Below are 46,641 nucleotides of genomic sequence, written 5' to 3' on the forward strand. Positions count from 1 at the left end.
ACAAGAAAAGTGTCTTTTTTTCATTTATTTTACTGTATAAAACTGGTTAATCAACACGCCTGACCGAAAACAAAACTACAAAGTGAAAGTATAATTTTTTAATAATGCCAACCAAATCAATCAACTCCTTTTTCTGTATTAATTCAACTTCAAACCTAAACTATCCTACAATTTAACAAAGTAAAGAAAGAGAAAAATGGACTGCTACTACAGCCTATTAATGTTCAATTCTTGCGCCCGATTGTTAAAGTTTTAAAGTCAGCTTATACACTTGAGAATATCGAACAAAATGAACTGGACAGTTTAAACCATATAAAAAAGATAAAGACGATACCTTTATTACAATATCGTCCTACCTTTATCCAATTAATTTATTATCTTGTCGTCTTTATCATATTATAATGGACCCATAAAACTAGACACGAAATGAGGAGATGTTAAAGTAGGTTTATGACAAAAAGAAATCGATATACTCCAGAGTTTAAATCTCAAATCGTGCTAGAAATATTGAAGGAAGAGAAGTCCTTAAGCGAACTCGCTTCCCAACATGGGATCCATGCAAACCAATTGAGGCAATGGAAAAATGCAGCTTTAGAACAAATGCCGCAACTGTTTACGAAAGAGAACAAAAAACAGGATCAACTCATCTCTGATTATGAAGACCAGATTCAAAACCTATACGCCGAAGTCGGCAAGCTAACCACGCAGCTGTCGTGGCTTAAAAAAAATCTGGCATTAAAGACTAGAAAAGAAAGGCTGGATTTATTAGATTGGGAGGATTCACAACTGCCTATTAAGGCCCAGGCTGATCTATTAAGTCTTAATAGATCCAGTCTATATTATAAGCCTGTGGAGCCATCCCAAGAGGAGATTATCATCAAAAATCGCATCGATGAGCTTTACACGAAACACCCATTTTTTGGTTCACGTCGTATAAAAGAACATTTAGAAGCAGACGGGCTGCTCATCAATCGAAAAGCTGTTCAGCGCCATATGAGAGAAATGGGTATTGAAGGCATTCATCCAGGTCCAAACCTCAGTAAACGTAACATGCAGCACCGGATCTATCCATATCTGCTTCGAGGGCTTCAGATTGGTCAACCTAATCATGTTTGGGGCATTGATATCACGTACATTCGCCTAGAACGCGGCTGGATGTATTTAGTAGCCTTGATTGATTGGTACTCTCGTTATATAGTAAGCTGGGAATTAGACCAAACCCTTGAGATCGATTTCGTACTTGAGGCTGTAAATCATGGATTTTCCCAGGCTCGCCCCCAGATATTGAATAGCGATCAAGGAAGTCATTTTACTAGTCCACAATATACGAATCTAGTCAAATCCGCGGAAGTGAAAATTAGCATGGATGGTAAGGGCCGGGCTCTTGATAACATTATTACCGAGCGTTTTTGGCGCTCTATCAAATACGAAGAAGTTTATTTGAATGAATATACAAGCCCACGTGAAGCAAGAAAGGGCATTACAAAATACATTGACTTTTATAACCATACCAGACTTCATCAGTCATTAGACTATCAGACACCGTCCTCTGTCTACTATAGCTCTTGACATCCCCTCCACATTGTTCTATAAGTGGGAGAATGTTTGCCCTTTCAGCATGTTCTCCTCTGTAGAACCGCCGTATGAGATTCCACGTTTCATGAGCACCCCCACGCTCATAATGACACAAGGTAAGAGAATGCACCTTAACTTTTAAGAATCCGTGTCTTGACAATGGGGTCCATCATACATTGTCACCACTATCTTGATGGGTGTTTCTATGTCATTTAGCATTTGGTTAATATTACGTTTTATTTCAGGGGTTACAAGCGCAATTGTTTTTGTATTTATATCCGGATGGATATCTCAAGTAATTCATAATTACGAAGGCAAAAATCGAAATGGAATTATATTTGGAGGTGTGGGATTCGGAATTTTTCTTTCTGGTTTTTTAGTTCCATTATTAATGCCTATCTCTAACTGGAGAGTTATTTGGATCACGCTTGGACTAATTAGTATTGTTTTCACATTGATTTTCTATAGGTTCTTACCTGAATCTATCCAAAAATTACATTCTCCACACAAAAAAGACTCAACTGATTCTAAGCGTTCTGTTCTCGGTTTATATTTTTGTTATTTTTGTGAGGGATTTGGATATATTATTTTTGGTACTTTTATAGTTGCACTGTTAAGTAGTAATGAAACCTTACCTATTTCGCCTTCTGTTATATGGGCTATAACTGGATTAGCGGCTATCCCTTCTTGTTTGTTTTGGATGTGGCTGCGAAATCGTCTATCTTTAATTCGAACTCTTTCTATAGCCTATATTGTACAATTAACTGCAATTGTTTTTGTTATAATCTCTTCCTCCCTTATTTTCACAATTCTTAGTGGGATAGGGTTTGGTGGAACATTTATAGGGATTACAGTCTTATCATTTGAGAAGGCTCGTGAATTGCGGCCAGATGCCCCCCAACAACTTATTGCTGGTATAACCGCAGTATATGGGATAGGACAATTGTTGGGTCCAGTTGCGACGTCGTTTTTACATCAGGATGTCTCCTATGTTCCATCTTTTATATTATCTGCAGTTGTTATATTAGTTGGTCTCGTGACTTTTCTTATTTCTGATAAAATTTCAAGTTTTAAAGTTAAACAAAAGTCTTTAATTTAACTTTTAGATACAACTAAAGAACTTACTCCTTATGAATCTATAGTTGAAAAACTAGGAATTACCTTTATAGTTAAACCTATTTCACAAGGATGCAGCAAAGGTGTTTTTCTTGTGAAAGAAGAAAAACACTATCCGGAGGCTGTAGAAAAAGCATCTAAATTTGAAAATAATATTCTTCTTGAAGAATTTGTTCTTGGAAAAGAAATTACTGTAGGAATATTAAACCGAAAAATTTTGCCTATTGTAGATGTCGTTTATTCAAATCAAATTTTTGATTACAACACTAAATTTACTCCAGGACTTACCTCATATCAAAAATCTACTTTGCCTATTGAATTACGGTGTTTGTCATTATAGTTGTCGCATAATTCATCAATCCCCGAGTTCAGTCAAGGCTACCGCGCTGCGCTTGCTGACCTAGTGATTTGACGAAAGGAAAAGCGTGATTTCGATTCAAATCACTAAGGAAATGAGGAATATTATGGTTTCCTCAATGCTTCGGTCTAAATGCCATAACTATGTTTATACGGTTCACCACTATTAATCTACACTTATTTACCTTAATTAAATGGTTAAATTGGCAGCTCTTCCTCAATAATCTGGCCCGTTTGCTGAATAGTATAGGTTTCTACAAAGAGCATATATGCAGAAAAAAAGCCCGAGTTAATTTAACTCGAGCCGGCATATGATGATAGATCCAAGGTAAATGCGCTGCATCAAATTCATTTCTTAGTCAGCCAGGTACAGCACTCCACATGAATAGTCTGCGGAAACATATCGACAGGCTGCACTTCAATCGTCTTATATCCCCCATCCTCAAGGATCCGCAAATCCCTGGCCACAAGTGTAGCGGAGTAGCAGGAAACGTAAACTACCTTCTTCGTCTTCATTTCAATAATCGTCTGAAGCAAGGCTCCATTGCAACCTTTACGCGTAGGATCGACAACTAATACGTCAGCCTCGTTTCCTTCTTTATTTTGAAGCGAAAGCAGAGCTTTCTTATTATCAAGAATACTTGTAATCTTGAAGTCTCAGATTCAACCAAAAAGAAAAGTGCAAGTGCTTTGGTTGTATAATACACATCTATAATTGGGCAAATTTACTTATAGGAATTGGCAGCTGTAAAACCTAACGCACACCTTCCCACAGCTCCCGCTCTACGGCTCGAGGATCGTCCACAACCACCGAGGTCGTATCGAAGCGCATGGTTGCTCTGCGGTTGAGATCATACTTCGGCCAACCGCAGTCTCCATTGGTGGCAAACGCAACCCAGGCAGCATGCATGGTGTCAGCAAGCTGCTGCGGAGGGTTGTCTCCCAGAAGCGGCCCTACCATCGGCTTAAATCCCTTGTCGAGCGTGTCAAAAACGAAGGCAATCTCGAGCGCATGGCAAGCACCGAGAAGTCCGTTGAGCTGTGGCGAACGCCAGGCAAACTCGTACATATAGGTGGCCGAGGTGCGCCTCGCATGTGCATCGGCCAGGCGGATAGCGGGAATACGGCACCACCAGTCGGTCTGGATAGCCGCGAGCAGATCGCCGGGACTGGCGCCTGGGTGTGCTGCGCTATAGGCCGCCAATGTCGCTTCTACCGGGAGTCCGTATGCCGCCACAGCCCCGGCCAAAGCTTCATGGGTAACATGGTTGATTGCGCCACTGGCTACCAGGAACAATCTCCACTCGTCGGTGTTCGTGCCGACCAGGATATCGACACCCGCACCGGATCCGGCAACAATGCGATCAATAGGACGTGCAGGGATGATCTCCCCGTCGACTACAGGCTGCCACGGTAGCGTACTGGCCACCAACTCAAAACCCCAGCGCTCAGGGTCGGGATGCGCAAGAAGATCAGCTTCAACTCCGCCTGCGCCGCAAGCAGGCGATCGAGTGGGACCGCTGCGATCGCCTCTAGGCTTGCTTCGACGCCAAGCTTCCGGGCAAGATACTGGCCAATCTGCTGTGCAGTGGCAGCCGAGATCACCTGATGAGCCGCTCCACTCTGGGCGATGGCTCGCCTGAAAAGGCCATCGGCGCGGGGCATGGAAAGCAGCGTGCCGACGCTCATCGCACCAGCCGACTCACCGAAGATGGTGACGTTGCCGGGATCCCCTCCGAAGGCGGCAATATTATCCCTTACCCACTCCAGAGCGGCGACCTGGTCAAGCAAACCGAGGTTGGCGTTTCCGTCGCCAAGATAGAGAAAGCCATCGACACCGACACGGTAATTGATGGTCACGCATACGATGCCGTCGCGGGCGAAGCGGCTGCCGTTATACGTCGCCCCCGATCCAAGCTCAAACATACCTCCGGGAATCCACACCATGACCGGCAGCCCGGCCAACCCCAGGTCCGGAGACCAGATGTTGAGGTTCAGGCAGTCTTCACCAGGGACGGCAGGATCCGGGGCAAGCTCCGCAGCCTGCGGGTCAGGGCGCAGCTGAGGTGCCTCCGGGCCATAGGTGAGGGCGTCTCGTACACCGTGCCAGGGCTCAACCGGCTGTGGTGGCAGGAACCGATTGGGACCAAACGGTGGCGCTGCATAGGGAATACCTTTAAAAGTGAACACTCCATCGGCAACAATGCCACGCACCTCACCATGCCGTGTTTTGACAACTGTATTCATGTGTATACCTCCTTCAAATATTTTGGATCGAAAAGAGACTATCCAGATTTCCTCTCTTACTTTTTTTGTGCTTTGTCCAGGGCGTTTTCCACCGACTTTAGATAGGCCTTGGAAGTAATGGTTGCACCGCTTATGGTGCCCACCTGCAGCGACTGTGATTTGATTACTCTATTGTATAACTTATCTGTGAATTCCGGCGATTGGTTCTCTTTATGCTTTAGTAGTTTAATATCAGTGACCTTGCCTGAAGACACTGTAACCTGAACTTCATTGGCCCTCCATTTGTACATCCCACCTTCATATTTCCCAATATAAGTGCCGTCATTAAGCTGTTTAAAATCCACATCAGTGATAGGGAGGCTTCTACCTTCTCGGCGTTCCCCCGAAGTAAAAATAAGCGCTCCTCCCAAACCCGTCACAACAAAAATTACCAGTATAATTATTAGCATTCCAATCTTCCCCTTCCTTTTCATTCTAATCTTCCCCTTCCATTTAAGTTAAGATATTCACGCTTATACCTTCACCGGCCTGAAAGCATTCCTTCAAGCCAGCCGTAACGTGAACCTGTAAGTCTATGTCCACGAGAATGGCTTCAGCTCCGGAGAATCGTCTTAGAAGTTCAAGCCCCTTTTCCATCCCGGCTACGAACAATATGGTGGACAACGCATCAGCAGCCATGGAGCTATCGGCAACTATGGTCACGCTTACCAAACCTGATTCCGCCGGATATCCGGTAGATGGATCCAGGATATGATGATGCCTTTTACCGTTACTGCCAATGTAGTATCGCTGATAGTCCCCGGATGTAACCACTGCCTTGTCAGCCACAGAAACAAGACCCATTAAGCTGTTTTCCTGCCTGGGATGCTGGATACCCACACGCCACGGGGAACCATCAGGCTTTGTCCCTAAAGCCACCACATTCCCTCCGATATTTGTAAAAGCTGATGAGACGCCGTATTTCTTAAATACCTCCAAAAACTTATCGCCGGCAAACCCTTTTCCTATACCCCCCAGGTCAATGGACTGGCCCAGCCTTTGAAGTCCGGCAGCCTTTTCGCAGGGATCCAATAACAAGTCAGAATAGTCCACCAAAGGAAGAATATTCCTTATCCTTGATTCCTCTGGAGGCTTGAACGTATCCTTGCCGTTGTTCCATAAGGTTACTAAAGGCCCAATAGTGACATCGAAGAGGCCCTGGCAGTATCTTGAGAATTCAATAGCACGTGATAGTACCTCATACGTTTCACCGCTCAGCCTTTCGTATTTCATACCTGCAGACCTGTTGATCCTGCTTATCTCGCTTCCGGGTATAAAACGGCTCAGCAGTTCTTCCAGCCGTACAGCTTCATCGCGGACTGCTCTAAGAGATTCCTCAGCATGCTTGCCGAAAGCTCTGTGAGTCATCACTGTGCTCATCCCAACGTTCATTGAATGGGCAACTACCGCCTTGTCCACTTGCACCACTCCTTTCTCTAACTTCTCCTGTAATATTTTTGTCCTGGAAGTACCACTTGCGAATCATTTCACAATATAAGTTAAATCTAAAACTACCTGAGCAGTACTCGGTAACTGGATAATTCACACTGAAATAATACTCTCCTGTACGTGAATGAATATTTGATAAATTCATTCATGTACGGGCAAAAAAATGACTGCCTGTATCTATCTATTTTCGGCAATCAGTTAAGCCTTTCATTATGAACTCCGTTAAGTAATACAAAATCTGTGGAAAGTGCTGAATCCCGATTTCTCTTTTATGAATATCGATATAAAGTATAGAGTTAAAAAGGGCGAATATAAGCTCATCGTCCAGATCATCCCTTATTTTCCTTTCAGCCTTCCATTTTTTAATTAACTCTGCTTTACCGCTATGCATGAGTTCATCAATGCTCTCTATTCCGCCCTGGTCATAAAAATACTGCTCCAGTTTACTAAAGAGATCCCTGTTATACCATTCCTTTAGTATCAGATTTGAGTTCATGGCACTGATGTTCTGTTTCACTAGCTTTGTAACCAGCGTTACGGGATCATCATTCAGGTCAATAGATTCCACAATACTCTTTTTAAGTTTCTCGTTTTCTTTTAGATAAATCTCTAAGAAAAGCTTCTCTTTCGAGGAGTAGTAGTTATAAAAAGTACCTATCCCAATTCCGGCCATCTTTGCTATGTCTGAAACATTAGTGTCTTTGAATCCTTTTGAGTAAAATAACTCCCTTCCTGAATTAAAGATAGCTGCTTTTTTATCTATCAAGTAACCAACCTCCATCATTCCGAATGAACATTTTTAATATTCATTCATACTATAGCATTACTATATTTTTCCGTCAATCTTAATTACCAAAATTATTGAATGACAATAAAGTCTTTCAACATTTGACTACGTAAAGCCGCATTCTTCCGTTGAAAAATGCGGCTGCTTCAAAAAATATTATTTTCTTTTAATTCTAACCTAAAGACCGCACACAAGATTGATGACAATAAAGTTGTTTCTAAACATCTTTTTATTCCACAATCGCGCCCTATAATGGAATAACTTATCATCTTCTATTAACCAGTATTGCTGAAAAAGGGTCAATTTTTCGATTGGTTTTATTTTACTGACTTTCTTATTGTGCCGTATATCCACCGTCAACTGTTAATGTATTGCCTGTCATAAAGGATGAATCATCCGAAGCCATGAATAATACAGCTTTTGCCATTTCCTCTGCTTTGCCAAGACGTTGCATTGGTGTAATAGAAGCAAGCTCCTTTTTACTTTCTTCAGGAATAATTGGTGTATCAATAAAGCCTGGTGCTAAAGAGTTCACACGAATATTTTTAGTTGCATATTCTAACGCAAGTGAGCGTGTTAAGTTGAGAACCCCACCTTTTGCTGCATTGTATGCTGCCGACCCAGGTGAACCTACCCAACCATACATAGAAGCTGTATTGACGATAGTGCCACCACCTGATTTCAGCATTTCACGAATGGCCTCACGTGCTACTAAAAATACACCATCTAAGTCCACATTGACTGTGTTGCGCCATTCATCATAGGAAAGCTCCTCTGTTGGTGTAACACGCCCAATCCCTGCATTATTAAATACGATATCTACTTTTCCAAAAGCATCCACTGCCTCTTTGAAAATATTTTGTACCTCCTCTTCAATTGTAATGTTTGCTTTTACAAAAAGCGCTTCTGCATTTTGTACCTTTAACTCTGCTTCAAATGCTTTCCCTTTTTCTTCGTTTAGGTCCACAAGTACTACTTTTGCGCCCTCTTCAACAAATAACTTTGCAGTTGCAGCACCAATGCCTGATGCCCCCCCTGTAATGACTGCTACTTTATTTTGCAATTTACTCATGTCAATACATCCTCTCTCATTTAATGTTTTATAAAAGATCATCATTTGTTATATTGATATTTTATGTTAGATGAAAACTTATAACGCTCCCATACCACCGTCAACTCTATACTGAACTCTCGTGATAAATGCACTTTCATCAGAAGCGAGGAATAAAACTAAATTAGCAATATCAGTTGATTCACCATAACGTCCTAATGGAATACTTTGTGCTAATGCTGTTCTTGTTCTACATTCAATCCTTCTTCTAAAGAACGCATCATTCTTGTATTAACAGGTGATGGATGGATTGAATTCACACGTACATTACAAAAAAGACACCCAAAATATTAAGCCACCCTTATAGTGTTCGAATTAATATTTATAAGATTGTCCGCCATCAATTGGAATAACGGTTGCATTGATAAAGTTTGCTTGATCAGAAAGTAAGAAAGCAACTAAATAAGCAACTTCTTCTGGTTTGCCGAAACGCTTCATTGGGTTTGGCTCAACAAATTGTTTTCCAACTTCTTCCCAATTGACTGGATCAATTTGTTTTAATGAACCTTCGACCATTGGTGTCATGATGGCGCCAGGTGCAATGGCTTTGACACTGATACCGTATTGACCGTATTCAATACCAGAGTTTTTTGTTAATCCAACCACACCATGTTTACTAGCTGAATAACCAGATTGGTTTCCTACTCCACGAATACCACCAACTGAAGCAGTATTGACAATGGAGCCAAAACCTTGTTCTCTCATGACTTTCAACACGAATTTCATACCATAAAACACACCATTTAAGTTAATACTTACGACTTTTTGGAATTCATCAATACCAAAATCCTCTGTTAGGTTTTGTTTCCCTTCGATTCCTGCATTGTTGAAGAAACCATCAATTCTTCCATATTTTTCGACTGTTTCGTTTACATAGTTTTCAACTGCTTTTTCATCTGCCACATTAGCAGTGATTAACAACACTTCTGCATTTGGTGTGACTTCTAATACTTTACGTTTAGTTTCTTCTAAAGACGCAGCATTTAAATCAACAAGCGAAAGCTTTGCACCCTCTTTTGCTACTTGTAATGCAGATGCTTGACCTAAACCAGAGCCTGCACCTGTAATTAATACTACTTTATCATCAAAACGATTGCTCATTATGATTATCCTCCCTTGTTGTTCTTTCTAAATTTGAATAAAAACCATACTATCGTAAGATATCTGGAATGTTGAATAACTTATGATAATGTACCTCATAATTGTATATCATGTCCCGCAATAGGTTCGGTAAGGACGGGTTGATGGCTCAGGCAGTGTGGCGTATTCAGCCTGTTCTGGAGAGTGCGCGTAAGGAGTTGAAAGAACATCAAGAAGCCTTTCCATCACGCTGTAGTCTCCTTGTTTCACTGCGGCTTCCAGTGCTGCTTCTACCCGGTGGTTCCGAGGGATTACCGCAGGATTGCTGTTCCGCATCAACTGACTCGAGGAGGCTTTCGGTTGCTCCTGCCTGCCCAGCCTCTCCTGCCACAGCTCATGCCACTGAGCAAATTCCGGGGTCCCAAACAGGACCGTATCCTCATGTCTATCAAAAGTTAATGCGCGGAAGGTATTGGTATAGTCCGCACGATGCTTCTGCATCATACTGAGGAGGTCTTCAATAAGGGATTCATCCTGTCTCTCTTCGTTAAATATCCCCAGTTTTGCTCTCATTCCTGCGAGCCAATTATGGTGATACAACTCCGGAAATTCTGAAATTGCATCCTGGGCCAGTTGGACAGCCTCCTCCTGGTCTGCATGCAACAGCGGCAATAGGGATTCAGTAAATCTCGCGAGATTCCACCCTCCAATATTCGGCTGATTGCCATAGGCATAGCGGCCATGAATGTCAATGGAACTGAATACCGTAGCCGGGTCATATTCATCCATAAAGGCGCAAGGACCATAATCGATGGTTTCTCCGCTAATGGTCATATTGTCGGTGTTCATCACCCCGTGGATAAAGCCAACCAGTTGCCATTTGGCAATCAGGATGGCCTGACGCTTGATTACTTCACGAAGCAGCGAAAGATAACGGTTCTCATCAGCTTCAACGTATGGAAAATGGCGCTTTAGTGTATAATCAGCTAAAATTCGGAGTTCCTCAGCTGTGCCCCATTTTGCAGCGTATTGAAAGGTGCCGACGCGCAGATGACTGGCAGCCACGCGTGTCAGAATTGCACCAGGCAGGGCGGTTTCGCGGATTACTGACTCACCGGTAGTCACCACCGCCAGACTGCGGGTGCTGGGAATACCAAGCGCATGCATTGCTTCGCTGATGATGTATTCGCGCAGCATCGGACCAAGTGCAGCTCGACCATCGCCCCCCCTGGAATACGGCGTTCTGCCTGATCCCTTGAGTTGAATATCAAACCGCTCATCCAGGGGAGTCATCTGCTCGCCTAGCAACAGGGCCCGGCCGTCCCCTAACATCGTAAAATGCCCGAATTGATGCCCCGCATAAGCTTGAGCAAGAGGCAAAGCACCTTCAGGAATCCGGTTTCCAGCAAGCACAGCTGCGCCATCTTCGCTTTGCAGCGCCTCGGCGTTCAAACCCAGCGATGCTGCCAGTGAATCATTGAGAATGATCAGCTTCGGTGAGCGTACAGGGGTTGGGTTAAGACTTTTAAAAAATAATTTCGGCAGACGGGCATAACTGTTGTCCAAGTTCCATCCTGTTTCTTTTATTTCTTTTGTCATCGTATCTCCTTTTCCTCTTTTTTCTTTCTGTATTCTAATTTTACTTTTACATAAAACAAAAATCATAGGCATTCTTTATAATTTTTTAGTTGTCTGCTTTCCATATCAGCACAAGGCAGCCCTTTATAATGTCTGCTTCTGCCAATTTATTATACCCTTTCCACACAAAGATGACCCCCTTTAATCTTTTGGAGGTATGTACTGAAATCCGAGACGCGAAGGTTAAAAACATGGAAGCGACCTCCACCTCCGTTACTCCCTATATTCTTAACTGTGCGCTCAATACTTCATATAATATGGAAATGATCTTAAAAACGCATTCTTTAAAACAGGCACACAAAAGTATTAATTATGTGGAAATATATATATTATATAACGCTCATAAAACTCTAATAAAAAATCCCCTCAAACCATCAGTCTGAGGGAACACAAAAACATATTTAGTATTGACTATTCTCAATGATTTGCTTTTCTTTTTGATACAATGAAGTCCAATTCGGGTCATATTGTTCAACTCTAATGGGATATAACTTTCCGAGTTCTTCTTTATTCATATTAGCTCTTTTACTCAATTTGTGGAAAAATTTATATTTCTACACGGTATAAAAAATACCTGCTTATTGAACTAATCTGCCTGTTCGTACTATTCTTCACAATCTTCTCTGTAACTTTAACAAAATGTCCAATTTTCTTATAAAGTCTTATTCCACAACATAGCACGTTTGCTGAATAGCATTAGTTCCTACAGAAAACAAGCCCGAGTTAATTTAACTCGAGCTGGCATATAAGGTAAAATGCGCTTTTTCTTAATCAGCCAGGCACAGCACTCCATATGTTCAGAGTGTATGCGGCAACACATAGGGTGCTGGTGTGCATATTGCCATCCAATTGTTAGTCTCTAATAATTGGGGTGCAGTTCAATCACAGATAGAAAGATTATTTCTTTATGCCACTTTTTGAATATCTATCTTTTTCCCTTCTTTACGCCACTCCTTAAATTCAGCTGCTGCAGTGAAAAGTACGTCTGTGGACGAATTAAGTGCAGTTTCAAAAGAGTCTTGTAAAACACCTATGATAAAGCCAACACCAACTACCTTCATCGCAACATCATCCGGGATCCCGAATAAGCTGGATGCCAAAGGAATCAGTAATAGGGAACCGCCGGCAACGCCTGAAGCACCGCAAGCACATACAGCTGACAGTACACTGAGGATTAATGCAGTAGGTATGTCCACTTGAATACCCAGTGTATGAACCGCAGCAAGTGTCAAAACAGAAATAGTCACAGCGGCACCAGCCATATTGATGGTTGCGCCTAATGGAATAGATACTGAATATGCATCCTTATTCAAACCTAGATTTTCGCATAATCTCATATTTACAGGAATATTTGAAGCTGAACTGCGTGTAAAGAATGCTGTAATACCGCTTTCCTTTAAGCACTTAAATACGAGTGGGAATGGATTTTGGCGGATAACTGAGAACACAATGATTGGATTGACAACAAGGGCCACAAAAACCATACAACCAATCAAAACTGCTAATAGTTTTCCATAGCTTAGTAAAGACCCAATTCCATTTGTCGTAATAGATTCAAATACTAGACCCATGATTCCTAATGGAGCAAACCTGATGACCCATGTAACAATTTTGGACACAGCATCTGAAAAATTAGCAATCATCGTTTTTGTAGTATCAGCGGCATTTTTTAAAGCAACACCAAGAAGAACCGCCCAAGCTAAAATACCGATATAGTTAGCATTAAAAATGGCTTTCACCGGGTTATCGACAACGTTCAGCAACAAGGTTTTGAGAACCTCTACAACACCGCCAGGCGCCGTCACGTCCTCAGCGCCTGTTGCAAGTTTTAAGCTTACAGGAAACATAAAGCTTACAATAACGGCTATTAGTCCTGCTAAAAAGGTACCTAAAAGATAAAGGACGATAATGGTTTTCATATTTGTTTTGTGGCCACGTTTGTGTTGCGCGATGGCCGACATAACCAAGAACAGTACTAATACAGGTGCAATTGCTTTCAAAGCACCTACAAATAAAGAACCTAAAATGACAACCGGTTTTGCAACGTCCGGGATCGTTACAGCCAGGATAATACCAATGATCAAACCTGCAATTATTTGTTTAACCAAACTCACCTGACTCCACTTTCTCAGTAGACTTTTCATAGATATTTCCCCCACTAGTTTAAATGACATTTATTAGATATGTTCCACATTCCCTTTAGCTAGAGTTTGTCCTTGCGATTTTCTCCTTCGGTGTCTTTATGAGTCTCTCCAAAGGTTCATCCAATAGCAGTCATTTCTAATTAAATAGGGATCTGGAAGATTTACTTCTTCGGTGGATGACCAATTCCATCACATAAATACAAATGTCTTTCTCAGATAATATTATAATGAATATTTTAGATTAATTACAATATTATTATTTTCGAAAAATAATGTTTTAACTATCAAAATATTCGAATAAGTCATGAGGCACAACAGTACCGACAATCTGTTCGAATGAGCGATTACTATTCCAAAGGAATTTATAACTCTCAGGTGGGGAGTTTTTTATAAATGCAGGGTGACCTAAATGAAAAAAGCACTGCAAGTTTTGGAAAGGCCATCGACAATCGCGCGCTATTTCAATCATCATGACCGAGTGAGATTGTATATCCATGCTGTTCACTTCAATTTCATCTTCCCAGTTCTCGTTGGCCCGTAGACAATAAAATCTAGATTGTGTGACAAAGCTTTTGACCCGTGGTTAGCTGCCAAAGCATCGACAATACGAATTGTCTACTGATACCAATGAAAAGCATTCTCCACTGTATCTACAATATTTTCTCTCTATATGATAAGGTTCTCCGTAATTATCTAAATGAGGTTTTACAATTACTGATGATTCTAAGGATTATTACAAGGAGGGCTGTAGGTAAGCTCTATCATCATTTAATGGCTCGATGTATGGAGAAGTTTTTAATAAAATATTGATGTTATTTAAGACAATTGCCCAGGTATATTTTATAATAGATTTTAAGTTTCGATTAAGAAAGGATGTGAGCTATGCCTTACAAATCTCGTACTGAACCTGCTGATTTACTCATTTTAAAAATCTTAAACACTCGAATGAGTTTGTCTGATAAAGACAAGCAGCACTATTTCAACCTTAAAAAGGGTTATGAAGGGGAGAAAATATTTGATTCATTAACAGAAAGGCTTCAGTGTGAATGCATTATATTAAATGATTTGCTGCTCAAACTAAATAACACCATCTTCCAAATCGACTCACTGATTATTACTTCAGAAACCATTTACTTTTTCGAAGTGAAGAATTATGAAGGGGATTATTATTACGAATCAGATAGGTTATACAAGAAACCCAATTCTGAAATTAATAATCCACTAATCCAATTGAATAGAAGCGAATCTTTATTACGTCAGTTACTCCAAAACCTTGGTATAAATATACCTATTAATGCTTCAATCGTTTTTATCAACCCCGAATTCACCTTATACCAAACACCTCTCAATAAACCATTTATTTTCCCAACTCAGGTTAATAGATATTTAAAAAATCTAAATAAAACATCATCAAAGTTAAATGGAAAACACAAGATGCTGGCTGATAAATTAATTTCACTTCATATTAAAGACTCTCCTTTTATGTTATTACCATCTTATGATTATGACCAACTGAGAAAAGGAATTACTTGTAACAAGTGCACCTCGTTTTCAATTTCTGTCGAGGGAAGGAAATGTGTTTGTAAAGAATGTGGGTACGAAGAAGTAGTTGCAATTGCCGTAATGCGGAATGTGAAAGAATTTAAGCTTCTTTTTCCTAATCGAAAGATTAATACTAATGTAATTCATGAATGGTGCAAAGTAGTAGCATCTAAAAAGAGGATAACAAGGATTCTAGAAAAAAATTTTAAAATAGTAGGGGTTCATCAATGGTCCTTTTACGAATAAAAAACAAAATAATTATGTTTGAACTTCAAAGATGCCTTGTTGCTATTTTTATTTTTTAAATCTATAACAGCACAATTTTCCCTACCTCATTTATGTGAATTGGTCCTTCATTGCCGTGGCCTACACTTAACTAATTTTGTCCTTCACTACCTGGATGAAGGACTTTTTCCTAGCTCACTTACGCAATTTTGTCCTTCATCGCCTGCATGAAGGACTTTTCCCCAGCTCACTTAACTAATTTTGTCCTTCATCACCTGAATGAAGGACTTTTCCCTAGCTCACTTACGCAATTTTGTCCTTCATCGCCTGGATGAAGGACTTTTCCCCAGCTCATTTAACTAATTTTGTCCTTCATCGCCTGGATGAAGGACTTTTCCCTAGCTCGCTTAACTAATTTTGTCCTTCATCGCCTGCATGAAGGACTTTTCCCCAGCTCACTTAACTAATTTTGTCCTTCATCACCTGAATGAAGGACTTTTCCCCAGCTCACTTACGCAATTTTGTCCTTCATCGCCTGGATGAGGGACTTATCTCAACTTAACATTATTGGCATTTACATTAAAAAACCTCATGTACTTATGATTACGATTCCCCGCGCCACAAGTAAAACGTCGGTGTTATATGCGTTTAAGCTTCACAACTGCTTCAACGTGCGTAGTCTGCGGAAACATATCAACAGGCTGAACTTCAATCGTTTTATATCCCCCATCCTCAAGGATCCGCAAATCCCGGGCAAGGGTGGCCGGGTTACACGATACATATACAACCTTCTTCGGCTTCATTTCAATAATCGTTTGAAGCAAGGCTTCATCACAGCCTTTACGTGGCGGGTCGACAACTAATACGTCAGCCTTGTTTCCTTCTTTGTACCATTTCGGAATGACCGTTTCCGCTTCCCCGACCGCGAATTCCACATTAAAGATCTCATTCAGTTCAGCATTCCGCCCCGCATCTTCAATTGCTTCCGGAACAACCTCAACACCAAAAACCTTCTTTGCTTTTTGGGCAAGGAACAGTGAAATGGTTCCAATTCCGCAATAGGCATCGATGACAGATTCTTCGCCTGTCAATCCGGCGTATTCAAGCGCTTTGTCGTACAATACCTTTGTCTGAACCGGGTTCACCTGATAAAAAGACAGAGCGGAAATCGCAAATTTAACGTTTCCGATGTAATCATAGATGGTTTCATTGCCCCAGAGCACCTTCGTTTTTTCTCCCAATATAACGTTTGTCCTTTTGGAATTAACGTTATGGACGATTGATTTTAGCTTAGGGAGACGGGCAACGATTTTCTCGATCAATTCGTTTTGGTGTGGGATATTTTCTGTTCTTGTGATAATCACGACCATCAGCTCGCCTGTTTGTTGGCCATACCGGGCCATAATATGGCGAAGCACACCTTTATGCGTTTCTTCCTGATAAGCCTGAATCCCGAGTTCACTGCAGATTTCCTTAACTGTCTGGATCGCCTCATTGATTTCCGGAAGCTGAATCAGGCTTTCATTGGTGTCGACGATTTCGTGAGTCCGTGGTTTGAAAAAGCCGGCGATCAGCTTTCCGTCTTTTTCGCCAACAGGCACCTGGGCCTTGTTTCGATAGTGCCATGGGTTCTCCATGCCCAGAATCGGATGGACTTTAACGTCTTCGAGCTTGCCGATTCGGGCCAGCACCTGCCGGACCTGGTTTTCCTTATACTTCAGCTGAGCATCATAGCTGATGTGCTGAAGCTGGCAGCCGCCATATTTATGGGCATCGCTTTCCTCCACGTCAATCCGGAAGTGGCTTCTTTCAAGCAGTTCAATTAACCGCCCAAAACCATACCCTTTGTTTGTCTTAATAACTTTGACTGTCGCTTTTTCGCCTGGCAATCCACCGGGTACGAAAATTGGGTAGCCATCCACTTTCGCTACACCCGCTCCGTCATGCGTCAGATCTTCAAATTCAACATCTATATAATCATTTTTTCGAACTGGAATCGTTTTGCTCATGGGATACTTCCTTTGCTTATAGTTTCCGTGGCTAATTTTACTAGCAAAATTGTATCATAATGAAGTGTTCATTGCGAAACAGCATGTTATTATTGAAACAAAGAAACAGGTAATAAACTCCATCCTTTGTGATCATTTTTTTTTGAAAGGAGATCTCCAAAATGGGCATCCTGGGTATCAGTCCTCTTTTAGTCAGCGTACTTACAGATAAAAGTTTAGAAGAAACCCCGCAGCAGCCTGTTCATTCCGATTTGCTGGGAAAGTATGTCAAGATATCCGGGAGAGTACGCTTACTTATTTAGACTTGGAAGTTTCTCCAGAAGATTTTGAATCCTTTTATCCTTTGGCTGAATTATATATGGGAGAACGAAAAAAAGAGCTTTCTTCAAAAAAAAAGATTTGGAAAGCATAAGAAACGGAAGAAAAAGAAAAGAAGATAAATTTTGGATATAATACTCCTTTTTTTCTTAATATTTTTCCAGCGATATACAACCCTATTAAAAATGATTCATCTTAGCGATTCAGGAATTTTTCATAACGATTTAGCAATTTTGCTTCTCCCAGTTTGCTAAAGTTTATACCACATGAAGGAGATCGGATGTTTCCTCCTGAATTATTAGGAAAAAAAGTTGACGAGGAGGAATTCAAATGATCTATGAAATGACTGTACAAGTTCGTGTCTCAAACATGGTAGAAGGCCAAAAATGGTATGAAACACTAATAAAAAGAAAACCTGATTTTATTCCACATGATGGGTTTGCAGAATGGGAGCTGATTCCCGGCTGCTGGCTGCAAGTCGCTGAAGGAACCCCATCAGAAGGGAGCGGACCAATCCGCTTAGGTGTAACGGATATTGAAAAAGAACGGGAAAGGCTAATGAATGCATTGAATATCGAAAATTTTGCTATCGAATCGCGGGAAGAAGTTCCGGTCAAATGGGGCACTTTTTCTGATCCATGGGGAAATCGCCTTGGATTGTTTGAGTATTTGAGTGAAGGGGAGAAGCAAGAGAGGATCAACACCATTTTAGGAAAAGCAGAAGTCTGATTACTTAACTTTACTTAATATGAGGAGAAACCATATCTGGTTTCTCCTCGCCTCTTATTCTTCCACTCCTACCTTTTCCTTGGACCAGTAAAAATAAGCCTTGATCATAAAATAAGAAACCTCATCAGGAAGCAGTTCTTTAATAGGCTTAAGTTTCCCCCTGCCTGCTTCTGCAACTGCTTGTTCTATCAGATACTTAAACTGATCAGGAATGAGCAAATCAAAATTAACAGTTTGGCCATCTCTGGCGCACTGCAATAAGTGGTTTTCAATCGTGCTGACCGCCATTTCCCGTTTCTTTGCAATTTCCTCAATTGTTAAACCGCTTTGATGCAATTCAAGCGTGACAAGGTGGGAATCTCCGATGGATTTTTTCACTTTTTTGGCTGGAGTGGGTTCACGGTTTATTTCAGGCTGGCGGTCCGGATTATTTTCACAGAACGTGATGATCGCCTGGATAAACGCTTCGCCGTACTTCTTCAGCTTATGTTCCCCGACACCGCTCACTGCAAGGAATTCGGCATCCGAAAGTGGCAGCCTGGTACACATGTCCTTCAAGCTGGTATCGGAGAAAATAACGAATGGCGGGACTTTTTCTTCAGAAGCAATCGTTCTCCGCAATTCACGCAGCTCGGCAAACAGAGGATCGTCATTCGCAACCGTCCTTGTTTTGACCGCTTCTTTCCTCTGCACGGTTTGCTTGCCAAGCAGGACATCCTTACCTTTTGCTGTCGTATAAATCGTTGGAAATTGCCCGTGTTGAACAGCCAGAAGCTCCTCTGCAATCAGGAATTCGATTAAGTCGCTCACCTCTTTTGCGCTCTTCTCTTTCAATATTCCATAAGTGGGCAAGCTTTGAAAACCAAAGTCATTGATTTTCTTATTTTTTGACCCGGTTAGTACCTGGGCAATCATCGTTTTTCCAAAACGCTGGCCCATCCGGATTATACACGACATGATCATTTGTGCTTCTTTCGTGACATCAACGCTGGCGCGGGAATCGGTACAATTGCCGCAGCGTCCGCACGGCGCCGTATTACGATCGCCAAAATAATGAAGAATATATTCCTGCAGGCAATTTTCAGTATGGCAATAGTCGACCATCAGCTGCAGCTTTTCGAGCTCCTGCTGCATCCTTGATCTTTCGGTCGATTGATCAATCAGAAAACGCTGGATTTGTACATCCTGGGAAGAATGCAAAATAATGCACTCACTATCGAGGCCATCGCGTCCGGCACGGCCGGCTTCCTGGTAATAGCTCTCCATATTTTTCGGAAGCTGGAAATGGATCACATAGCGGATATTCGATTTGTCGATTCCCATTCCAAATGCGGATGTCGCAACCATGACCGTCGCTTCATCTTTTAAAAAACGGTCCTGCTCGCTGATCCGTTCAGCATCGTTCATCCCTGCATGGTAGCGGGCGGCATTAATGTTATCCCTGCGGAGACGTTCGTAAAGCTGGTCGACCGTTTTTCTCGTTGCCGCATAAATGATGCCTGCTTCCGCTTCATTCTTTTTCAGATAATCCTTCAAAAAGGCATAACGGTCCTGCCCTTTAATTACTGAAAAAGACAGGTTCTTTCGTTCGAATCCGGTAATGACCGAGTTTTCTTCATCGATGTAAAGCGAGGCGCAAATGTCTTCACGGACCTTTGGTGTCGCGGTTGCCGTCAATGCCAGCACGATCGGTTTATCCGGCAGGCTGTCGACGATTCTTTGGATGTTTAAGTAGCTTGGCCGGAAATCATGGCCCCATTGCGAGATACAGTGTGCTTCATCGACAGCGACTAACGGAATGGGCATGCTCTTTAAATCTTCGACAAAATCGCGGGACTCGAGCCTCTCCGGGGCGATATATAGGAGCTTGTACTCTCCTTGCTTCGCTTCAGCCATTACTTGTCTCGCTTCCTGGATGCCGAGCGAGCTGTTAATGAAAGCTGCGGGAATGCCATGCTGCATAAGCGCATCGACCTGGTCCTTCATTAATGAAATCAGCGGAGATATTACAATCGTTGTCCCAGGCAAAATCAGAGCCGGAATTTGATAGCATATCGATTTGCCTCCACCCGTCGGCATGACAGTGATCGTGTTGTTGCCGTTGAGCACAGACTGGATGGACTGCTCCTGACCGTGGCGAAAAGAAGAATAACCATAATATTTTTTTAACAGTTGGCGGGCTTGTTCAAACAAAGAATTTTCTCCTCTCTTGAAATAGTATGGCGGGGTATTTACAGAAGTTTTAATAGAGTGGGGTTTTGGCGATGCTGTTTATTATTGTATCAATAATTCCTGGGAATGTAATCTCCTCTTCGTCTAATCTATGATGAAAAAAGCAGAAAGTTATTGGTTATAATATCCCTATTTATAATGAATTTCTATAAATTCAATTTTAAAACCCTATATTAAGCTAATTTTTTATGTATATTTGGTTGTTCAGCGAAACGGGCAGGATAACTTAACAACATAGATTTATTATGAGTGTCAAAGACAGCAATCGATAAGAAAAAACCTCAACTGCCTTGTGCTACAATTAGGAAAATAATAAATTTTGTTATGTTCCTCATCGCGTCTCCCTACTGGGGTGCTGAAAATTGGGAAGTTGATGAATATGCATTGCATGAAGACTTTAAGTCAAGGCTCTCCAAAATACAACGTATTTTCTTTTATCATAGCCGTGACGATAAAGTGGTGCCTTTTAGCCACCTTGCACTGTATGCGGAAAAGCTTCCGGAGGCAATAATTCGCCAGCTTGATGGGCGCGGACATCAGCTCAACAACGATTTGTCCGAGGTTGCCCAGGATATTAAAAATCTGCGGATCAAAAAATTGGATTGACTAAATAGCAGTGAAAAAGAATTTATACGGAGGAATAAAGTTATGAGCAAACTAATCTTCCAACAATATGAGATGACTAGAGGTTTTTTTATTGAGACTGTTAAATCGGTCTCAAGAGAAATAGCAGATATTCAACCAGAGGGATTCAACAATACTATTCGTTGGCATATCGGACATGTCTTAATAATCACTGAAGAACTTGTTGGTTTCCCATATGGAAGAACGGACGCCCTCCCGGTAAATTATTTCGAACTATTTGGAAGGGGAACAAAACCAACTGACTGGAAAGGAAAGATTCCTTCATTAGACGAGTTAGTCCTACAATTAAAGGATCAGTTAGTCCGTCTTCAACATATTCCTGCTGAGAGGTTGAATATGACGCTGGCAGAACCTTTCGGGGGTTTTGAAACATTTGAGGAAATCGCTAGTCTCGTGTTATTTCACGAAGGAATTCATATGGGGCAGATTGAATCAATGAAGCGTATCATTGAACATTCAAGTGTGAAGAAGAGTTCCCACGCTGTTGGGGATCAGTAACTCCAGATAGCAAACGGCAGTCTGGAACATCTTTTTATGTACCAATTGCTGCTGCCTGTGTTTTTTTAATAATACTGTCTTTAATCGTTAACGGAAAACGTTAGCACCACAATAAAGGTGAATCAGGTATGGTGTTCATTCAACAGCCTTGCACCCCACTAACGAGACAACAATAGTTAAATATTCGAAGCCGATATTTTCTTTACAGTAGAAATATCGGCTTTTGATTTAAAGATGTTTATGATAGGACTTTATACACTCTTTTACATTTTAATTTTTTAAAAAAGGTGTTTCTCGAAAGCCTGAAAATGCAGCCGGCCGGCTGCATTTTCATTCATTTTCTTCCTCTTCCTCCATTGAGTCATAAGTGATATTTTTCCCGTAAAAGATTTCATCCATTTCTGTTTGAAGATTATCGGTTATTTCCTCACGTTCTTCGGGAGTGAGCTTTTCTTTTGTGTAGCCAAAAAGATAGTTGTTTAAGTCAAAATCTTTAAGCTTGCATTTGGTATGAAAAATATTTTCCTGGTATACATTTACGTCAAACATTTGATATAAACTCTTGATATTTTCCGGAATATAGTTTTGGATAGAGTTAATGTCATGGTCGATAAACAGCTTATGTCCGTGTTTATCGCGCGTAAAACCGCGCACACGGTAATCAATCGTCATAATGTCCGTATCAAAAGAGTGAATCAAGTAGTTCAAGGCTTTTAACGGAGAAATCTCTCCGCATGTTGACACATCAATATCGGCCCTGAATGTACTGATTCCTTCATCAGGATGGTATTCCGGATAGGTGTGGACAGTAATATGGCTCTTATCCAATGCCATTACCACCGTTTCCGGAAGCGGACCGGGCGACTCCTCAAAAGATTCAGTCGGCACTTCGACCACCGGTCCTTCTGAAACGAGCATTGTGACACTTGCCCCCTGCGGAACATAATCCTGCATAGCAATATTTAATACGTGCGCTCCAATAATATCGGCAACATTATTTAAAATTTTTGTTAATCTCTCAGCGCTGTATTGCTCATCAATGTACTCAATATAAGCTTCGCGTTCTTCCCTTGTTTTCGTGTAGCAAATATCATACATATTAAAACTTAATGATTTGGTTAAATTATTGAAGCCATGCAGTTGGATACGCTGCTCTTTGGTTAGTTTCATATGAATTCCCCTTCTCTGCTGTGGCGATGTTTGGATTGATGGCCAATTTCGGCTTGGCAGATAAACTTAAATATTTTTATCATACCCATTTTTGACCATAAAAAACTGGCCGAAAAAAAAATGGCTGCTCTACTTGTGTATAGTAAAGCAGCCACCGAAGTTCTATCCCTTTACCGAACCGGCAGTCATTCCGGCAATAAAGTATCTCTGCAAGAAAACATACGCGATCACCATTGGGGCTGAAGCGATGATGACGCCGGTAAACAGCATTGGATAATTGGTTATATACTCGCCCTGGAATTCCAGTAAAGCAAGCGGCAAGGTTTTATACTTGTTTTCCGTAATGAATAACAATGGATAAAAAAGGTCATTCCAATGCATGACGAACAAAAAGATCGAAGTAGCAGCCAGTGACGGCAATGAAAGAGGAATCGCGATTCTTCTGTAAATAGCCCAATTGGATGCACCGTCCATCATGCTTGCTTCAAATAATGACCTGGGAAGAGATTTCATGAAGCCTGTTAAAATAAATACAGCGACCGGCAAGGTAACAGCCGTATTGACAACAATCAAGCCGATTCGGGTATTTGTAAGGCCGAGGCTATAAACGAGATCGTATAAAGGACTCATATTGACCTGGGCCGGCACCATCATTCCCAGTGTAAACAATGCAAAAATCGAATTTCCGAACCAGTTGGACATTCTTGTCAGTGCATAGGCTATTAAGCTTGCGAAAAACAAGGTAAATGTCACTGAGAAAATCGTGACTATGACGCTGTTCATAAAATAAGTGCTCATCGTTTTGCTGGCAAACAACTCAATATAATTGGCAAACGTAAACGAACTTGGCAGCCCTAAAATATTATCATACATTTCCTTGGAACTTTTAAATGTAGTAAAGAAGATTGAGACAATCGGAATGATAATTAACAATGCGTAGATGGCGAGCATCCCGCCTTTGAAAATCTTCATCTAACCCCCCATTTCTGTTCTCTTTATTTAAGTTATTCATTGATTCTGTTGGCACGAAGAGCCCTGAACTGCAGATAAGTAATGAGGGCAACGACCATCATGAAAATCACCGATTCGGCTGATGCATAACCAAATTGGAAGCCTTTAAAAGCGGTTGAATAGATGAGAGTCGCAAGGATTTCAGTAGCATAATTGGGGCCGCCCCTTGTCATCGCATAAATCAGGTCAAAGGCTTTAAAGGACTGGATCGTCGTATAAGCGATGACGATCGTTGCGGCAGGAGCAAGCATCGGCCATGTGACAAAACGAAACCTTTGCCACCTTGATGCGCCTTCGATTTTGGCTACTTCAAATAAATCAGCGGGGATGTTTTGCAGTCCGGCTACAAAAAGAATAATCATTTGGCCGGTATGAAACCAAACTTGAACAACGGCAATCGAGTATATGGCCAAATCTTCATTCCCGAGCCAATTTTGCGAAAGAAAATTCAGATTCGCCCTTTCAAGGACCGTATTTAAAATTCCCAAATTGGGATCGTAAACAAATGCCCAGATAAAAGCAACGGAAACCGACGACAGGATCGTCGGGAAAAAGAAAAGGGCTCTCAGGAAAACATTCGTCTTTGTATTCCTGACCAGATATAAGGAAAAGATTAATGAAAATAAGGTTTGAAAAATAACGACAAACAGCATAAACTTCAAGTTATTTCCGAACGCTTTTGCAAATATCGAATCATTTGTGAAGATATTTACATAATTTTCCAATCCAACGAAGTCATAATCAGCCGTTAAACCATCCCAGTTTGTAAAGGAATAAAATAAGGCGCTGAAAGTGGGATAGACAAAAAAGGTTAAATACAAGGCCAACCCCGGCAGAATGAAAAAGTAAAGCGCTTTGTACTGTTTCAATTTCATCAGAACACTCCCCTAAAAACAAACTTCTCTCTTTTTAAACTCCGTTTAAGCTTTTTCCCACTCCTTCTTCCTAAAATCGATATCAATTGACACAGTTTGATTGCTTGCTAACTCTCTTACTACCCTGTTTTTCTACTTGGAAAACATGCTGGACGCCAACATACCGCTTACAGAAGCTAAACATTAAAAAAAGATAGAAAAAGGTTTTATATGTCGGTTTTTCGGCTAATTGTTATACAACGAGTTTTTATACATATTTCAAGGGGGAGATTCATTGAAGAAGATAGGTAGTTTGTTGATTGCTGTGCTATTAACGGTTTCGGGTGTTCTCGCCGGTTGTTCTTCGAAAGAGACCGGGGCAGACAGCAAATCAAAAACAATCAGTTTCATGCATTGGCGCGGCGAAGATAAGGACGCTTTTGAAGAGTTAATTAAAAAGTTCACGGAAGAAACGGGAATTAAGGTTGAAATGGCGATCTACCCTTCGGAGCAATATCCTGTCCAAACCGTGCTGCGGGACGGATCGACTGGGGATGTTTTTGCATCAAATCCAGGTTATCAATTGCAATCATTAAAGAAATTAGGTTTCTATGAAGATTTAAGCGGTGAAAAGTTCCTGGATAACTTTGATCCAAAGTTAATTGAGATTGGCAATGTTGAAGGAAAACAGCTTGCTGTGCCTTTACAGCTGGTTTTCAACCAGCCTGTTTATAACCAAACTTTATTTGAAGAACTTGGTTTGGAGCCGGCAAAAGACTGGGAAGGTTTCCTTAAGCTCTGCCAGACGCTTAAAGACAATGGCTATATCCCGATTGCTTTTCCGGGTGCTGATATCGGATCGGGCCAATTCATGAACAGCATGATGATGAATAATGCCCCGGATGAAAAAATTTTCGATAAACTGATGAGCGGTAAGGCGAAACTTACCGAGGAATGGTGGATCAAAACCCTTGAACAATTCAAAGAGCTTGCCGATAATGAATATATTCAAAAGGATTCGTTAGGGACAAAACATGACGCTGCGATCGCTCTTGTCGCACAGGAAAAAGCAGCAATGCTGGCAACGGGCTCCTATGCAATCGCAAGCATCAGGAATCTGAACCCGGATATCAAGCTCGGGCTGCTAGCCCCGATTACGGTTCCAGAAGATAAAGCAAAATATGAAGGAATCCATACGACAACCTTCTTATTGGGAGTGAACAAGAACTCCAGGAAAAAAGAAGAAGCGAAAAAGTTCATTGAATTTCTAAGCCGGCCTGAAAATGCATCAGCTTACGCAAATCAAACAAGCCAACACGTTACGGTTAAAGACGTAAGCTATGAATCTGAAGACTTAAACAATATCGTGGATTGGACCACCAAAAAAACAAGGTTCCAACCCCGTTATTTAATCCCTGACGAAAACGTCGAAAAAGCTGTCCTCAGCTCCATCCAAGCTGTCCTTGGCGGCGAAAGCCCTGGAAAGGCCGCCGAAGCCGCACAAGCGATTGTGGACCAGCATATAAAGAAATAAAACAAAAGAAAACCGGGTTCATTTGACCCGGTTTTCTTTTGTCTATTTTAACAGATTCTCTAGTTTCAATGACTCTTAATAAGGCATATGAGATCGCTTGGAATCAATTCCCATCCAACATCCTGAACACTCCGCCTAGAACACTTCCTTCATCTTTGGCACCGCCACCTTGGGGAGCTGCAGCAAAAACACGGCTGGCCATGCGGCTGAATGGAAGTGATTGAATCCATACAGTACCAGGACCTCTCAATGTTGCAAAGAATAGGCCTTCCCCGCCAAACAAGGCTGTTTTGACTCCTCTAACCATCTCAATGTTATAATCCACATTGCTTGTCATGGCAACCAAGCAGCCTGTATCTACGCGAAGTACCTCACCGACAGATAGCTCTTTTTTATGTATGGTTCCGCCAGCGTGTACAAAAGCCATTCCGTCTCCCTCAAGCTTTTGCATGATGAAGCCTTCGCCTCCAAAGAATCCTGCTCCGATTTTCCGCTGGAATTCAATACCCACAGAAACACCTTTAGCAGCAGCAAGGAACGCGTCTTTTTGACATATAATCTTACCTTCCAGCTGGCTTAAATCCATTGGCACGATTTTGCCTGGATAAGGGGATGCAAAGGACACATGTTTTTTCCCTTGGCCTTGATTCGTAAATGTGGTCATGAACAAACTCTCACCAGTCAGCAACCGTTTCCCTGCTCCAAACAATTTCCCCATAATTCCACTGCCTTCGCCGGAACCATCCCCAAAAATCGTTTCCATGTGAATGTGGTCTTCCATCATCATTAAGCTTCCGGCTTCTGCGATTACTGTTTCGCCAGGATCCAGCTCCACTTCAACGAACTGCATGTCGTCTCCATAGATTTTAAAATCGATTTCATGGTTATTCATATGTATTCCTCCATTTTTATTTGAACCTTAGATGCTGACAACACACAATGATCGTAAAAAAGGTTCAAGGTCAACAATAGCTAGAAATCACCGATATGCGTGTATAACTCACATTCATTTTATCAACATCAGGTAAAACTCGCAGTTATCTAAATCAATGTAAATCTTTTTATAACTACACATGCACAAAAATCACTCCTTTCTCTTCAAATACTGATACGTTCCTACTGATTGATAAGTTTCATACGAAAGAATAGTGGTGCAATGCATTTAGTACAACTATTCTATCTTTTGCTATACAAAACCTTTTTTGTGTACAATCTTGTATAAAGTTTTGTAGTTGAAAAATAAGCGCGAAAGAAATGACGTTTGCAATCAGATTTATGAGAATGGACTAGCCTGTCCCCCCCTGTCAATTCCGTATCGTTCATCGATACCATAACATCATTTAAAGCATAAATTTTTATGCTTAAGAATTGTTTATAGAAAACAAACAATCAGAGCAAATAGGATCTTTTTGAATTACCATAATTTCTGCTTCCCAGCCAGGAATTATATAATTTTAATTATACGCGAAATGCTAAATCGTACGTTTAATTTTATATTTAGCGCAAATTTAAAATTGAAGAATATAAAATAGCCACCTCCGATAGGTTTACGGAAGTGACTAGTCTTCTGCTTGTTTAATCATATATTTTTCAATCCAATGCACCGCGTCAATAAAGGGCGGTCTAGTTTTGTCACATGCGATAAGCATAATAAATCTATAAACTTCATCATCGGGAACGATTAAATCATAGCCGTTCCAATCTAAGAAGGTAAATACTGATAAATAAGCGGTTCGCTTATTACCATCTACAAAACCATGACCACTAGCCAGGTAGTACAAATATACTGCTGCTTTTTCAACGATTGACGGATATTTTTCAAAATCTCCGTAGCCTGCATATGGTATTCCTAGAATCCCTTCTAGTTTATTCTTTTCCCTTCCTGGCAGACCACCATATTCAGCAAGTGCTAAATCGTGTAACTCTTCTACATCTTCCACATTAAGATACTCAATGTGCATTAATTCTTACTTAGTCTCTCCAAAGCTTTGCCATTGCGTGCTACTGCTTTTGCAAAACTTGCTTGGACCTTCTTTTTACGTTCAGTTTTTTGAATTTTTCTGTTAGCCGTTGTGTTCATTTTTTCGTCATCACCCTTCTTCTTCATTGGACACCTCCCCATATACTTTCATGTATATGTAAGCCTGTCCAAGAATAGAAATATTTAACCTGACTACTGGTAATTAATTACCCTACTTTACTATACTTTACACTAATAAACTATAGATATCTACTATTCTATGTGTAATTCTACTAAATATATAGACCATCGTATGATTTGTGAATCGCCTATCTTATCTTTAAAATGTTGTTCAATTCCTTGTGCTGTGATTGAATTAAAATAGATTTCTGGACCAGTGGCATAAAAATATTAGCACAGTCTCTGATTGCTTTTGAAATTGGGAGTATTTCTGCTAAGTATTCAGGCTTAAATACAGTAGCAATGGTGGTCATTCAATTACTTGTGCCAATCATCATTATTTCTGCTAAGTATTCAGGCCTTCTTAATGGATTCAATGGCAAGCGTATCTGTATTGTGCCAATCATCATTATTTCTGCTAAGTATTCAGGCAAGGCAAAAGAACTGTACGCTGTACTTGAGGAAAGGAGTGCCAATCATCATTATTTCTGCTAAGTATTCAGGCCTAGCTTCTTTGAATAGACTTTAAAATCGTTGCTACAGTGCCAATCATCATTATTTCTGCTAAGTATTCAGGCTCGGGTACCCACATCCGCAAAGTTCAGCGCATGTGCGTGCCAATCATCATTATTTCTGCTAAGTATTCAGGCTTAAATCCAATTGCAATTTGTGGATTCCATTTCTTGTGCCAATCATCATTATTTCTGCTAAGTATTCAGGCGTCATATCTCGTTTGTAATATTGCCAGTAGATATAGAGTGCCAATCATCATTATTTCTGCTAAGTATTCAGGCGCCGAACTTATCAGGTGAAGGATCCACGCCCTGCCCGTGCCAATCATCATTATTTCTGCTAAGTATTCAGGCTGATAAACTTCATCGCCAGCATCAAAATACCTATGGTGCCAATCATCATTATTTCTGCTAAGTATTCAGGCAACACCGATAATCGGCAATGTGACAGATATTTCAACGTGCCAATCATCATTATTTCTGCTAAGTATTCAGGCAACACCGATAATCGGCAATGTGACAGATATTTCAACGTGCCAATCATCATTATTTCTGCTAAGTATTCAGGCTTGGTGGGCTTGTCTTTCGCAAACATAGCCATATAGTGCCAATCATCATTATTTCTGCTAAGTATTCAGGCTTGTTGATATTGCTGCTGATAGAACAATCGATGAAAGTGCCAATCATCATTATTTCTGCTAAGTATTCAGGCGTGTAATCGATGGCAGATATTCATGCGAGAGTCCGTGCCAATCATCATTATTTCTGCTAAGTATTCAGGCGATGAACAAACAATCAGAGCGAGTCAGGAACTAGATGTGCCAATCATCATTATTTCTGCTAAGTATTCAGGCACAAATCAAAATTCACACCTTTTACCTTTATCATGGGTGCCAATCATCATTATTTCTGCTAAGTATTCAGGCTTGGTGGGCTTGTCTTTCGCAAACATAGCCATATAGTGCCAATCATCATTATTTCTGCTAAGTATTCAGGCTTCCGAAGGCGGAGCATTAAGCCGTACTCAACTATACGTGCCAATCATCATTATTTCTGCTAAGTATTCAGGCTAATAACGAATGTGTGATAGTTTTTGACTTTATTAAGTGCCAATCATCATTATTTCTGCTAAGTATTCAGGCAGCTGGGAATGGAGGCAATAGGAAAGTGATATTAAATGTGCCAATCATCATTATTTCTGCTAAGTATTCAGGCTTTTTAGATAGCACTGCCGACTTCTTTAAGCACATTGTGCCAATCATCATTATTTCTGCTAAGTATTCAGGCGAGACAAAAGGAGAGGGTGAGACCAGTGCACGAAATCGTGCCAATCATCATTATTTCTGCTAAGTATTCAGGCAAATCACGACAACTACAATCATGGCTGGCCTGGTTGGTGCCAATCATCATTATTTCTGCTAAGTATTCAGGCCTTATTGTTTGCTCCGGTATTAAACGTATTGTATGTGCCAATCATCATTATTTCTGCTAAGTATTCAGGCCCCCTGACTGCTTGCTAATGCGTCGACTCTATCATGTGCCAATCATCATTATTTCTGCTAAGTATTCAGGCAACCGATCGGCCCCATTGCGATGACCATGCCTGCTGGTGCCAATCATCATTATTTCTGCTAAGTATTCAGGCTCAGGATGCGCCTCCATCATCGTGTTAGACCACTTCAAGTGCCAATCATCATTATTTCTGCTAAGTATTCAGGCAAGAATATTAATACTCTTTATTTATTTCTTTTAAATGTGCCAATCATCATTATTTCTGCTAAGTATTCAGGCACTTCACCTTGACTCATCGATCAACAACCTCCTGCTCCCCGTGCCAATCATCATTATTTCTGCTAAGTATTCAGGCCTGCCGGATGCTGTCCAACTCACATGCACATGATCAGTGCCAATCATCATTATTTCTGCTAAGGTATTCAGGCCCATCCCAACCCCATACGAACCTTGTGCGGTACAAATGTGCCAATCATCATTATTTCTGCTAAGTATTCAGGCAGTACAAAGATGCAAAAAATGCGAAAAGGAATGGTTAGTGCCAATCATCATTATTTCTGCTAAGTATTCAGGCAAAGTGCTGTACAAGTAACGATTATATTCAGTTAAGTGCCAATCATCATTATTTCTGCTAAGTATTCAGGCCTATATTACAGGTGGTACTGGTAAAACTTATACATTCACGTGCCAATCATCATTATTTCTGCTAAGTATTCAGGCAAGGAGCAAGCAAGTTGTCAACAAGAAATAGTTGCGGTGCCAATCATCATTATTTCTGCTAAGTATTCAGGCACCAAGATTTTTATGATCGTGAATCTGTGTGTGATGTGCCAATCATCATTATTTCTGCTAAGTATTCAGGCCAAACTTCCGTTAAGTATGGGAATGAAATAGGTCGTGCCAATCATCATTATTTCTGCTAAGTATTCAGGCTTGGACTATAGGAACCCAGAACTTACCAGTATCTATGTGCCAATCATCATTATTTCTGCTAAGTATTCAGGCACGATAGCCCCTTTGACCATTTCCTTTTTCAGTGGTGCCAATCATCATTATTTCTGCTAAGTATTCAGGCATCTTCATCTCTCCTGGCTGTTACGGTGCACCTGATTGTGCCAATCATCATTATTTCTGCTAAGTATTCAGGCGATAACAACCGGATGCGTAGCGTCCGCATTATCAGCAGTGCCAATCATCATTATTTCTGCTAAGTATTCAGGCTACACAGTCAACAATGCACATCGTATTTGCACTTGGTATGTGCCAATCATCATTATTTCTGCTAAGTATTCAGGCATCATCATCCCCCGATAAAAAAGGATCTGTGCCTTCTGTGCCAATCATCATTATTTCTGCTAAGTATTCAGGCTCCAATCCTTTGTTATGGGTTGGGGCGTTTGCGATACGTGCCAATCATCATTATTTCTGCTAAGTATTCAGGCTGAGCGCTCCTCTTTCATACCATTGCTTAATCTGGTGCCAATCATCATTATTTCTGCTAAGTATTCAGGCGACAAACATATAATATTCATTTTTGGTCTTATCTGCGTGCCAATCATCATTATTTCTGCTAAGTATTCAGGCCCGACTAACACGGTTTAGTGTACCCGGGGGTTTTCTCCGTGCCAATCATCATTATTTCTGCTAAGTATTCAGGCTAAAGTAGGTTTGACACTGATTGACAGCCCAGTCATCGAGTGCCAATCATCATTATTTCTGCTAAGTATTCAGGCGCGTTTTTTATGACAGCCAGGAATGTTTCAATATGATGTGCCAATCATCATTATTTCTGCTAAGTATTCAGGCTGCTGCTCGTGGAACCTGTTGATAATAGTGTGATTGAGAAGTTAATTTCGAGTATGCCCAAATGCTAAAACATAAAGGGTTTAAAACAAATAATAATTTGGTCATATTGAAGCTTAATGCCTTAATAAATAAAGAATTCGAGTACCTCCTGGCCTTTTAGACCTAAGTGGGTACTCGACAATAAAAAAACTAAACACTTAGCAGAAATAAGATAATCCTGTGGTGGGTAATTTTTAATTACTTATGGCACACGCACAGATTCATTGACCCTATAGGTCACCTTTATTATAATATTCTGTCCATTTTTGATCAAGTATATTCTTGGAATATAATCTCAATAGATTAATTTTGATAAGTCTCTAGGGAAGTAATCTCTTCCCACAGTAGAGATTTTTTTATCTAGTTGATCTCTTGTAACTGGACCAATATGAACAAACATGACTTGATCCTGACGATGGTGAACAATATCAGCCAATTTACTTTTCAGATCAGCTTCTTGCATTTCTGTTAGCTGGCAGATGAAAACGGAATATTGTACATGCTCACCAAAACCCTTCATAATTTTAAAAATCTTTCTCCACCGCTTTGCATCTGAGATATCATAACTTACTAATACGAATTGTCTCATAGGTGCCTCCTAGCGTGTAGTTACAGGACGATATTCATTAATTTCTCCTTCAAGATACCGGGCCAGCAACCGGGCTTCTACGTCTAATGTCCTTCTGTAACTGATTTTGTACCCAAAGCCAGGGTGTGTTAAAGTCTCATGTAGACGACGTTCGTATGCAGCAAAAAACTTTTTTCTGCCACTGTTCTTTAATTGGCAACTATCGTCTCCTTGATAGAAATCCTTGATGTCAATTTCTTGAGTATTTAAAGTTCGGATAACAATGCTATCAACAATAAGCGGACGAAACGGTTCCATCAGATCTAATGCAAGAGCTGGTCGACCCGGTTCAATGGAATGAAAAAATCCGAACATTGGATCCAACCCTACTCCTGCACATGTTGCTACAACATCGCGCGTTAACAAAGTGTAACCTAATGAGAGAAGCGCATTCACTGGATCTTTAGGAGGTCGTCTGTTTCTCCCTTTCATTAAAATGTCTTTGTCTAAATCTTTTATTTTTAACATTGTTGGAAATGCTTCAAAATAAAGTTTTGCAGCACGCCCTTCAATGCCTCTTAAACTTTCTATACTCTCTGATGTAATCGCTTTATCCCGCAATTCCTTCATTTCCTGTAGCAAAATCTTTGAGGCAGAACCATTTCGTCGTAGTAAAGTCCTCTGATTAGATATTTTCGAATGTATGATCCATTGAGATAGTCTTAAAGCGATATCAGAATGCTGAAACTTTACAAATTGATGCTTACGAAGAAAAATATTCTTGGTAGTGGGTGGCAAAGTATAGCCTATTAACTGGCCATGCGTGGATAAATAGCTGATTGTAATCCCGCATGCCATTAAAATATGAGTAAGCTGTGTAGAACATTGCACATTTCCCATTAAAGAGACATGAATAACATCCTTTATTGGAATTTCATCTGATCTTCCATCAGGATAGCGAATTGTAAGACTCTCCCCGCTTTTCCCTAATTTAGCTCCAGGCTCAGAAATATATAAAATTCCTCCATCAACTCTACTTGGCACAATTTTTCTAATGTTTGTGCTGGCACCGATTAAATAATTAGTTTCGTCCGGTAAACAAACATAATTTAAAGAACACCGAAAACATTTTTTTGAATCTTTAAGAGGCTTTGGAATTGGCTGACTATGTAATTCATGAGCCTTCTTAATATATTTAGTTGTAAGCTCTATAAGGTCTTTAGTAAAATCAACTTTTATTTTCTTTTTATTCCCTCTATAATACAGATAGCCAAAATCAGACGGATATCCATTTGCATGCAATAACAACCCTTGTGCACATAATTGAATTTGATCATTCGGCCATGCCGTTCCCTGTAAATTATAAGACTCAACCCGAAAAGTTCCATTATCTTCAGGAGCGGAAGAGTGTTTTCCTTCTACCGGCACCCACTTCCCTTCCTCTAAAGTAACAGCATCCAACTTCCCTACTATATTGAGGTTATCATCGCCTAAATGTAAACTGATTGGAGCAGCCTCCCACATTTCTGTGGGGGCCACTGAACCTTTTCTCATACGCTTTTCCGCTCTGCGGTGCTGCGCGGAACCTTCAACCGTATCAGCACTTTCTTCAAAGATGCCTTGAACGTGCATAATATAGTACAAACGTTCACAGTACTGAATTTCATTGAGCATTCTAATCGGTATAGACAACTTTGGGAAACCTCCGATCACAGCTCCACTTTATTTGACAGGATCTTCTTTTTTAAACAACTTTTTATGATGTTGTTTACTATAGACCAATACTCTTTTTGAGGACGCCAAGTTTCATTGTTAAAGAAATATCCACTTGGATCACGAAACATAGTTAAATATTTTTTCTGTTGTTCTTGAGCAAGCTCTATGGTTTTAGATATGTCTTCAAATCCGTCCAAATCCTGCAAATCAAACGTGGTATCTGTTTTTATTTTCATTTTTTCAGATTTTTCCCACTTATATACCTCTTGCTCTGTATTATTCTTTACAAAACTTCCTTTACCGAAATATTTCTTTATTGTTTCGGTTTGCGATTTTGGAATGTAAAGCTTATCCTCACCCATTCTAGCTAATTGACATGGCACTCTATAAACTTCAGAATTCTGTTGCCAGAAACGCTTTTGAAGGTTCTGAGCTGCATTAATATCTGCATGGATAACGGTTAATTCATTATTATCAGAATCCTTCTTATAACGTTTAGATAAGGTCACAAACAGTTCTCCTCCTTGCGAAGGAATAATGTCACCTTTTTTCAAATAAGCAAGTTCACTTTCATTTATAAATCCGTCTTCAATTAGCCGTTTTAATGTATTGGATCCTGCTTTTAAATCTTCCTCAGTCAAGGCATGGCAACGAATTCCGGGAGCACCTGTCTTTGCGTGAAACCGGGAAGAATACTCTGAACGAACATCTCCGACCTGTAATCCAAACATCTCACCCTGCATCGAAACAGTCCTTGGAATACTTCTATGAGCCCACTTCATTAACCTAGAATTCTCTCGGCGGGAACGATCCAAATTAAACAAATAACGGTTAAGATTTTCGAATAATATTATCTGACAAGCCGGGTAAGTTTCTTTCCATCTTTTATACCGATCCTTCTCTTCCTTGTCATACTTAAATCCCAATGCAGTCATAATAATTAAATTAGCCATCTGTTTAAGCCGGTCATCTTTTACGTTTTGGATATGCTGAAGCAAACTTGAACCGAATGGTTCATCTGTTTCAATCCGGTTCGCTTCTCCCGGTGTACGCGACCTTTTACTCCACGAAATGAGCAAGCGCCTTGTATCTTCCAATTCATCTATATTCCACATCGAGATTCCAGCCAGGTTTTTGCGGCCCTCACTTAATCCTTTGCGCCACTTACTTACAATTTGCCCGACATACGGCTCGATTCTGTGGTGTAATTCAACTAAACTCTCCTTCCAAATTTCATCATTAAATGCAGCCATATTAGTTAATAAGTTTAATTCTTTTTCCCAAACTTCTTTTTGAGATGCTGTCCATGAGTCATACGATTGAACTATCTCCATCAATTTATGAATAGCTTTTTTTCGCTCATCCGGAGTCTTTTTTGTTTCAAGTCTTAACACATTGGCTAACATGCGGATTTGCGATCTTACAAATTGCCGTTTCTTTCTGCGTTCTTGCCTTTGCTGCTTATTGTTTTTTGTAACTACTTCCCCAGGAAGATTTAAAAGAAAGCTCCTTTTATGTATTGCAAAAAGTTCTGTATCGTTTATGCTGTAAAATAACTTTTGCTCTTGATCTTTTGGCAGTTCTTTTACGACTTCAAAAATAGACACAGATGCTGATGTGCGTTGTCCCATGTCAATGCTCATAACTCTCATGCCTTCTAATAAAGAAGCAACTCCGAACGAGTTAGAGGCCGAACCTGTATTCATCCAATCCATTAATTCTTTCGGTTTGTAGTCGATTACCTTTGAAAAATCGGATGAGATTACTTTTAAAGCTTTACCAATAGGGCTTTGCAACCTTCCATTCCTTGTCTCCTGTAAAGGCGCTACATCAACGACTAAATTAAAGAAAACAGGCCCAATATCACCTTCACCTAACAGCTCTTTATGGTTTTTAATATATTTTCTGTTAAATTGAATTCTAGACCCGCCGAGAACTCCATCGAGAGAAATTCTGGAGCTATAGTCTGAAAAACTGATTTCTTGTTTCCCTTTAACATGCTGTTTTAATTTAATTTGTCGGTTAAACTGTATTGAAGGCGCTAAAGGAATTTCAATGTTTTCTTTCTCAATCCATTTTTCTTCAGACGGCCAAATGATTTTACTAAGTGTAACGTAATAATTCTTTTTTTGTTTTTCCTCAAGTTTGAAAAGATTTAGATTGGTTCCACCTGGCGACTCATAACGAATCCAAAGAGGATGCTCAATTGCATCAGGAAGCGTAAATGTAGCTTGTTCTTTTGTCCGTGAAAGCTTTTTTTGCAGTCCATTGTACGCTGCAATATGGTAAATCCTTTCAGAATGTCCTCTCCATATATCCCTGTTTTCCCGATTAGCCAAGAAACTAAAAACTTTGGGATCTCCAAACCCTTCTGACATCTTGTTTTGTTGTTCTGCGACAACCTTCCACAATTCTTCTGGTGAAGCAGATTCAGGGAGTTTACTCCACTTTTCATAAACGCGATCCCAACCACGTATTTGCCGGGAAGTGATGAAATAGCCATCATTAGGGGCAAATGCGTTCTTTTCTAATTCCATGTTACGCTCTTTTTCAAACTTCCTAATCTTTTCAATCCACTCTTCCCCACCCGTCAAATGCTCTTTATAGTAGCTTTCGGTTTTCTCTTTTAATTGTTTATATTCGTCAGCTACCCGACGGTTCCAGGACTCCCAGGATAAAAGTCGTTCGATTGCTTGAATGAACATATCTTTATCCCATTTCCGCACAGACTGGCGTTTCCCCAACGGAAGCCATTCAATGTCTTTTTGAATGTTAGTAAAGAGCGGAAACAATGGCAGCAATCCATATTTATTAAGATTATCAAATATCTTGACTGTTGGATCTTTAGCCTTCCTCTCTTCATCCTTCTTTTTCTCCAATTCCCAATCAGGATTCCCTTCTTCCTTTAGTCGTTTCCACCTCGGTTTGCGCCCGGCGTTGGAAGTACCTTTCCCCGACTGGCTGTTCGGATCAACCAGAGGATACAAAAACTTATTCCCTAATTGGTTCGCATCGCCGCTTTCTCCAATAGATGATGGAATGATTAACTCGTACAATTGGCGGAGCAAAGCAAGGATTTCCTGGTCGCTGCCATGTTCTTCAGAAGATCCATTATTTCTTTGTTGGTTCCTGATTATGTTAATTAATTCTGCTTGATATGCTTCTTTTGTTTTATCTCCGATTGCTTCTTGTCTATAGAGGGTTAATAAATTCATGTAATAAGCAATACCTTCATTGATTAGCTGATGTGTTCGCCAAAGAGCTTTTCGCAAATAAATGGAATCTGTTCCTGAATTCGTTTTCATTTTTAATTTTATACTACGAATTGCCATAGAAATTCTTCCCTTCTTTATTATTTTCTAAGACAGTATAGCCATTAATAAAAAGAAACATACTACTGATAGAGTATAAAACGAAAGGAATGAGACAAAGATGTTTAATAAAATTTTGGGCATATTAACTCTGTTGATTGTACTGACAATTGTTTTGGCAATAGTTTTTAATTATGAACTCTATTGAGCTATAGGCTCTGTTAACCCATGCGTGTGCTATAAAAAGGAAAAAATCCTTTTATCCATGGAGAATTAATTCTGGCACTCTAAGGCAAAGTATAGCCTCTGATTCGATGCGCTAATTTTCCTCAACGTATCTGTTCCACTCTAATTTTTATAAAACCGGCGACCATTGCTTGATGCTTTAGGGGTAGCAGAAAGATTTACAGAAAGAATTTGGCTATTTATTACCTCACACCGGAAGTCCTCTCCACACGATAAATAATCTAAATAAGTATATTTTCCTATAGAACTATTCATAAAAACCGCCCCGTTTATTTACAATTGTACCATAGGAATCCATACTTATTGATTTTTTTGTTATGACATGTTCAAGTTTATTATCCAGATAATCTATAAGGATTTCCTGCTCTGCTTTTGCACCATTGTCTTTCATATAACTCAAAACCTCGACAACATCTTTATGAAGATTACTGTATACCAGAATGTTGTCAATTGCTTTTTCATCTGCCTTTTCAAGCGGTTTATATATGCCACTCTTCATAAACCAATCCTTATTGTAGCCAAACAAGTAAACAGGAACATTGTATTTTTTAATCTTCCTGGTAATATCCTCGGCAATTTGATAACCATAAGGATCAAGATCCGGCCACACATATATACCTCTCGTTTTGTGAATACATGCCTGAATAACTAAATGGATCTCTCCAGATGATAAAAACCCTCTGCCAAGAAGAATAGCCCATTTTGATTTATCCAGTAATTTACCTTTTACTATTGAAAGAAATAAATCTTGGTTTTCTACTATAAGTAAACAAGAGGTATTCCAACTCGTTATCTTCATCTTGTGTATCATTTCAGCCGGAAACGGCACATAATCCATAAAAGCCTGGCTCGTCCCAGCCGCTCCTTGCAGCTCCCAAGTTAGATCTCCAGAAACGAGAACTTCGTGCCGTTCAGGAAGAATGCCAACACTTGATAAATCTTTGCCAAAAATCAATTCTACACGTTTTTTGTCTGCTTTATTAATTTCCTTGGTATTGCCAAAGATGCGTTGGGAAAACGGTTTCCAATACACGTTATAATTATTTTCAATATTCTCGTACAATCCATATAGGATTCTGATAAACTTCATATATCCTTTAAAGGATAAACTAGAAGATACCACTACTTGTTCATCAGGTCCTAATACAACTCCTTTTCCAGTCAATTCATATTGCTCTTTTTGTCCCATGATAATTGTTTTGATTTTTTCACTATTGTCGGTAGTAGGTTCATTCATTAACAAAGGAAAAGGATTATTCAACCAATTTTGGACAGATTCAACTGGAATACCTAAAAAATATCTAATATCCGTAATGTATTTATCATTATAGTAGATGTGGGTTTTATCCCAGTGTGATATACGAGTCTTATCATTTCTTTCTCTTAGGATAACAACCCCATAACTATTTAAAGCTTCTAGAGTCTCTATAATGGTTTCATAAGAAAAGGCTGCAAATAAGTTCTTTTTCCAGCGGCTCCAAATCTTTTTGTTATTTTTCTTATAAAGTTCGTTGAGTAATATTATCGCTGCTTCTCTATATTCCTCGGGAAGGAAATCTTCTATCCTTCCTAGAAAATTCTTATTTCCGTACCGTTCGCGTTCCCTGTATATAATCCGCCCTTTTTTCTTGCAGAGTGTGCATTCCCTCCATTCTGATTTCAATCGAATAAATTGAGAGTCCACTTTCTCAAATGGACCCCAGTTATTTTTGTACTTGTAAATATGCCGGCAAGAATTAGATGACACTACGCTTTCTGAGGTATTCATCGTTTACCACTCCATACGTTATTGGAGGTGCTACTTCTTCATTGACTCGTTTTGGCCTGAAGTTGATGATCATATTAACCCAAGGCATCAAAAGTTTAATGTTTTCAGAATATGGCATAGCAATTAGAAATTGCACACCTGTTTTCTTTAAAAATTCTCCTGCGACATTGATCCGTTCTTGGTCCAGATGGGCAAATGGTTCATCCAGGATCATAAAGCTCAGGGCTCCATCAGATTTTACGGCAGCAAAAGTCAGTAATAATGAAGCGATTACTTTTTGTCCTCCACTTAGACCTGCCTTTACTCGATAGCTTTGCAATTCCTTCCCGTGAAAGGCAATACGATAATCCACTTTCCATCGTTCTTCTCCTATATGAAATGCACGAAGATCAGCCTTTATATTACTTATTTTCGATAGATCTTCCAATGATTTCTTAATTTTCGAGAAAACTTGTTCAACCATCATATGATATTCTTGCTCAGCGATCTTGTGCTTTTCCTCCAGCTTGCTAAGTTCAATTTGAACCCGTTTAATTTCCTTAATATGATTTTGAACTAATTTTTGATGGTGTTTATATTTTTGTTCCAACCCAATCAGCCGCTTTTCTTCACCTGGTGCTATAAAATCCGATTTTGTGATGTTCCGCAGAACATTAATCGTTTGGGTCAACGATTCTATTTCTGTTTTATAGTAAGCAGATGGGCTTAAATCAGCAGTGTATTCTTCATTATTAGCTAGAGACTTTTGTTCGGCACTAAGTCCTTCCAAAGCATGGACATAGTTTTGATGTGATTCATGAACAAATTGCTCCTGTTGTCGAATATCTATAACAATGCTTTCTTTGTGTTTTTGTTTTTCTTCAATTTGCCCCTGAACTTTTCCGATTTCTCCTCGTAATGAATCAAGCTGCGTAAAAAGAACGTTTTGCTTTTTTTGTTCTTCATTGAGTTGATTCTGAATCTTTGAGAGGTGCTCTTGGGTGTTCTTTTGCTTAATGATAAGTTTTTCATGTATAGCCTGTTTATTAGGTATCATGCGAACATTTTTTTGTATTTCTATCATTTCTAATGTTTTATCGTAGTTTAACTTTGCCTGTTCCATTTTATCTTTGAAGCTATTATAGGATGGTAAAAGAACATCTAACTGTTGTTGTGCATCTTTAAGCTGTGCATGGAATGCTTCTTTACCACAATATTTACCGTTGGATTTAATAAATCTGCCACCACGTGAAATGATCTTATAAGGGTATGGAGTGTTAAGAATTGAGTTTTTCCCTTTTTTCACCCAATTCCAGCCCTTCTCCATTGTCTCAGAAATCATATAATCCCTGAACTTTTCTAAATAACCGGAAATTCTTTCATCGAGTATTTTTACCTTTTGTAAAATGGAATCGGCTGAAACGGTAAATTTAATTGATTTAAATGGGGAAATCCAGTAAGGATACTTTAACTCTTGAGCCCATTTCATAACTTTAACTATATGATCTTCTGACACCGTAATAGTAAAGCGTTCCGGTCCGATTAAAGCCTCAATGGCTTCTCTCCATTTTTCATCAAGAATATCGATATAATCTGCTACCAAAAGGTGCTCAACTTCGCATTCCTTCAGCTTGGTAATCATTCGCTGCACTTCAGTTGGATATTCTATTGATCCGTTTTGATCTAGTCGTTGGATAGTTTCTTCTATGTATTTTTTATTTTTTTCCACCTCTTTAAATTGAGTAAAAGCTTCAAGATAGAGGCTTTCATCGGCTGCTTTTTGTTTTTCCAATTGTGATTCTGATATTGGTTTAACCTCGCCATACTCACTTAGGAATTTTTCAATTTCTGTTACATCCTTATCCAAAATAGCTAAATCGGTATCACTCTTTGACTTTTCATCATATAGACTGTTGAGGTCTTGTAAGTTCTTTTTATATCCTGTTTCCAAGGCAGAATATGTATCTTGACTCAATCGCTCCTTCTCTTGCAGTGACTGAATGCTATCAACGAGTTCCTTTAAGGTGATTTCCGATTCTTGTAGCTTTACTTTAGCTTTTTCAAACTTCTCTCGACTTTCGATTACAAGAGCAATTGGCAAATCAAATTTAAATTTCTCCTTTGTTTGTTCCCTCAGTAATATTTGCTTGCACCGCTCGATTCTCTCCTGAAGACGTTGGACATGCGCTTCTTCCATATTTTTCTGCTCAGAGAGAGCGGAGAACTGCTGTTTTTGCCTGATAACTTCTGTTTTAACTTTACGGAAATTATCAATTCTCTCTTGTTCTCCACAAATATCCAATAAGTATTCGGCTAAATCTTCTTCATTTTTCTTTAGGACTTCTTCTGTATTTCCTTGATTTAAACTGAAAGCGCGAATCAAGGCACTGGAAATCCCAATCTCCTCCATCTGACTTAAATATTGCTTTACCTCAAGCCAACGGAGGTTGTTTTTCATATCTTTATCTAAATCAAAATCCCCATCATAAATAATGTAATTACGTTTAACAGTTGGATCATTAAGTTGTAGCCGGCATATGATAGATACGATATTATTTTTTTTACCTATGTGCTCAAATGGTTGAATATTACAATTTGGATTGAAATTATTATCAAACTTCCCGATAATGTATATTTCAAAGATATCCTCACGCTCAAAGAACGTTCTTAACGAGTGGTCATTATCAAACCTTACAGCTCCAAATAAAACACGTACCATATTTAGAAAGGTTGTCTTACCTGAACCGTTTTCACCAATTAGCCCCGTTAATCCTTCATGAATCAAGATATCTTGTCTGGAAAAATAAGAGAATCCCTCGGTCTCAATACTTAGCAGCTTGATTGGAGCATATCGTTTACTGGTTGGTGCCGGCATATTCTCTTCCTCCTTCATTATTAGAATTATCGCTATCTGCATGTAATTCATCGGTGTTTTGTTCTCCTGCATTTTCGGTGAATTCTGCAAATGTTTGTTCTAATTGTTCCTTTTGCTCTTCATTCTCGAGAATTAGAAAATCAATCACACGATCCTTCACTAAATCATACATAGTTACAGGCTCAATGGCCGTAGATAAACGGGGGCCAGCTGCTATTCTATTTTTTTGCCCCCATACACTCTTGATAAAATCATATTGCCGCAATAAAGTAAGAGTTCTACGCAAGTTTTGGCGGGCCCCGATATTTTGTTTAAAGTTTTCATATAGTTGGTCTTCGGTAACGGTCGGTTCTTCTTTTAATTCCTTCATTAATGTCCGATCAAATTTGGGAAGGATCAAATGACACCAAAGGATGACAATAAGCGCTTTGGCTTGAATGGTTAAGCCGCTGCCTAGTTCATCTTCCACAAGCTGGTGAATAGACCGGATTTGGCGCTTGATTCTTGCGTCATAATGATTTGATATCGGGTCATCAACAAATTCATAACCTGCACGATTAAGATTTTCTTTTACTTGCGTCTTTAAGTTTTCATCATATTGCAACTGTGGAAATATATCTCGTACACAAGCTCTAGTCGTTAATCTTGCACAAATTTCTTCCGCTGTGTATTGCATTCCATCCATTATTTATCCCTCCGGTTAATGGTGCCTTTAGATAGTGTGCTTAATATCTTGTCTTGAAAGACAAGAGTATCGGTTGAGATTTTCAATTCAAACCCAATTGAGTTATTTTCAGCTGAAAATATTTGTTGGCCTTCCATAAAACAAAGTGAGGCTAAGTACATTAGTACTTCCTCTTTTGATTGACGAGTGAAAAGAAAGACATCCAAATCAATTTTGTCTGCTTCAGCAAGGGCTTCATCCAAGCTTTTCTCAACTTTATTTAAGTAAGGTTCTTCCCCTGCCTCAAAGTTATATAGTTGAGTTTTTTTCACTTTGTCACTTATTTTGCGGGATTTTATCTTCTTTCGTCGTGATAGAAATACGTTTAATGATGTTACAATATCATTTTCATCAACCCACTTTGCATTTGAAGGCACATACCCTGCTGGATCAGCGAAAGTACTTAACAAGTGAAAAGGACTTTTATAAAGAAAACGCTCCACATCCTGCCTGGTGAATACACTTTCTCCTAAAATGCCTTCCTCCATCAGATATTTCTTTCTTACATCCAATAGTTCGATTATTTTAGATTTAGTAGCGAGCAAAATAGTAATTGATTGTTTATCCGCTTCATTAAATGGAATTTGTCTCTTTTTCTTTTTGTCAATCAGTTCATGTAATCGCAGAAGAAATTCATCGATTACTTGTAAGAATTGGTACATTTTTTTGGAGGTTTCTATTATGCGTTCGGAATTTTTCGAGACAAGGGATGATTTGATTTCATCTATACTCCTTTGTAAACCATTTATTGCTTGATCCCGTAGAAACTCAGTAGATTGAATATCTAACTCCATAGAATCTGCAGCCTGAAAAATTTGATTTAAAGCAAGTTGAAACGCCATTTCATCCATTTCATCTCCTTTATATAAGAAGGGAAGAAACCGCATAAATAATAAACCAGCTTTTGAAATGGAATATTGGAGACTTCCTTCCTCGCGTTTAAACCATTGGCTTTCCATAAGGCTATTTAAAATGGAATTCAATGCTTTCGGAGGATATTGAGGAAATAGTGCTTCCATTTCTGCACGTGTAAATGAACTCTTGCTTATATTCCTGGAAATTTCGGAAAGAACATAAATTTTATGTATAAAAAGTTGTCTTGAACCAGTCAAATGGCTTAAAAGATCGAACAAATAAGAGAATCCTTCAGCAAAATTGACTTTTGGCAATTCGTAATCATTTATGGTGGGCTCCAAATTCTCACTTCCTTTTGAGTTTGTATCATCAACCAACTTGGACATATTCAAAAAGTTTTATACTTTAAATCCGAAACTTTTTAAATTTATCCATTATCATTATTACAGTCAGCTTTAAATTCTCGAGTATTGATAAACATTACTCAAAAACATCCATCTTTGGAGCCACCACTTTAACAAAATAAAAGGGGCTGTCCCAAAAGTGGTATTTCAGCCGAAGTCTTAAAAAAGTAAAACCCAAGAATGCTGTTAAATCAACATTCTTGGGTTTTTAATTTGAGTGCATCTTACTCTAAAATGGACTTTTTAGACAGCCCCTTTAAAAGCTCGGTAAATGTATGAAAAAAATTATTTTTTTCTTGGATACCTCCAGTTTGCATGCAGGATATGGGCACTTATTATTCAAATGATAAAATTACAAATTCTCTACCTTTTCCCCTCACGACTATCATCCGGTACAACCTCCATATACAACTGAAGAAGCAGATCAATAAAAAGGACAACTATAGAATTATAAGAAGTGATGTTGTATGAAACATCAAGCGGTTCCCGCGATCCGTATATTGGCAAAATCAAATCGGCCATCTCAGCTAAAGAACTATTGCGGTTGCTGGTAATAGCGGCAATTTTAATACCCTGCCGTTTGGCAATTTGTGCTTTTGATAATGCATACGATGACTCGCCCGATCTCGAGAAAACGACCATCAGCTGGCTCTTTGCTAGTTGGTTCATGTAGATGCCGCCCGGAGCGCTGACGTTGACAAGCCAGGTATCCTTTCCGATAATTTGAAACCGCTGGGTGAAATAGTTGGCGACGATCTCTGAGATGCCGGAACCACATACACCAATATGGGATGCATTTTTTAAGAGTTGGATGAATTGTTCCAGATCGGCTTCATTAAGCTGGTCAATTGTTTTTCCGTAGTTTTGCTGAAAAGAGTTCAGCAGCACACTGGCTGTTTTCTTCATTGAAGAATGCGTGTCATCATGATCTTCCTGCAAGTAATCATATTGATTTTTCAAATAGAATTTCAGCTCACTGTAACCGCTTAATCCAAGCTTTGTACATAACCGTGAAATACTTGATGTCGATACAAAGTTGTTTTTCGCCGCTTCACGGATGCTGTAGGTTTGCAGTTGGTCAATATGTTCAATTAAATCGAGAAGAATTGTATATTCAGTATCATTGATAGTATCCCCGACGGTGGCGAGAATTTTATTCAAAAGTAATCTTTTCAATGGTTGGCACTCCTTTTCTACTACCCTGATTATAAAATAGAAATCGTGTGATTCCAATTCAAGTAAAAATCCTCGTGTTCTCGGTCTGTGAGGGGTAATGCAGTTAAATGCATTGGATGCTCGTTGACTAACGAGCAAACATTCTTACATGTTTAACCATTAATTTGAAAATAATTACTAAAAAGAGTTCCTATGCAGAGGAATTAAGCGGAAAGGAAATTCGAGGTGTTTAAGCGCAAAGCCCTGGGATTTACGAGCGGATCCCGAGATTTACGAGCGGAACTCGGGATTTACGAGCGAAACTCGGGATTTACGAGCGAAACTCGGGATTTACGAGCGGAACTCGAGATTTACGAGCGGAACTCAGGATTTACGAGCGGAACTCAAGATTTACGAGCGGAACTCGAGATTTACGAGCGGAACTCAGGATTTACGAGCGGAACTCGAGATTTACGAGCGGAACTCAGGATTTACGAGCGGAACTCAGGATTTACGAGCGGAACTCGGGATTTACGAGCGGAACTCAGGATTTACGAGCGGAACTCGAGATTTACGAGCGGAACTCAGGATTTACGAGCGGAACTCGAGATTTACGAGCGGAACTCGAGATTTACGAGCGGAACTCGAGATTTACGAGCGGAACTCGAGATTTACGAGCGGAACTCGAGATTTACGAGCGGAACTCGAGATTTACGAGCGG

The 46,641-nt window shown here is 39.8% G+C and carries 36 protein-coding genes, 1 pseudogene and 1 CRISPR repeat array; of the genes and pseudogenes, 10 read left to right on the top strand and 27 right to left on the bottom strand.

Translation table 11 applies throughout. The annotated features are described in order from the left end of the window. Positions 1–450 precede the first annotated feature (450 nt). The 3 genes from CU633_RS15105 (at position 451) to CU633_RS15115 (ending at position 3,031) form a co-directional block, all read left to right on the top strand. A complete protein-coding gene (locus CU633_RS15105; protein ID WP_101661428.1) occupies positions 451–1,569 on the top strand; it encodes an IS3 family transposase in 1,119 nt (372 codons plus the stop codon). A gap of 196 nt (positions 1,570–1,765) precedes the next feature. Then, positions 1,766–2,674: a YbfB/YjiJ family MFS transporter gene (locus tag CU633_RS15110; protein WP_374703379.1), complete on the top strand. Its 909-nt coding sequence runs from the start codon at positions 1,766–1,768 to the stop codon at positions 2,672–2,674. A gap of 39 nt (positions 2,675–2,713) precedes the next feature. Continuing rightward, positions 2,714–3,031, top strand: coding sequence for a hypothetical protein (locus CU633_RS15115; RefSeq protein ID WP_101661430.1), 318 nt, complete (start codon positions 2,714–2,716; stop codon positions 3,029–3,031). Positions 3,032–3,396: 365 nt separating this feature from the next. On the opposite strand, the pseudogene CU633_RS15120 reads toward CU633_RS15115, so the two are convergent. The 11 genes and pseudogenes from CU633_RS15120 to sstT all read right to left on the bottom strand — a co-directional run. Then, a pseudogene (locus CU633_RS15120) lies at positions 3,397–3,648 on the bottom strand (23S rRNA (uracil(1939)-C(5))-methyltransferase RlmD); the annotation flags it as partial. A gap of 154 nt (positions 3,649–3,802) precedes the next feature. Beyond that, entirely contained in the window at positions 3,803–4,477 is a 675-nt protein-coding gene (locus CU633_RS23100; protein ID WP_257958845.1) for a carboxylesterase family protein, read from the bottom strand. Further along, complete coding sequence (locus CU633_RS23105; protein WP_219620962.1) at positions 4,447–5,295, bottom strand: carboxylesterase/lipase family protein; 849 nt, start codon at positions 5,293–5,295, stop codon at positions 4,447–4,449. Before CU633_RS23105 ends, CU633_RS23100 begins: the two co-directional genes overlap by 31 nt. 56 nt (positions 5,296–5,351) lie before the next feature. Continuing rightward, a complete protein-coding gene (locus CU633_RS15130; protein WP_219620963.1) occupies positions 5,352–5,768 on the bottom strand; it encodes an FMN-binding protein in 417 nt (138 codons plus the stop codon). Positions 5,769–5,787: 19 nt separating this feature from the next. Then, positions 5,788–6,753, bottom strand: coding sequence for an FAD:protein FMN transferase (locus CU633_RS15135; RefSeq protein ID WP_219620964.1), 966 nt, complete (start codon positions 6,751–6,753; stop codon positions 5,788–5,790). Positions 6,754–6,964: 211 nt separating this feature from the next. Further along, complete coding sequence (locus CU633_RS15140) at positions 6,965–7,546, bottom strand: TetR/AcrR family transcriptional regulator (protein ID WP_219620965.1); 582 nt, start codon at positions 7,544–7,546, stop codon at positions 6,965–6,967. A gap of 358 nt (positions 7,547–7,904) precedes the next feature. After that, on the bottom strand, positions 7,905–8,642 hold the full coding sequence (locus CU633_RS15145) for an SDR family NAD(P)-dependent oxidoreductase (protein WP_101661433.1): 738 nt from the start codon (positions 8,640–8,642) through the stop codon (positions 7,905–7,907). Between the two features lie 78 nt (positions 8,643–8,720). Further along, positions 8,721–8,882, bottom strand: a complete 162-nt coding sequence (locus CU633_RS15150) for an SDR family oxidoreductase (RefSeq protein WP_374703380.1) — start codon at positions 8,880–8,882, stop codon at positions 8,721–8,723. Between the two features lie 114 nt (positions 8,883–8,996). Next, on the bottom strand, positions 8,997–9,782 hold the full coding sequence (locus CU633_RS15155; RefSeq protein ID WP_101661434.1) for an SDR family oxidoreductase: 786 nt from the start codon (positions 9,780–9,782) through the stop codon (positions 8,997–8,999). Between the two features lie 108 nt (positions 9,783–9,890). After that, on the bottom strand, positions 9,891–11,360 hold the full coding sequence (locus CU633_RS15160; protein ID WP_101661435.1) for a protein adenylyltransferase SelO: 1,470 nt from the start codon (positions 11,358–11,360) through the stop codon (positions 9,891–9,893). A 944-nt stretch (positions 11,361–12,304) separates the two neighbouring features. After that, positions 12,305–13,543: a serine/threonine transporter SstT gene (gene sstT, locus CU633_RS15165; RefSeq protein ID WP_101661436.1), complete on the bottom strand. Its 1,239-nt coding sequence runs from the start codon at positions 13,541–13,543 to the stop codon at positions 12,305–12,307. A gap of 882 nt (positions 13,544–14,425) precedes the next feature. On the opposite strand from sstT, the gene CU633_RS15170 reads away from it, so the two are divergent. Next, entirely contained in the window at positions 14,426–15,331 is a 906-nt protein-coding gene (locus CU633_RS15170; RefSeq protein WP_101661437.1) for a nuclease-related domain-containing protein, read from the top strand. A gap of 617 nt (positions 15,332–15,948) precedes the next feature. On the opposite strand, the gene rlmD is transcribed toward CU633_RS15170, so the two are convergent. After that, positions 15,949–17,319, bottom strand: a complete 1,371-nt coding sequence (rlmD, locus tag CU633_RS15175) for a 23S rRNA (uracil(1939)-C(5))-methyltransferase RlmD (RefSeq protein WP_101661438.1) — start codon at positions 17,317–17,319, stop codon at positions 15,949–15,951. Positions 17,320–17,480: 161 nt separating this feature from the next. Between rlmD and CU633_RS22905 the strand changes: the two genes are divergently transcribed. Continuing rightward, positions 17,481–17,621, top strand: coding sequence for a hypothetical protein (locus tag CU633_RS22905; protein ID WP_180954984.1), 141 nt, complete (start codon positions 17,481–17,483; stop codon positions 17,619–17,621). A gap of 346 nt (positions 17,622–17,967) precedes the next feature. Then, positions 17,968–18,366, top strand: a complete 399-nt coding sequence (locus CU633_RS15180) for a VOC family protein (RefSeq protein ID WP_101661439.1) — start codon at positions 17,968–17,970, stop codon at positions 18,364–18,366. 54 nt (positions 18,367–18,420) lie between these two features. Here CU633_RS15180 and recQ read toward each other — a convergent pair whose 3' ends face one another. Beyond that, positions 18,421–20,559, bottom strand: a complete 2,139-nt coding sequence (gene recQ, locus CU633_RS15185; RefSeq protein WP_101661440.1) for a DNA helicase RecQ — start codon at positions 20,557–20,559, stop codon at positions 18,421–18,423. Between the two features lie 288 nt (positions 20,560–20,847). Between recQ and CU633_RS15190 the strand changes: the two genes are divergently transcribed. Together CU633_RS15190 and CU633_RS15195 are read left to right on the top strand one after the other, a co-directional pair. Beyond that, positions 20,848–21,204, top strand: a complete 357-nt coding sequence (locus CU633_RS15190; RefSeq protein WP_142383420.1) for an alpha/beta fold hydrolase — start codon at positions 20,848–20,850, stop codon at positions 21,202–21,204. 42 nt (positions 21,205–21,246) lie between these two features. Further along, on the top strand, positions 21,247–21,741 hold the full coding sequence (locus CU633_RS15195) for a DinB family protein (RefSeq protein WP_101661442.1): 495 nt from the start codon (positions 21,247–21,249) through the stop codon (positions 21,739–21,741). Between the two features lie 330 nt (positions 21,742–22,071). Here the strand turns inward: CU633_RS15195 and speD are convergent, their stop codons facing one another. The 3 genes from speD to CU633_RS15210 form a co-directional block, all read right to left on the bottom strand. After that, on the bottom strand, positions 22,072–22,911 hold the full coding sequence (speD, locus tag CU633_RS15200) for an adenosylmethionine decarboxylase (RefSeq protein ID WP_101661443.1): 840 nt from the start codon (positions 22,909–22,911) through the stop codon (positions 22,072–22,074). 162 nt (positions 22,912–23,073) lie between these two features. Beyond that, positions 23,074–23,883, bottom strand: a complete 810-nt coding sequence (locus CU633_RS15205) for a carbohydrate ABC transporter permease (RefSeq protein WP_101661444.1) — start codon at positions 23,881–23,883, stop codon at positions 23,074–23,076. Between the two features lie 32 nt (positions 23,884–23,915). Further along, positions 23,916–24,797 (bottom strand): carbohydrate ABC transporter permease, encoded by an 882-nt coding sequence (locus tag CU633_RS15210; RefSeq protein WP_101661445.1) that lies wholly within the window; start codon positions 24,795–24,797, stop codon positions 23,916–23,918. Positions 24,798–25,071: 274 nt separating this feature from the next. Between CU633_RS15210 and CU633_RS15215 the strand changes: the two genes are divergently transcribed. Next, the gene (locus tag CU633_RS15215; protein ID WP_101661446.1) at positions 25,072–26,310 is read left to right on the top strand and encodes an ABC transporter substrate-binding protein; all 1,239 of its coding nucleotides are present in this window, start codon (positions 25,072–25,074) and stop codon (positions 26,308–26,310) included. Between the two features lie 103 nt (positions 26,311–26,413). On the opposite strand, the gene CU633_RS15220 is transcribed toward CU633_RS15215, so the two are convergent. The 11 genes from CU633_RS15220 to CU633_RS15265 form a co-directional block, all read right to left on the bottom strand. Further along, complete coding sequence (locus CU633_RS15220) at positions 26,414–27,202, bottom strand: TIGR00266 family protein (protein WP_101661447.1); 789 nt, start codon at positions 27,200–27,202, stop codon at positions 26,414–26,416. 667 nt (positions 27,203–27,869) lie between these two features. Then, positions 27,870–28,250 carry a type II toxin-antitoxin system death-on-curing family toxin gene (locus CU633_RS15225; protein WP_180954985.1) on the bottom strand — a complete coding sequence of 127 codons (381 nt, stop codon included), beginning with the start codon at positions 28,248–28,250 and terminating at the stop codon, positions 27,870–27,872. Between the two features lie 20 nt (positions 28,251–28,270). Then, entirely contained in the window at positions 28,271–28,417 is a 147-nt protein-coding gene (locus CU633_RS22910; RefSeq protein WP_180954986.1) for a hypothetical protein, read from the bottom strand. A 357-nt stretch (positions 28,418–28,774) separates the two neighbouring features. Further along, a CRISPR array of direct repeats spans positions 28,775–32,280; the repeat unit is 36 nt; unit sequence GTGCCAATCATCATTATTTCTGCTAAGTATTCAGGC. A 334-nt stretch (positions 32,281–32,614) separates the two neighbouring features. Further along, on the bottom strand, positions 32,615–32,908 hold the full coding sequence (cas2, locus tag CU633_RS15230; RefSeq protein WP_101661449.1) for a CRISPR-associated endonuclease Cas2: 294 nt from the start codon (positions 32,906–32,908) through the stop codon (positions 32,615–32,617). Between the two features lie 9 nt (positions 32,909–32,917). Beyond that, positions 32,918–34,579, bottom strand: coding sequence for a CRISPR-associated endonuclease Cas4/Cas1 (locus tag CU633_RS15235; protein WP_101661450.1), 1,662 nt, complete (start codon positions 34,577–34,579; stop codon positions 32,918–32,920). A gap of 17 nt (positions 34,580–34,596) precedes the next feature. Further along, on the bottom strand, positions 34,597–37,818 hold the full coding sequence (cas12b, locus tag CU633_RS15240) for a type V CRISPR-associated protein Cas12b (protein WP_142383421.1): 3,222 nt from the start codon (positions 37,816–37,818) through the stop codon (positions 34,597–34,599). 589 nt (positions 37,819–38,407) lie between these two features. After that, entirely contained in the window at positions 38,408–39,928 is a 1,521-nt protein-coding gene (locus CU633_RS15245; protein WP_101661452.1) for a DUF2399 domain-containing protein, read from the bottom strand. Then, positions 39,897–42,782 carry an SbcC/MukB-like Walker B domain-containing protein gene (locus CU633_RS15250; RefSeq protein ID WP_101661453.1) on the bottom strand — a complete coding sequence of 962 codons (2,886 nt, stop codon included), beginning with the start codon at positions 42,780–42,782 and terminating at the stop codon, positions 39,897–39,899. The genes CU633_RS15245 and CU633_RS15250 overlap by 32 nt, the downstream gene beginning before the upstream one ends. Further along, positions 42,763–43,467, bottom strand: a complete 705-nt coding sequence (locus CU633_RS15255; protein ID WP_101661454.1) for a hypothetical protein — start codon at positions 43,465–43,467, stop codon at positions 42,763–42,765. Before CU633_RS15255 ends, CU633_RS15250 begins: the two co-directional genes overlap by 20 nt. Next, positions 43,467–44,702: a hypothetical protein gene (locus CU633_RS15260; protein ID WP_101661455.1), complete on the bottom strand. Its 1,236-nt coding sequence runs from the start codon at positions 44,700–44,702 to the stop codon at positions 43,467–43,469. The genes CU633_RS15255 and CU633_RS15260 overlap by 1 nt, the downstream gene beginning before the upstream one ends. Positions 44,703–45,128: 426 nt before the next feature. After that, positions 45,129–45,941: a MurR/RpiR family transcriptional regulator gene (locus tag CU633_RS15265; protein WP_180954987.1), complete on the bottom strand. Its 813-nt coding sequence runs from the start codon at positions 45,939–45,941 to the stop codon at positions 45,129–45,131. Positions 45,942–46,166: 225 nt separating this feature from the next. Between CU633_RS15265 and CU633_RS22565 the strand changes: the two genes are divergently transcribed. Beyond that, the coding region (locus CU633_RS22565) for a hypothetical protein (RefSeq protein WP_142383423.1) at positions 46,167–46,641 on the top strand (475 nt) is incomplete at its 3' end.

The sequence above is a fragment of the Bacillus sp. V3-13 genome, assembly GCF_002860165.1.
Lineage (GTDB): Bacteria > Bacillota > Bacilli > Bacillales > Cytobacillaceae > Bacillus_BJ.

Coding starts and splice junctions, on each gene's coding strand:
- CU633_RS22910 (WP_180954986.1), bottom strand. CDS start 28,417: ATGAAGAAGAAGGGTGATGACGAAAAAATGAACACAACGGCTAACAGA.
- CU633_RS15255 (WP_101661454.1), bottom strand. CDS start 43,467: ATGGATGGAATGCAATACACAGCGGAAGAAATTTGTGCAAGATTAACG.
- speD (WP_101661443.1), bottom strand. CDS start 22,911: ATGAAACTAACCAAAGAGCAGCGTATCCAACTGCATGGCTTCAATAAT.
- CU633_RS15155 (WP_101661434.1), bottom strand. CDS start 9,782: ATGAGCAATCGTTTTGATGATAAAGTAGTATTAATTACAGGTGCAGGC.
- CU633_RS15210 (WP_101661445.1), bottom strand. CDS start 24,797: ATGAAATTGAAACAGTACAAAGCGCTTTACTTTTTCATTCTGCCGGGG.
- CU633_RS15220 (WP_101661447.1), bottom strand. CDS start 27,202: ATGAATAACCATGAAATCGATTTTAAAATCTATGGAGACGACATGCAG.
- cas2 (WP_101661449.1), bottom strand. CDS start 32,908: ATGAGACAATTCGTATTAGTAAGTTATGATATCTCAGATGCAAAGCGG.
- CU633_RS15130 (WP_219620963.1), bottom strand. CDS start 5,768: ATGAAAAGGAAGGGGAAGATTGGAATGCTAATAATTATACTGGTAATT.
- CU633_RS15105 (WP_101661428.1), top strand. CDS start 451: ATGACAAAAAGAAATCGATATACTCCAGAGTTTAAATCTCAAATCGTG.
- CU633_RS23105 (WP_219620962.1), bottom strand. CDS start 5,295: ATGAATACAGTTGTCAAAACACGGCATGGTGAGGTGCGTGGCATTGTT.
- CU633_RS15245 (WP_101661452.1), bottom strand. CDS start 39,928: ATGAATACCTCAGAAAGCGTAGTGTCATCTAATTCTTGCCGGCATATT.
- CU633_RS15195 (WP_101661442.1), top strand. CDS start 21,247: ATGAGCAAACTAATCTTCCAACAATATGAGATGACTAGAGGTTTTTTT.
- CU633_RS15170 (WP_101661437.1), top strand. CDS start 14,426: ATGCCTTACAAATCTCGTACTGAACCTGCTGATTTACTCATTTTAAAA.
- CU633_RS22905 (WP_180954984.1), top strand. CDS start 17,481: ATGGGCATCCTGGGTATCAGTCCTCTTTTAGTCAGCGTACTTACAGAT.
- CU633_RS15145 (WP_101661433.1), bottom strand. CDS start 8,642: ATGAGTAAATTGCAAAATAAAGTAGCAGTCATTACAGGGGGGGCATCA.
- CU633_RS15205 (WP_101661444.1), bottom strand. CDS start 23,883: ATGAAGATTTTCAAAGGCGGGATGCTCGCCATCTACGCATTGTTAATT.
- CU633_RS15160 (WP_101661435.1), bottom strand. CDS start 11,360: ATGACAAAAGAAATAAAAGAAACAGGATGGAACTTGGACAACAGTTAT.
- sstT (WP_101661436.1), bottom strand. CDS start 13,543: ATGAAAAGTCTACTGAGAAAGTGGAGTCAGGTGAGTTTGGTTAAACAA.
- rlmD (WP_101661438.1), bottom strand. CDS start 17,319: ATGAGCAAAACGATTCCAGTTCGAAAAAATGATTATATAGATGTTGAA.
- cas12b (WP_142383421.1), bottom strand. CDS start 37,818: ATGAATTTATTAACCCTCTATAGACAAGAAGCAATCGGAGATAAAACA.
- CU633_RS15180 (WP_101661439.1), top strand. CDS start 17,968: ATGATCTATGAAATGACTGTACAAGTTCGTGTCTCAAACATGGTAGAA.
- CU633_RS15250 (WP_101661453.1), bottom strand. CDS start 42,782: ATGCCGGCACCAACCAGTAAACGATATGCTCCAATCAAGCTGCTAAGT.